56 protein-coding genes (1 of these 56 only partly in view) are annotated in these 55635 nt (G+C 63.3%); 27 read left to right on the top strand and 29 right to left on the bottom strand.

The features are described from left to right. On the bottom strand, nt 1–166 hold the start of the coding sequence (locus C2862_RS22835; RefSeq protein ID WP_229467566.1) for a DUF4145 domain-containing protein. Its footprint begins 479 nt before the window's first position; the window shows 166 of its 645 coding nt (coding positions 1–166); the start codon lies at nt 164–166; the stop codon falls past the left edge of the window. 205 nt (nt 167–371) lie between these two features. Here C2862_RS22835 and C2862_RS22830 point away from each other — a divergent pair, with 205 nt between their 5' ends. After that, entirely contained in the window at nt 372–995 is a 624-nt protein-coding gene (locus C2862_RS22830) for a recombinase family protein (RefSeq protein WP_136222973.1), read from the top strand. 299 nt (nt 996–1294) lie between these two features. Here the strand turns inward: C2862_RS22830 and C2862_RS22825 are convergent, their stop codons facing one another. Next, nucleotides 1295–1888 (bottom strand): Rhs element Vgr protein, encoded by a 594-nt coding sequence (locus C2862_RS22825; RefSeq protein ID WP_210736112.1) that lies wholly within the window; start codon nt 1886–1888, stop codon nt 1295–1297. Nucleotides 1889–2131: 243 nt separating this feature from the next. Here C2862_RS22825 and C2862_RS22820 point away from each other — a divergent pair, with 243 nt between their 5' ends. Further along, nucleotides 2132–2950, top strand: a complete 819-nt coding sequence (locus tag C2862_RS22820) for a hypothetical protein (RefSeq protein ID WP_136222971.1) — start codon at nt 2132–2134, stop codon at nt 2948–2950. Nucleotides 2951–3211: 261 nt separating this feature from the next. Here C2862_RS22820 and C2862_RS22815 read toward each other — a convergent pair whose 3' ends face one another. From C2862_RS22815 to C2862_RS25550, 4 genes are all read right to left on the bottom strand, one after another. Next, nucleotides 3212–3448 carry a hypothetical protein gene (locus C2862_RS22815; RefSeq protein WP_136222969.1) on the bottom strand — a complete coding sequence of 79 codons (237 nt, stop codon included), beginning with the start codon at nt 3446–3448 and terminating at the stop codon, nt 3212–3214. Between the two features lie 140 nt (nt 3449–3588). Continuing rightward, nucleotides 3589–4701, bottom strand: a complete 1113-nt coding sequence (locus C2862_RS22810) for a P-loop ATPase, Sll1717 family (protein ID WP_136222967.1) — start codon at nt 4699–4701, stop codon at nt 3589–3591. 88 nt (nt 4702–4789) lie between these two features. Beyond that, complete coding sequence (locus tag C2862_RS22805; protein WP_136222965.1) at nt 4790–5593, bottom strand: hypothetical protein; 804 nt, start codon at nt 5591–5593, stop codon at nt 4790–4792. Between the two features lie 124 nt (nt 5594–5717). Then, nucleotides 5718–6032, bottom strand: a complete 315-nt coding sequence (locus C2862_RS25550; RefSeq protein ID WP_210736110.1) for a hypothetical protein — start codon at nt 6030–6032, stop codon at nt 5718–5720. A gap of 216 nt (nt 6033–6248) precedes the next feature. On the opposite strand from C2862_RS25550, the gene C2862_RS22795 reads away from it, so the two are divergent. After that, nucleotides 6249–7286, top strand: coding sequence for a S41 family peptidase (locus C2862_RS22795; RefSeq protein WP_136222963.1), 1038 nt, complete (start codon nt 6249–6251; stop codon nt 7284–7286). A gap of 7 nt (nt 7287–7293) precedes the next feature. On the opposite strand, the gene C2862_RS22790 is transcribed toward C2862_RS22795, so the two are convergent. The 4 genes from C2862_RS22790 to edd are packed head-to-tail and all read right to left on the bottom strand — an operon-like array spanning nt 7294 to nt 11175. Then, nucleotides 7294–7875 (bottom strand): SRPBCC family protein, encoded by a 582-nt coding sequence (locus tag C2862_RS22790; protein WP_136222961.1) that lies wholly within the window; start codon nt 7873–7875, stop codon nt 7294–7296. A gap of 51 nt (nt 7876–7926) precedes the next feature. After that, a complete protein-coding gene (locus tag C2862_RS22785; RefSeq protein ID WP_136222959.1) occupies nt 7927–8601 on the bottom strand; it encodes a YceI family protein in 675 nt (224 codons plus the stop codon). 19 nt (nt 8602–8620) lie between these two features. Beyond that, a complete protein-coding gene (gene eda / locus C2862_RS22780; protein WP_136222992.1) occupies nt 8621–9241 on the bottom strand; it encodes a bifunctional 4-hydroxy-2-oxoglutarate aldolase/2-dehydro-3-deoxy-phosphogluconate aldolase in 621 nt (206 codons plus the stop codon). Nucleotides 9242–9255: 14 nt separating this feature from the next. Continuing rightward, nucleotides 9256–11175 carry a phosphogluconate dehydratase gene (edd, locus tag C2862_RS22775; protein ID WP_136222957.1) on the bottom strand — a complete coding sequence of 640 codons (1920 nt, stop codon included), beginning with the start codon at nt 11173–11175 and terminating at the stop codon, nt 9256–9258. Between the two features lie 324 nt (nt 11176–11499). Here edd and pgi point away from each other — a divergent pair, with 324 nt between their 5' ends. The 4 genes from pgi to C2862_RS22755 all read left to right on the top strand — a co-directional run bounded on the left by pgi (nt 11500) and on the right by C2862_RS22755 (nt 16633). Further along, nucleotides 11500–13143 (top strand): glucose-6-phosphate isomerase, encoded by a 1644-nt coding sequence (gene pgi, locus C2862_RS22770; RefSeq protein WP_136222955.1) that lies wholly within the window; start codon nt 11500–11502, stop codon nt 13141–13143. A 20-nt stretch (nt 13144–13163) separates the two neighbouring features. Continuing rightward, entirely contained in the window at nt 13164–14060 is an 897-nt protein-coding gene (locus C2862_RS22765) for an SMP-30/gluconolactonase/LRE family protein (RefSeq protein ID WP_229467565.1), read from the top strand. A 239-nt stretch (nt 14061–14299) separates the two neighbouring features. After that, nucleotides 14300–15775 carry a glucose-6-phosphate dehydrogenase gene (gene zwf, locus C2862_RS22760; protein WP_136222953.1) on the top strand — a complete coding sequence of 492 codons (1476 nt, stop codon included), beginning with the start codon at nt 14300–14302 and terminating at the stop codon, nt 15773–15775. A 3-nt stretch (nt 15776–15778) separates the two neighbouring features. After that, entirely contained in the window at nt 15779–16633 is an 855-nt protein-coding gene (locus C2862_RS22755) for an SIS domain-containing protein (protein WP_136222951.1), read from the top strand. Between the two features lie 7 nt (nt 16634–16640). On the opposite strand, the gene C2862_RS22750 is transcribed toward C2862_RS22755, so the two are convergent. Then, nucleotides 16641–17387, bottom strand: a complete 747-nt coding sequence (locus C2862_RS22750) for an SDR family oxidoreductase (RefSeq protein WP_136222949.1) — start codon at nt 17385–17387, stop codon at nt 16641–16643. A 76-nt stretch (nt 17388–17463) separates the two neighbouring features. Between C2862_RS22750 and C2862_RS22745 the strand changes: the two genes are divergently transcribed. Genes C2862_RS22745 through C2862_RS22735 form a run of 3 tightly spaced genes read left to right on the top strand, consistent with a single transcriptional unit; the run spans nt 17464 to nt 20353 of the window. After that, a complete protein-coding gene (locus C2862_RS22745) occupies nt 17464–19647 on the top strand; it encodes an ATP-binding protein (protein WP_136222947.1) in 2184 nt (727 codons plus the stop codon). After that, nucleotides 19644–20027 (top strand): ASCH domain-containing protein, encoded by a 384-nt coding sequence (locus tag C2862_RS22740; protein WP_229467564.1) that lies wholly within the window; start codon nt 19644–19646, stop codon nt 20025–20027. The genes C2862_RS22745 and C2862_RS22740 overlap by 4 nt, the downstream gene beginning before the upstream one ends. Next, nucleotides 20024–20353 carry a low molecular weight protein tyrosine phosphatase family protein gene (locus tag C2862_RS22735; protein ID WP_136222945.1) on the top strand — a complete coding sequence of 110 codons (330 nt, stop codon included), beginning with the start codon at nt 20024–20026 and terminating at the stop codon, nt 20351–20353. Before C2862_RS22740 ends, C2862_RS22735 begins: the two co-directional genes overlap by 4 nt. Nucleotide 20354: 1 nt before the next feature. Here the strand turns inward: C2862_RS22735 and C2862_RS22730 are convergent, their stop codons facing one another. After that, nucleotides 20355–20768, bottom strand: a complete 414-nt coding sequence (locus C2862_RS22730) for a hypothetical protein (protein ID WP_136222944.1) — start codon at nt 20766–20768, stop codon at nt 20355–20357. A 185-nt stretch (nt 20769–20953) separates the two neighbouring features. On the opposite strand from C2862_RS22730, the gene C2862_RS22725 reads away from it, so the two are divergent. Together C2862_RS22725 and tal are read left to right on the top strand one after the other, a co-directional pair. Continuing rightward, nucleotides 20954–21451 carry a GAF domain-containing protein gene (locus C2862_RS22725; protein WP_136222942.1) on the top strand — a complete coding sequence of 166 codons (498 nt, stop codon included), beginning with the start codon at nt 20954–20956 and terminating at the stop codon, nt 21449–21451. Nucleotides 21452–21557: 106 nt separating this feature from the next. After that, entirely contained in the window at nt 21558–22487 is a 930-nt protein-coding gene (gene tal / locus C2862_RS22720; RefSeq protein ID WP_136222940.1) for a transaldolase, read from the top strand. A gap of 246 nt (nt 22488–22733) precedes the next feature. On the opposite strand, the gene C2862_RS22715 is transcribed toward tal, so the two are convergent. From C2862_RS22715 to C2862_RS22695, 5 genes are all read right to left on the bottom strand, one after another. Next, nucleotides 22734–24719 carry an LTA synthase family protein gene (locus tag C2862_RS22715; protein WP_229467563.1) on the bottom strand — a complete coding sequence of 662 codons (1986 nt, stop codon included), beginning with the start codon at nt 24717–24719 and terminating at the stop codon, nt 22734–22736. Between the two features lie 74 nt (nt 24720–24793). Further along, the gene (locus C2862_RS22710) at nt 24794–25612 is read right to left on the bottom strand and encodes a hypothetical protein (protein WP_136222938.1); all 819 of its coding nucleotides are present in this window, start codon (nt 25610–25612) and stop codon (nt 24794–24796) included. After that, entirely contained in the window at nt 25599–26342 is a 744-nt protein-coding gene (locus C2862_RS22705) for a hypothetical protein (protein WP_136222936.1), read from the bottom strand. Before C2862_RS22705 ends, C2862_RS22710 begins: the two co-directional genes overlap by 14 nt. After that, a complete protein-coding gene (locus C2862_RS22700) occupies nt 26342–27490 on the bottom strand; it encodes an exo-alpha-sialidase (RefSeq protein ID WP_136222934.1) in 1149 nt (382 codons plus the stop codon). The genes C2862_RS22705 and C2862_RS22700 overlap by 1 nt, the downstream gene beginning before the upstream one ends. A 237-nt stretch (nt 27491–27727) precedes the next feature. Then, nucleotides 27728–28345 (bottom strand): TetR family transcriptional regulator, encoded by a 618-nt coding sequence (locus C2862_RS22695; protein ID WP_136222932.1) that lies wholly within the window; start codon nt 28343–28345, stop codon nt 27728–27730. A gap of 156 nt (nt 28346–28501) precedes the next feature. Here C2862_RS22695 and C2862_RS22690 point away from each other — a divergent pair, with 156 nt between their 5' ends. Genes C2862_RS22690 through C2862_RS22680 form a run of 3 tightly spaced genes read left to right on the top strand, consistent with a single transcriptional unit; the run spans nt 28502 to nt 34467 of the window. Beyond that, a complete protein-coding gene (locus tag C2862_RS22690) occupies nt 28502–29848 on the top strand; it encodes an efflux RND transporter periplasmic adaptor subunit (RefSeq protein ID WP_136222930.1) in 1347 nt (448 codons plus the stop codon). 30 nt (nt 29849–29878) lie between these two features. Continuing rightward, the gene (locus C2862_RS22685) at nt 29879–33037 is read left to right on the top strand and encodes an efflux RND transporter permease subunit (RefSeq protein ID WP_136222928.1); all 3159 of its coding nucleotides are present in this window, start codon (nt 29879–29881) and stop codon (nt 33035–33037) included. Beyond that, nucleotides 33034–34467: an efflux transporter outer membrane subunit gene (locus C2862_RS22680; protein ID WP_136222926.1), complete on the top strand. Its 1434-nt coding sequence runs from the start codon at nt 33034–33036 to the stop codon at nt 34465–34467. The genes C2862_RS22685 and C2862_RS22680 overlap by 4 nt, the downstream gene beginning before the upstream one ends. A 47-nt stretch (nt 34468–34514) precedes the next feature. On the opposite strand, the gene C2862_RS22675 is transcribed toward C2862_RS22680, so the two are convergent. From C2862_RS22675 to C2862_RS22660, 4 genes are all read right to left on the bottom strand, one after another. After that, on the bottom strand, nt 34515–34958 hold the full coding sequence (locus C2862_RS22675; RefSeq protein WP_229467562.1) for a GNAT family N-acetyltransferase: 444 nt from the start codon (nt 34956–34958) through the stop codon (nt 34515–34517). After that, nucleotides 34955–35572: an alpha/beta fold hydrolase gene (locus tag C2862_RS22670; protein ID WP_136222982.1), complete on the bottom strand. Its 618-nt coding sequence runs from the start codon at nt 35570–35572 to the stop codon at nt 34955–34957. The genes C2862_RS22675 and C2862_RS22670 overlap by 4 nt, the downstream gene beginning before the upstream one ends. Nucleotides 35573–35660: 88 nt before the next feature. Further along, nucleotides 35661–36083 carry a hypothetical protein gene (locus tag C2862_RS22665; RefSeq protein ID WP_136222924.1) on the bottom strand — a complete coding sequence of 141 codons (423 nt, stop codon included), beginning with the start codon at nt 36081–36083 and terminating at the stop codon, nt 35661–35663. Nucleotides 36084–36162: 79 nt separating this feature from the next. Beyond that, nucleotides 36163–36579: a hypothetical protein gene (locus tag C2862_RS22660; protein WP_136222922.1), complete on the bottom strand. Its 417-nt coding sequence runs from the start codon at nt 36577–36579 to the stop codon at nt 36163–36165. A gap of 339 nt (nt 36580–36918) precedes the next feature. Between C2862_RS22660 and C2862_RS22655 the strand changes: the two genes are divergently transcribed. Continuing rightward, complete coding sequence (locus tag C2862_RS22655) at nt 36919–37908, top strand: M28 family peptidase (RefSeq protein ID WP_136222920.1); 990 nt, start codon at nt 36919–36921, stop codon at nt 37906–37908. A gap of 65 nt (nt 37909–37973) precedes the next feature. On the opposite strand, the gene hemW is transcribed toward C2862_RS22655, so the two are convergent. From hemW to C2862_RS22630, 5 genes are all read right to left on the bottom strand, one after another. After that, nucleotides 37974–39215, bottom strand: a complete 1242-nt coding sequence (gene hemW, locus C2862_RS22650) for a radical SAM family heme chaperone HemW (RefSeq protein ID WP_136222918.1) — start codon at nt 39213–39215, stop codon at nt 37974–37976. Next, the gene (gene rdgB, locus C2862_RS22645) at nt 39212–39796 is read right to left on the bottom strand and encodes an RdgB/HAM1 family non-canonical purine NTP pyrophosphatase (RefSeq protein ID WP_136222916.1); all 585 of its coding nucleotides are present in this window, start codon (nt 39794–39796) and stop codon (nt 39212–39214) included. The genes hemW and rdgB overlap by 4 nt, the downstream gene beginning before the upstream one ends. A 148-nt stretch (nt 39797–39944) precedes the next feature. Then, complete coding sequence (gene rph, locus C2862_RS22640; protein ID WP_136222914.1) at nt 39945–40673, bottom strand: ribonuclease PH; 729 nt, start codon at nt 40671–40673, stop codon at nt 39945–39947. 11 nt (nt 40674–40684) lie between these two features. Beyond that, nucleotides 40685–41623 carry a PP2C family serine/threonine-protein phosphatase gene (locus C2862_RS22635; protein WP_136222912.1) on the bottom strand — a complete coding sequence of 313 codons (939 nt, stop codon included), beginning with the start codon at nt 41621–41623 and terminating at the stop codon, nt 40685–40687. 27 nt (nt 41624–41650) lie between these two features. Continuing rightward, nucleotides 41651–42637, bottom strand: coding sequence for a serine/threonine-protein kinase (locus C2862_RS22630; RefSeq protein ID WP_136222910.1), 987 nt, complete (start codon nt 42635–42637; stop codon nt 41651–41653). 93 nt (nt 42638–42730) lie between these two features. Here C2862_RS22630 and C2862_RS22625 point away from each other — a divergent pair, with 93 nt between their 5' ends. The 6 genes from C2862_RS22625 to C2862_RS22600 all read left to right on the top strand — a co-directional run bounded on the left by C2862_RS22625 (nt 42731) and on the right by C2862_RS22600 (nt 48173). After that, nucleotides 42731–43618, top strand: a complete 888-nt coding sequence (locus C2862_RS22625) for a YicC/YloC family endoribonuclease (RefSeq protein WP_136222980.1) — start codon at nt 42731–42733, stop codon at nt 43616–43618. 160 nt (nt 43619–43778) lie between these two features. Continuing rightward, nucleotides 43779–44423, top strand: a complete 645-nt coding sequence (gmk, locus tag C2862_RS22620; protein ID WP_136222908.1) for a guanylate kinase — start codon at nt 43779–43781, stop codon at nt 44421–44423. 150 nt (nt 44424–44573) lie between these two features. Further along, a complete protein-coding gene (gene rpoZ, locus C2862_RS22615; protein WP_136222906.1) occupies nt 44574–44777 on the top strand; it encodes a DNA-directed RNA polymerase subunit omega in 204 nt (67 codons plus the stop codon). Nucleotides 44778–44853: 76 nt separating this feature from the next. Then, on the top strand, nt 44854–47094 hold the full coding sequence (locus C2862_RS22610; protein WP_136222904.1) for a bifunctional (p)ppGpp synthetase/guanosine-3',5'-bis(diphosphate) 3'-pyrophosphohydrolase: 2241 nt from the start codon (nt 44854–44856) through the stop codon (nt 47092–47094). A gap of 75 nt (nt 47095–47169) precedes the next feature. Further along, entirely contained in the window at nt 47170–47373 is a 204-nt protein-coding gene (locus tag C2862_RS22605; RefSeq protein ID WP_136222903.1) for a hypothetical protein, read from the top strand. 8 nt (nt 47374–47381) lie between these two features. Next, nucleotides 47382–48173 (top strand): hypothetical protein, encoded by a 792-nt coding sequence (locus C2862_RS22600; RefSeq protein ID WP_136222901.1) that lies wholly within the window; start codon nt 47382–47384, stop codon nt 48171–48173. Between the two features lie 73 nt (nt 48174–48246). Here C2862_RS22600 and C2862_RS22595 read toward each other — a convergent pair whose 3' ends face one another. From C2862_RS22595 to greB, 3 genes are read right to left on the bottom strand one after another with little or no spacing between them, the layout of a single operon-like run. After that, nucleotides 48247–48735, bottom strand: a complete 489-nt coding sequence (locus tag C2862_RS22595) for a DUF1579 domain-containing protein (protein ID WP_136222978.1) — start codon at nt 48733–48735, stop codon at nt 48247–48249. Between the two features lie 26 nt (nt 48736–48761). After that, nucleotides 48762–49367 carry a biliverdin-producing heme oxygenase gene (locus tag C2862_RS22590; RefSeq protein WP_136222899.1) on the bottom strand — a complete coding sequence of 202 codons (606 nt, stop codon included), beginning with the start codon at nt 49365–49367 and terminating at the stop codon, nt 48762–48764. Between the two features lie 49 nt (nt 49368–49416). Then, nucleotides 49417–49983 (bottom strand): transcription elongation factor GreB, encoded by a 567-nt coding sequence (gene greB, locus C2862_RS22585; RefSeq protein ID WP_136222897.1) that lies wholly within the window; start codon nt 49981–49983, stop codon nt 49417–49419. A 100-nt stretch (nt 49984–50083) separates the two neighbouring features. Here greB and C2862_RS22580 point away from each other — a divergent pair, with 100 nt between their 5' ends. The 5 genes from C2862_RS22580 to C2862_RS22560 all read left to right on the top strand — a co-directional run bounded on the left by C2862_RS22580 (nt 50084) and on the right by C2862_RS22560 (nt 55356). Further along, nucleotides 50084–50698: a hypothetical protein gene (locus C2862_RS22580; RefSeq protein ID WP_136222895.1), complete on the top strand. Its 615-nt coding sequence runs from the start codon at nt 50084–50086 to the stop codon at nt 50696–50698. Then, nucleotides 50695–52167 carry a sensor histidine kinase gene (locus tag C2862_RS22575; RefSeq protein ID WP_229467561.1) on the top strand — a complete coding sequence of 491 codons (1473 nt, stop codon included), beginning with the start codon at nt 50695–50697 and terminating at the stop codon, nt 52165–52167. The genes C2862_RS22580 and C2862_RS22575 overlap by 4 nt, the downstream gene beginning before the upstream one ends. Continuing rightward, nucleotides 52164–52811: a response regulator transcription factor gene (locus tag C2862_RS22570; protein ID WP_136222894.1), complete on the top strand. Its 648-nt coding sequence runs from the start codon at nt 52164–52166 to the stop codon at nt 52809–52811. Before C2862_RS22575 ends, C2862_RS22570 begins: the two co-directional genes overlap by 4 nt. A gap of 111 nt (nt 52812–52922) precedes the next feature. Next, nucleotides 52923–54479: a GGDEF domain-containing protein gene (locus tag C2862_RS22565; protein ID WP_136222892.1), complete on the top strand. Its 1557-nt coding sequence runs from the start codon at nt 52923–52925 to the stop codon at nt 54477–54479. Between the two features lie 124 nt (nt 54480–54603). Next, nucleotides 54604–55356 (top strand): class I SAM-dependent methyltransferase, encoded by a 753-nt coding sequence (locus tag C2862_RS22560; RefSeq protein WP_136222890.1) that lies wholly within the window; start codon nt 54604–54606, stop codon nt 55354–55356. The last annotated feature ends 279 nt before the right edge of the window (nt 55357–55635 follow it).

Raw genomic sequence — 55635 nt, 5'->3', positions numbered from 1 at the left:
GCCCACTGTCTCCAAATACCGCCCTCAATAGGCTTTGCGCACTAGTAGCCCATCCTTGCCACTTGCCAGCCGGAACATACCCTCCGCCCATCGAATCCTCTGCAAAAGTGATCTTGGATTGCTTTACAGAAAGTTCATGAAACCGACGAGCGAAGACTTCATTCATTCACCACTCCTTAGTTGTTATGCAACAAGATTACCATGCAACGACCCCAATACTGAGCAGTTCATTTTAGGTATGCTTCAGCTAGACCGTTAGCTCGGCAGTAGCTCCACGGTACAGAAATAAAAATGCACCACTTATAATAGACCGTAATTATTGGACTGTGTATAATAGACTTGCCGACACAGCAACCTGAACGGAACCAACCATGTTTGTACGCGCTTATCTTCGAGCATCGACCAAGGGCCAAGATGCCAACCGTGCCAAAGCCCAGCTTGAAGCCTTTGCCGCTGAACGTGGCCTGACCATTGCCAAGTTCTACACAGAGAACGAATCTGGCGCATCACTGCAACGTCCTGAGTTGTTTGAACTGATCGAAGATGCCACCAAGGGCGACATTCTTCTGATCGAGCAGGTAGACCGCCTGTCGCGCCTGAACGAAACCGACTGGGACACTCTGAAAACCAAGTTGAAGGAGAAGCAGATCAAGGTTGTTGCGCTCGACCTGCCTACTTCGTGGATGATGACCACGACGGACGAGACTACCAGCCGCATGTTCTCTGCCATCAACGATATGATGCTGGATATGCTGGCCGCTATCGCCCGCAAGGACTACACCACTCGACGCGAACGCGCAGCCCAAGGCGTACAAAAGGCCAAGGCAGCGGGCAAGTACCAAGGCCGCAAGGAAGACGCCGACCGTAACGCCCTGATCCAGCGCCACCTGAAAGCAGGACAATCAAGCTGGGCCGAGATTATGGAACTGGTAGGATGCAGCCGTGGCACGGTAGCGAAGCAAGCCGCCATCCTCAAGGCAGAGGGAGCAGCCTGAAAGGCTACAGGAGGCTACCACAGGGCCGCCAAGGGCCGAACGCCCATCAGTTGATGGCACCCTGCCAGAAAGCCTCTAGGCACACCACAGGCCCACACCTTCCTGTATATTTTGTCGCTGGGTAGCACGAATTCCAGCCCATACCCAAACCCATTAAGCCAACCGTTCGACCTCGCAATATTGCCCGCCTCGCCCAGTCTCCAAACTGCCAGATAACTTTCTGGTTCCGTATAGCGACTCAACCGCAAGCTCTGTTGCCATTTTTTATTTTTTAAAATTTTAGGCTGGGGAACTCTCCCCTACCCGCCAGATCGTCTTGCTAGACGCTTTAAGTGCAGCAGGTAGCGACCACTATCGCGCGGCAAATTCGCCACGCTGGCAGGCTCGGCAAGAAAGTCCGCCAGCACTTCTTCATACAACGGCAAGCTGCCCGCATAGCGATGCTGGCGCATGGATGCCGACGAATTCAAGTGCTTGAGTGCGAAGTAGTCGGCCAGCAGATCGCCCTGCGCTTCCATGTTGTAGTCGGAAAGAGTTTTGCCTCGTGCCAGATCGTAGCCGTATGACAGCCCGACCCGCACCGCCCCCCGAAGGCGCACTGCGTACCCAAGCTGAAATTGCCATACATGCGCTAGTTCGTGAATGAACCAGTGCTGGTTAGTAGCTGATGCCTGGGCGTAGTCGTCAAGGAAGCACGAACGATGGAAGTACATGCTGCCGTTGGGAGTCATGCAGCAGTTATGGGGCTGAAACGGCATGTAGCGGCGAGCATGGACGCGCACACGCTGGTAGTCGATGGCATCGCCGAACAACAGCGAGGCTATGGCGATTTCGCCAGCGGTGAGGTGGCGCCAGCGCTGCGAGCGCAGGCGGCGAGAAGGGACAGCATCCATCGGTTACGTTTGCGCGAGTGAGAGGCATGGCAATCTTAATGTAGATTGCTCGAATACTCGGTTATGTCAAGCGCGCTAGCAATCCTGATGATCACCAGCGGCGTAGTCCGCGCTATCACCATTTGAAGTACGTGAAGGAACTGGACAGGCAACTGAGTTAATCTTTATACCTCTTGCTTGACCTGACAACCTAAGTCAAATGCAGTAGAGTTTAAGGTTAGCCAACAACCGATCAGTCTAACTATGAATGCGAAGAAGCGACAACCGAAGCCTGATGGGCTTTGCCGGCTCACGGGTCATACTGGACGGTTTGTCAAATCCCATATCATCCCTCAGGCGCTGACGCGGCCCGCACAGAAAAACCTGCCATTCTGGCAGCTTCACCCTGACAGACCTCCAGTCAGGCGCTGGTCCAGCTGGTACGACTCTGCGTTGGTAACCCAAACCGGCGAAGACATACTTACGGCCTATGACACTTGGGGCGTAGATGCTCTGCGCCGTGAGAAATTGGTCTGGGGCGGGTGGGGCACACAGCAATCATTAGGCTCATTGCATCATGCCATTGGAGATAGTCCATGGGGTGTTCGCAAGATCGAAAGCATTGACGGCGGAAAGCTCCGCTTGTTTTTGCTTTCGTTGCTATGGCGAGCGGCAGCGACTGACTTACCCGAATTCAGCGCCATCAGGATACCGGAAGAGGATTTAGAGACGTTGCGCACTCTGGTATGCAGTGGCGATCCTGGCTCTCCAAACTTTTATCCAGTCCAGCTAACACAGCTGTCGACAATTGGCAGAATCCATAACCACGCTCCAATTGCACGGATCAAGTCGATTCCGATTTTAGATACCGATCCCCTTCAACATGAACCTGCCCCCATCTTCCGCTTTTACTTTGACGGACTGATTGTACACTTCGACAGACGGAAGTTATCACTAACGGAAGTCGCTGAAGCGAGCAACTTCTTTGTTGGCCATCAGGATACGTTTTTGGTAACTACGCAGACTTACGACGGCTCCCTTCAAAGCTTGCAGAGCATTAACATTCAGGTTCAGGAGTTCTAGCAAAGTCCGCCTTTAGTCGATACCGACCAACTAGAATGTTTCGGTGTGCAGACTGCACTACAGGCGACGAAAAGGTACGGCATCCATCGGTTACTTTTGTGAGACTGAGAGTAATAGCAATCATAATTCAGATAGCCCAAATACTTATCTTGCAGATTTTAAAGACCACATCCCAGAACTGCCCCTCATGCTTAATGGGTGGTCTAAAGAAAGCCGCCATCAAGCGGCTTTTATGCAATTAATTTTCCGATGATCACCTTGTTACCTATAAATGCGTAATTTCTTGTGCAATCCCCAGTGAACGATCAAATCCATGTCAGGATTCCAAGCAAGATCATGGTCTTTATACTTGAAAAGCCATCTCATCTTTCCATCCAAATTACCAATCACCCCAAAGTCAAAAAGAGTTTCCGTAACGGCTGCGAAAGTCTTTCCTTGTTCATCAATCCACTTTTTGACCGCAACATCCTTTTCAAGATGCTCATGGTAGTCCAACATCTTAATCTTTCCCGTACCAACCCTGGTTATGCATTGAAGCGATTCTCGCCAGCAGGGGAGATAACTATGGATTTCGTCGCTAATTTCATGATACAACCAACTAGAATAATCAACTTCGGCCGCTTTAACCGATTCAAAAGTCAGCAGACCTTTCCCTGCCTTTTTTTACAGTATTTCAGAAATTTTATGATGTCGCGTGGTCGTTCGTGCGTACGATTAGCTAAGTAACTCCAAAGTGAAGAGACAGAGTTAGGCAGTTCGGCGTCAACATCATTGGCTATCGCCTGCCACGGATCGCCGTCAATATCTGGAATAGAGGCTTTAATCCGTTCGTCGACAATTTTTCTTAACGAAAATACACTATCATTATCCATGGCTCTCCAGTTCAAGCGTAGAACATGATCGTCTAGCTTATTAAGATCGTTGTCCTCTAGACGATCAAAAATGTCTGAGCGAAGTACGAGAAGAGGCCGATATTTAAAATTAGAATTTTTTAATTCAATTGCAGAATCTTCCACTGCTCGCAATAGAGCAAGCAATATCAATCGGAGTCCTTGATCCCCGGCCCTATAGCCTTCGTCAAGCTCGTCCATGAAGATCCAATATTCACTAGATGACCCAACAGATTTAATTTTCTTGGAAAGTATATCAACAACTTTTTGATAATGGATAGTTGCTTGCGATTGAACGTGAGTTCCAGATAGACTTTCGCCCTCAATCCATTTCGCAGAAATTTTTAATTTGTTTTCAGATTTCCGCAACGTCGAAACAGTGTTAGTAAATCCAGTGCTACCTGACAACCCATTGATTTGCAGAAACCCGGCTATTTCTTCGATGGTATCACGCGGCTCAGCGCCATTATCCTGCACAATAATTTTTGCCAGTTCCACATACAGCAAGAGCAGCCACGCTGAAACGAATTGTGATTTGTCTCGATAATTCTTATCTTTCAGGTCTCTAAATTCTTGGACTGGAAAAGACCGCAGTGACAAGGAAGAGTAGAAATTTAGAGGGTCATCTTCTTTTTCGAGCCTAATTCTTTCAATTATCGCCGTCTTTCCTGAACCTTTACGACCTATCACATACCGATAGCTGCCGTCCCTAACAGATTCGAAATCAGGAAACAAAAAAAAGTAATCTAATAATCTAGTGTCACCTTTTGCTTCATCCGGTCCCCAATCGACAGAGGTAAAATTGTAATTCTTAGCTTTATCGCTCATATTTGTAACCAAAATTTTAAGTTTGAAAACCATACATCACTGGTTGCCCACAGGATCTGGGGGAGCAAACATCGTCGACCGTGCGAGAGCTGCTAGATAGGCAGAGGCCCAGCGCATTACCTCAAGGAATCAGGTTTGTCACAGTTGAGACAGCATTTGTTATCTTTGGGAGCGTTTCAGCGATACCTGCCACCGCATTCACCATCTTTTCACAGCCTTCAACACGGGTTAGCAAGGTATTCCAAAACTTTCCTGCCCTAGAAAAATACCCAGACGGCATAGCGCCCGCCACATTCTCGTCAACATTGACAACCTCTCCAGCGGCTCGCCGAACCGCTTCACGCGCAGCCCTAGGGCCAATAATCGGATATTGATGAACGCCGCGAATCATTAGTTCAATTTGGTGTAACAAGAATTCGCGAACGGGATCCGGCAATCGTTGCGATTCCACTTCGTTCTTAAACTCGTTAATTGCATCGAGCAAGGCTTGCAGTTCGGCAAGCGTGAGACCGATTTCGTTTTCAATAGCCTGTGAGCACCATCGAAGAGCAAGCAAATCCTGATCCCTAACGGCACCTACATAGGAATTCCAACCCGCAGCGAGGTTCGTTATTCCTAGCAAGTGGGAAATTTGCTGTAGGGCTGGATTATACAGATCAGCGGAAAACGACGTCCTTACCATCTGACGTCGTAGATGCCCTATTTCCTCATGCATCAAACGCAATTGATCGATAACCTCGTGAGGATTGACGCTTGCGGATGAAGGTTCAATTCCAAACGTTATCGCCCATGCCTCAAGAGTCGAAATTCCGGCATTTTGTCTTTGCGCCTTTTCGATAAGGGCGTACAGACGCGTTGCAGAGTTCGTTTGTTCTACTTCGATCTCTGCCGACTCATCGGTGTCTTGTTCAGTGTTCTGATGCATTAGGCTTACCTTCGCTGTTTGAAGGTTGTGACGGTGAGAATGCCTCAGTGTATGGCGTTGTTACTCACAGGACAAGCAAGATGTCTTGTTAGCCGCAGTGATAGTTCGTTTCGGCCGCTAGCGCTTAGATTGCCGGGTGTGCAGAGTGCCACAAGTTGACCATCTCGTGCATGAACCAGTGCTGCCCCGTCAGATTCGCCCGCGCATAGTCGTCGAGGAAGCAGGAGCGGTGGAAGTACATGCTGCCGTCGGGCGTCATCGCGCAGTTCTTCGGCTGGAAGGGCATGTAGCGCCGGCTATGGATGCGCACGCGTGCGTAGTCGATGGCATCGCGAAACAGCAGCGAGGCCATGGCGATTTCACCAGCAGTGAGGGGGCGCCAGCGCTGCGAAGGCAAGGAACGAAACGGTACGGCATCCATCGGCAACTTTGCGAGCATAAAAGACTTGGCAATCTTAATGTGGATTGCCCGAACACGCTTCGACAACTCCTCAAGAGCAGCGTCGACTGAAGCTCCCACTTCACGCAATAAATATTGCTATCAAATAGCAAATATTATGCTACTCTTATTCCGCTTTGTTGCCTCATCAATGACGCTTTGCTTCGGATTTGCCCATTCGATATCACAACCCGCGTACCAGGCCCAGAGGAAAAAATGAACAAAAAATGGATTGCCATATCGTCTTTGTTGGTACTGATCATGACAGGGGCAATTGCCAGCCCCTCGCCGATGGTGGAGCTGAATCGCGCGACCAACTCGGAGGTCGTCGATACACTGATTGCCAAGCTTAATGCCAACTATGTTTTTCCAGACAAAGCCAAACAAGTCGAGGCGGTCCTGCGCCAGCGCCTGCGTGAGGGCAAGTACGATGGAATAACGGACGGCAAACAGCTGGCCAGACAGCTGTCGGATGACATTCAGGGCGTTGTCCCCGACAAGCATATGCTGGTGGACTTCAGCGCCCGCCCGGTACCGTCCGAGGATACGATGCCACCGCCGCCCAAGACGCGGGCGGAGTGGGAAAAACAGGTGCCTCCCGCGGTGCTCGAAAGGGTCCGCGCGTCAAACCTTGGCGTCGAAAAGGTCGATCATCTGAGCCCCAATATCGGCTACCTGCAGATTTCGTCGTTCGCGCCGGTTTTTCTCGTCTCCGACAAGCTCGCCATGGCGATGAATGAGCTCGCCGACACCGATGGCCTCATTATTGATCTGCGCAACAACGGCGGCGGCGGGGGAGATTCTGTGGCGCTACTGATCAGCTATTTTTTCGACGAGCGCACCCGCCTCAACGACACTTGGGAGCGTGCGACCGACATCACCACGCAGTACTGGACGCAGGATAAGCTCGACGGCAAACGCTATGGTGGCAAGAAGCCGGTTTTCATTCTGGCAGGCGCCAATACGAAATCCGCCGCCGAAGCATTCGCGTACACGATGCAAGCGCTGAAACGTGCCACGGTGATCGGCGAGCGGACCTGGGGCGGAGCCCACGCCGCGCGCCCCTATCGCCTCGGCGAGCATTTTTATGCCGTGATACCCAGCCGGCGCACTATCAGTCCAATCACCCATACCAACTGGGAGGGAGTCGGCGTCATCCCGGATATCGCAGCGACGCCGGACAATGCGCTTGCTGTGGCCAAGGATCTGCTGCAGCGTCGACTTCAAGGAAGCGCTCTGTCAGTTGCCAAGTAAGGGGATGCTACCCGGGCCGATCCAGTCGCAGCAATACTGCCGCCATCATCCTGGCGACATCCTTCCTGACGACGTCTGTTCCCACGATCCCCGGCACATCGAACTTCGGCACGATGGTCGCGTTGTAGAGCACCCTGGTGCCGCTGGCGCCGGCCAAGGGACGCAGCTCCCAGCTGGCGCGGTAGATCTTCATGTCGCCGTCGATCAGGCTGATGTCGATGCGGTCCGGCGCCCGTTCGTGCACTTGCACCAGCAAGCGGATCGGCTGGCTGAAAAACAGGAATTGGGCGCTGCCCAGTTGTTCGACGATGAGCTTGTCGCCATTGCGGGACAGGACGCGCGTGCTTTCCAGGTTGGGCAGGTAGTCGGCCAGATGATCGTAATCGGTGAGGATACGCCAGACCGCAGCCGGCGTGGCCGCCACCGTGCCGCTCGACGCAATCCGGTACAGCTTGTCGCCTTCGGCACTGTCGACGCGTTCCACGTTCAGTTCGAACCTGGGCGCGCCAGGCTGCGCCGCCGCTGGACCGGCGCTGCAGGCCAACAGGGCGTATCCAAGCAAGAGCATGTGTGCGATGCGATCCAGCATCCGTCAAGCCTACCATGCGGACGGGACCGCGTCGCAGATTGCAGCCCGCATTTAACGCCGTGCGACGACGTGGTAACGCACCTCCAGCTCGTCCTGTACCGATAGCAGTCCGCCCCCTACTGAAAACGGCGTGATGCCGAAATCCGTTTGCTTCAGGCGCGCCGTTCCGCTCGCGATGACCTGGTCCGTATCGATCCGGACCGCGGCCGGCAGTGCCAGCCAGCGCGTGCTGCCGTGCAGCGTGACGGCGACGCCCAGCCGGCCATCGGCCTGCTGCTGCGCATGCAGCGTTACCATCGGATAACGCTGGGCCTCGAGCACAGGACCGAGCATGTTGGTGCGCGTGCCCGCGACCGCTTCCGGTGAGGGTTGTTTCTCGATGCCCGCGTCGCGCAGCAGTTGCGACTCGTCGACCGTCATCTGGTCGAGCCGGAAAGACAGGTCGGCACTGCCCGCGCTAGGCGCGACATGGCCCGAGAGTGTGCGGCTGGCCACTACATGGTCGTGTCCGAGCCGCGCCATCAGGCCTGCGCGGCGTACCGTGACGGCCAGCAGCGAGGCTTGCGAATCCACGGTGTAGATGGCGGTGCCGGGAGCCGCCGTTGCCTGGTGCGGACCGCGATCCGCTTCGGGGCCCGGCACTGGCGGCGCCAGTTGCCGTCCGCAGGCGGTCAGCAGCAATAGCAATGGGAAGAAGCGCAGCATGGCGACTGCAGTGGGTGCCATGATGCGCTTCATGGAGCGTTTACTTGCGCAGCGCGGCCGCTGCTTTCGCCAGCTCGGTGATACGGTTCCAGTCGCCGGCCGCGATGGCGTCCTTCGGCGTCAACCAGGAGCCGCCGACGCAGGCCACGTTTTTACAAGCCAGGAAGGCCGGTGCGGTATCGATCGAAATGCCGCCGGTCGGGCAGAAGGTCACGTCCGGCAGCGGGCCGGCGATCGCATTGAGCATGCCGACGCCACCCGCCGGCACCGCCGGGAACAGCTTCAGTTGTTTGAAGCCGGCTTCGCGCGCGGCCATTACTTCGGATGGCGTCATCACGCCCGGCAGCAGCGGCAAGCCGCTCTTCTTTGCGGCCTCGATCAGCGCGGGCGTCAGGCCCGGCGAGACGCCGAACACGGCGCCGGCGTCGCGCGCGGCGGCGAATTCCTCGCCTTGCGTCAGGGTGCCGACGCCGACGATGGCGCCTTCGACCTGCGCCATGTCGCGGATCGCCTGCAGGCCGTGTGCGGTGCGCAGGGTCACCTCGAGCACGCGGATGCCGCCCGCCACGAGGGCTTTCGCCAGCGGCACGGCGTGGGAAGGATCGTCGATGGCGATCACGGGAATCACGCTCGCCGAGCGCATGATCTCAAGTACGGTCATATTCGTAGTCATGGTCATTTCTGGGTCCTGAACAGGAAGTCTTCGTCGGAGCCCGGCATGATCTCGCCGCTGTCGGCGCCCTCATGCAGCGGCACGGTGGTTTGTTTCGGAGACGGCAGCGGGAAGGTGGCCGCGCCCTCTTCCGCCGCGCTGGTGCCGGCGCGGAACATGGCGAACAGTTCGCGGCCCATGCCGATGTGGCTGGCCGAGATGTCGGCCGTGACTTGCTTGCGCTGCTCCCAGACCTCGCTTGGGACGAGGGCCTCGAGGGTGCCGGTGGCGGCGCAGACGCGGATGATGTCGCCGTCGCGCACGCGGCCCAGCGGACCGCCGGCCAGGATCTCCGGCGAGACGTGGATCGCCGCCGGCACCTTGCCGGATGCGCCCGACATGCGGCCGTCGGTCACCATGGCGACCTTGAAGCCGGCATCCTGCAGGTTCGACAGCGCAGGCGTCAGCGCATGCAGCTCGGGCATGCCGTTGGCACGCGGACCCTGGAAGCGGATCACGGCGACGAAGTCGCGGTTCAGGTGGCCCGCCTTATAGGCGTGCATGAAGTCTTCCTGCGAATTGAAGGTCAGCGCGGGCGCTTCCACGGTCTGGTGTTCCAGCTTCACGGCCGAGACTTTCATGACCGCGCGGCCGAGGTTACCCTGCACCAGCACCATGCCGCCGTTGTTGCTGAACGGGTTCGAGGCCGGACGCAGCACCGCTTCGTCGCCCGACTGCTGCGGCAGGTCGCGCCACACCACCTTGCCGTCCTCGCCCAGGAAGGGTTCCTTGCAGTGCTTGCGCAAGCCGTGGCCGAGGATGGTGTTGACGTCTTCGTGCGCCAGGCCCGCGTCGAGCAGTTCGCGGATCACGAAGCCCGGGCCGCCGGCGGCCTGGAAGTGGTTCACGTCGGCGTCGCCGTTCGGGTAGATGCGGGTCAGCAGCGGCACGACCTTCGACAGCTCGTCGAAGTCGTTCCAGTCGATCACGATGCCGGCCGCGCGCGCGATTGCCACCAGGTGCAGCGTGTGGTTGGTCGAGCCGCCGGTGGCGTGCAGCGCGGCGATGGCGTTGACGATGCTTTTCTCGTCGACGATGTGCCCGACCGGCATGTAGTGGCCGCCCTGCTGCGAGATCGACACCGCCTGGTGCGAGGACGCGGCGGTGAGCGCATCGCGCAGCGGCGTGCCCGGCGTGATGAAGGCGGCGCCCGGCAGGTGCAGGCCCATCATCTCCATCAGCATCTGGTTGCTGTTGGCGGTGCCGTAGAAGGTGCAGGTGCCGGAACTGTGATAGGACTTCGATTCGCCGTCGAGCAGCTCTTCGCGGGTGGCTTCACCCTTCGCATAGCGCTGGCGGATGGCCGCCTTTTCCTTGTTCGAGATCCCGGTGGTCATCGGGCCGCCCGGGACGAACACGGCCGGAATATGGCCGAAGTGGAGTGCGCCGATCAGGAGGCCCGGCACGATCTTGTCGCAGATGCCGAGATACAGGGCGGCGTCGAACATGTTGTGCGAGAGCGCGACGGCGGTGGCCATGGCGATGGTATCGCGCGAGAACAGCGACAGTTCCATGCCCGGCTGGCCTTGGGTCACGCCGTCGCACATGGCCGGCGTGCCGCCCGCGAACTGGGCCACGGCGCCGACCTCGCGCACGGCTTCCTTGATCACTTTCGGGAAGTATTCGAGAGGCTGGTGCGCCGACAGCATGTCGTTATAGGACGAGACGATCGCGACCGACGGCTTTTTCTGCTCGCGCAGCTTGAGCTTGTCGTTCTCGGGGAAGGCGGCGAAACCGTGGGCCAGGTTGGTGCAGGCGAGCACGCCGCGCTGGACGCCCTGGACGCGGGCCGCCTCGACGTGCGCGAGATAGGCCGCGCGCGACACGCGGCTGCGCTCGATGATCCGGTTCGTTACCTGTTCAACTACGGGGTGCAGCGCCATAATCGTTCCTTCGAAATTGGATTTCTGAAATTTTACTACAAAATGGGAATGGGGTTGTGGCAAGCACTTAGTTTGCGGTATCGGAGGCGGCGTACCGCGTGGGCATGAATGCCCACCCTACGGTGCGCCGCCTGCCACGTTACAAATCTGTATTGTTGGCCGCAGCGTAACGTAGGGTGGGCACTCGTGCCCACGCGGTCTCACCGGTCGATCAGTGGCAAGGCCATCAATAATCAAACCGCGCGCACAGATCGGTCATGTAGTGAATTTACGCCCCATTCCTGTATCATTCGATAATCTGTCCAAAACAACATCGCACCCACCATGACCGCCACTCCACTGACCAGCACGACCAGTTTCCAGGCCCTCGCCACCCATGCCGCCGAGGCCGAAAATTGGGAGATGCGCCAGCTGTTCGCAGCTGATCCGCAACGCTTCGAGCGCATGTCGATCGAGGCCGCCGGCCTGTTCCTAGACTATTCAAAAAACCGGCTTGACGGGCGCACGCTTGAACTGCTGGTGAACCTGGCGCGCGAGCGCGGCGTGGAGGCGCGGCGCGACGCGATGTTCGCCGGCGAGAAGATCAACAACACCGAGAATCGCGCCGTCCTGCACACCGCCCTGCGCGCCCCGCGCGACGCCAAACTGACGGTGGATGGCCAGGACGTGCCGGCCGACGTGCACGCCGTCCTCGCCCGCATCAAGACCTTCACCGACGCGGTGCGCAGCGGCGACTGGCTCGGCCATACCGGCAAACCCATCACCGACATCGTCAACATCGGCATCGGCGGCTCCGACCTCGGCCCGAAGATGGTCTGCCTGGCGCTGCGCCAGTACAGTCACCCGAGCCTGACGATGCACTTCGTCTCGAACGTCGACGGCCACGACATGGACGCCGCGCTCGAGAACCTGAATCCGGAAACCACCCTCTTCATCATCGCCTCGAAGACCTTCACGACGGCCGAGACCATGATGAACGCGAACACGGCGCGCATGTGGTTCCTGGCGCACGCCCAGGAAGAAGCGCTGGCCAAGCATTTCGTTGCGGTCTCGACCAACGTCGAAGCCATTAAAAAATTCGGCATCGACCCGGCCAACATGTTCCCGTTCTGGGACTGGGTCGGCGGCCGTTATTCGGTCTGGTCGGCGATCGGCCTGCCGGTGGCCCTCGCCGTCGGCTTCGGCTACTTCTCCGACTTCCTGGCCGGCGCTCATGCGATGGACCAGCACTTCCGTACTGCCCCGATCGAGGAGAACATGCCGATGCTGCTGGCCCTGGTCGGCTTCTGGAACCGCCAGTTCCTCGGCTGCACCTCGGTCACGATCGCGCCCTACCACCAGGACCTGAACCGCTTCCCGGCCTACCTGCAGCAGCTCGACATGGAGAGCAACGGCAAGCGCGTGACGCGCGACGGCGCCCCTGTCGACACCCCGACCTGCCCTGCGATCTGGGGCGAGCCGGGCACCAATGGCCAGCACGCCTATTTCCAGCTGCTGCACCAGGGCACCGACCTGACGCCGATCGATTTCATTGCCGCCCTGCGTCCGGCGCACGAACTGCAGAACCACCACACGGCCCTGCTGGCCAACTGCTTCGCCCAGTCGGAAGCCTTCATGAAGGGCAAGACCATCGACGAGGTGCGCGCCGACCTGCAGCAGGACGGCCTCTCTGCCGCCGAGATCGAGCGCCTGGCGCCCCATAAAACCTTCCCGGGCAACCGTCCGAGCAACACGATCCTGATGGAATACCTGACGCCCGCCACGCTGGGCGCCCTGATCGCGCTGTATGAACACAAGACCTTCGTGCAGGGCGTGATCTGGGACCTGAACAGCTTCGACCAGTGGGGCGTCGAGCTGGGCAAGGTGCTGGCCAAGCAGGTCGAGGCCGAGCTGAAAGGCGAGCCCCGTCCGCAAGCGCACGACAGTTCCACCAACGGCCTGATCGCCCGCGCCATGGCCGCGGTATGATGAGCAACAGCGGTGACACCATGAAGACCCTGAAATTCGACGTTCTCCACGACGAGCCGATGCTGGTGGGCGAATGCCCGCTCTGGCACGACGTGGAATCGGCCCTGTACTGGGTCGACATCAATGGCCGCACGGTGAACCGCGTGCATCCGGCCAGCGGCAAATTCTCGAGCTGGAAAATGGGCTCGGAACCCTCGGCCATCGCCGTCGACGGCGACAACAACCTGGTGGTGGCCACGCGCCTGGGCTTCGTGCGCCTGAACACGACCAACGGCGAGATCACCGACATCTGCCCTGCTCCTTACGACACCAGCATCGTGCGCTTCAACGACGGCCGCGTCGATCCGGCCGGCCGCTTCTGGGTCGGCACCATGTACGAGCCGCGCGACAAGCCGGCCGCCGAGATGTACGTGCTCGAGCGCGACCAGCTGCGCCTGGCCTGGTCGGGCAACATGACCAATTCGAACGGCCTGGCCTGGACGCCGGACGGCGGCACCATGTTCCACGCCGATACCACCAGCCACCGTATCGACCGCTACGACTTCGATCACGCGACGGGCACGCCTGCCAACGGACGCAACCTGGTCACCTTCTCGACCGACAAGAACGCGGCCGACTACGGCGGCCGGCCGGACGGCGCGGCGGTGGACGCCGAGGGCAACTACTGGGTCGCGATGTTCGAAGGCGGACGCCTGCTGAAGCTTTCGCCCGAAGGCGAATTCCTGCGCGAGATCCAGCTGCCGCTGCGCTGCCCGACGGCGGTCGCCTTTGGCGGGGCCGACCTGCACACGCTGTATATCACCAGCGCCAGTCACGGGCGCTCGGCGGAAGAGATCGCGCAGTATCCGCTGACGGGCAGGGTGCTGTGCGTGCGGGTGGACGTCGCTGGTCAGGTGCAGCCGGAATACAAGCGCTGATCGCGCATGGTGGGCACGGGGCGCCCACCCTACAAATCGGTCACGTTATCGCAGGATGTCGTATTCGTAGGGTGGGCGCCCCGTGCCCACCATATCGTCCCTCCAACCCGAACGCCCCATCCAGCCCGCATGTGGCACCATGAATCTCTCAACCACGTAGTAGAGTTTCTTGCCAAGTGCATAATCGTGTAGTAAATTTACACGAACAGCTCCCTTTCCCTTTGCGACCGAACACCACCATGGCCTTATCCGATTTCGACCTCGTTCTCTTTGGCGGCAGCGGCGACCTTGCGATGCGCAAGCTCCTGCCTGCGATGTATGCGCGCGATGTCTGCAGCGACCTGCCGCCGACCGCCCGCATCATCTGCGTCGGCCGCGACGCGATGCCGCAGGACGAGTTCCTGGCCTTTGTCGACACGCACTCGAAGCAGCACATCAAGGACCAGGACAGCGTCGACGACACCAAGTGGCGCCACTTCCTGAAGCGCATCACCTACGTCGACCTGAACGCGACCGATGTCTCCACTTTCGGCCCGCTGGTCGAGGTGCTGCGCAAGGAAGAAGCGATCACGCGCGTCTACTACCTGGCGACGCCGCCGCACCTGTTCGCCAAGATCTGCGACAACCTGGCCGCCACGGGCCTGGCCACGCCCGCGTCGCGCGTGGTGCTGGAAAAGCCGCTCGGACGCGACCTCGCCTCGGCCAAGCAGATCAACCTTGACGTCGGCAAGGTGTTCGCCGAATCGCAGATCTACCGGATCGACCACTACCTCGGCAAGGAAACCGTGCAGAACCTGCTGGCGCTGCGCTTCGGGAACGTGCTGTTCGAACCGCTGTGGCGGCGCGAATGGATCTCGGACGTACAGATCACCATCGCCGAGAAGATCGGCGTCGGCAACCGCCTCGGCTACTACGACACCTCGGGCGCCCTGCGCGACATGCTGCAGAACCACCTGCTGCAGCTGCTGTGCATCGTCGCGATGGAACCGCCGACCTCGATCGCGCCCGACGCCGTGCGCGACGCCAAGCTGCAGGTACTGCGTTCGCTGAAGCGTTTTACCCCGACCACGCTCTCGCAGAACATCGTGCGCGGCCAGTACCGCGGCGGCTTCGTGGACGGCCAGGCCGTGCCGAGCTACCGCGACGAGCCGGAGGCGCCGAAGCAGTCGAAGACCGAGACCTTTGTCGCCATGAAGGCCGAGATCGACACCTGGCGCTGGGCCGGCGTGCCTTTCTACCTGCGCACCGGCAAGCGCATGGCCGACCGCCTGGCCGAGATCGTGGTGCGCTTCAAGCAGATCCCGCATTCGATCTTCAACCAGCCGACGTCGAGCTTCCAGCCCAACAGCCTGGTGATCCGCCTGCAGCCGGACGAGGGTCTGTCGCTGAACCTGATGGCGAAAACCCCGGGCGACAGCATGCGCCTGAAGCAGGCGGAACTCGAACTCGATTTCCGCGAGCAGTTCAAGGCGCCGCGCATGGAAGCCTACGAGCGCCTGCTGCTCGACGTGCTGCGCGGCCAGCTGACCCTGTTCATGCGCGGCGACGAGCTGGAAGCCGCCTGGGAATGGGTCGAACCGATCCTCGACCACTGGGAACAGGACGACACCGCGCCGGTGCCCTACGCCTCCGGCACCTGGGGCCCTGCGGCCTCGTCCGCCCTCATCGGCCGCGACGGCCTGCAGTGGCGCGAAGAAGCGCTCCCGGAAGACTGAGCGATGCTGCTCGACTCGATCCGCACCCAGCTCGATTCGCTCTCGAAGTCCGAGCGCAAGGTGGCGCTGGCCGTGCTGGAAGCGCCCAGCGCCACGGTCAGCCAGAACATCACGGCCCTGGCCAAGAACGCGGGCGTGTCCGAGCCGACCGTGGTGCGCTTCTGCCGCACGCTGGGCTATGACGGCTGGCACGAATTCAAATTGAAGCTGGCGCAGGGCCTGGCGCTGGCCCTGCCGAGCACCAACGAGCAGCCGACCCAGGACGACCTCGCGGCCGACCTGGTCAGTAAAATCTGCAGCCGCTCGATCAATACCCTGCTCGACCTGCGCAACAACCTGAACGCGGAGTCGGTGCAGAAGGCCCTGGACATCCTCTCGCGCGCCAACAAGATCGAGTTCTACGGCCAGGGCACCTCGGGCATTGTCGCCGCCGACGCCCAGCACAAATTCTTCCGCTCCGGCGTGCCCACCGTCGCCTACGCCGACCCGGCCATCCACTCGATCGCCGCCGCCCTGCTGCGCGAAGGCGATGCGGTGGTCGCCATCTCGCAGCGCGGAAACAACCCGCAGCTGGTGCGCTCCGCGAAACTGGCGCGCCGCGGCGGCGCCGACGTGATCGTGCTGGCGCCGTCGGGCACGCCGCTGGCCGACATGGCGAGCGTGCTGATTCCGATCGACCTGGTTTTCAATATCGACCCCTACACGCCGATCTCGGCGCGCCTGGCCTACCTGGTCGTGATCGACGTGCTGGCCGTCGGTCTCGCATTGCAACGCGGGCCGGAGTTCCGCAAGAAGATGCAGAACGCGCAGAAGGCGCTGCAGGAGTTCGACATGCAGTTCGACTCCTTCATCGGTTGAACGAGACCTACCGACCGCCCGACACGTCGATGAAGCTGCCCGTAGTATAGGAGGCCGCATCCGACAGCAGCCACAGTACCGCCTGCGCCACCTCCTCGGGTTCTCCGCCCCGCCCCAGCGGCACCGAAGACTGCAGGCGTTCCACCCTTCCCGGCTCGCCGCCATCTGCATGCATCTCCGTATGGATCAGTCCAGGACGTACGCCATTCACGCGGATGCCCTCGCCCGCCACCTCTTTCGACAAGCCGATCGTCAAGGCGTCGAGCGCCGCCTTCGAGGCCGCGTAGTCGACGTATTCGCCGGCTGATCCCAGCACCGCTGCGCGCGAGGAAACGTTGACGATGGCGCCGCCGTTTCCGCCGTGCCGGGTCGACATGCGCCGCACCGCTTCACGTGCGCACAGGAAGGGGCCGAGCACATTGGTCGCCAGGATGCGTTCGATGCGCGCCGCGTCCATCTGCTCGACCCGCATCTGGTGCGCCAGCACGCCGGCATTGTTGACCAGGGCATCGAGCCGGCCGAAGCGGGCGTCGACCTGCGCGAACATGCGCTCGACGTCCCCCTCCTGCGCCACGTCGGCGCGGATCGCCAGCGCCGTGCCGCCCGCCGCCTCGATGGCGTCCACGATACTGGAAGCCGCCGCATCGTCGCTGCGGTAGTTGATGCACACCTGATAGCCCTGCTGCGCTGCCAGGCGCGCGCAGGCGGCGCCGATGCCGCGTCCGCCGCCGGTGATGAGGATGGTCTTCGTCATGGTCATGGCCGCCTTTCGATCTGGTCCGGTAAGCGAGGTTTCAACATATAATGCTTTTTTACCAAAAAGTCATCCCATGCGGTCGACCACCGGCTTCACCTTGTCCCTGCGCCGACTGCTCATCCTGCTGAGCGGGATCGGCCTGCTGCCGCTGGCTTTACTGGGGCTGTGGTCGGTGCACACGGCCAGCCAATACCAGCAGCGCGAACAGGACCGCGCCCTGCTCGACCTGGCGCGCGCCCTCTCCAGCGCGGTCGATGCGGAGCTCGACGGTTCGATCGCCACCCTGGCCAGCCTGGCGCGCACGCCGGCCATCGACGCCGGCGACATCAAAACCTTCTACGACATCGCGCGCGAGCAGGTGAAGGCGCAGCCCGAATGGCTGGCGATCATCCTGACCGACGCCGAGGGCCGCATCCTGTTCCGCACCACCGATCCCTACGATGCGCCCAAAGGCCGCATCACCGATCCGGAAAGCCTGCGCCAGCTGTTGGCGGTGCAGCGGCCGCTGGTCGGGCATGTCGCGCGCGGCCAGCGCGGGCGGGTCGCCTTCCCGGTGCGGGTGCCGATCCGCGACCAGGCCGGCCACCTGTATGCGCTCACCGCCGTCATCAAGCCGGACCGCATCCTCGGCGTCGTCAAGCGCCAGGCGGCGCCGTCCGGCTCCGTCATCGCGGTCATCGATGCCTTCGGTTCCATCGTGGCGCGCTCGAAAGACCACGACAAGCGCGTCACCGGCTCGCCCGGCCCCGCGCTGACGCGCATGATGAGCAGCGGGGCACCGGAAGGCGTCGGCCGCAACACGAACTTCGAAGGCGACCCGCTCACCAGCGCGTTTACACGGGTGTCGCGCCACGGCTGGACGGTGGCGGTCGGCGTGCCGCGTCCGAGCATCGGTCCGGCTTCGCTGACCGGCATCACCATGTATGGCTGGGGCCTCGCCGCGTCCCTGCTGGCCTGCATCGGCCTGGCTTCGCTGCTGTCGATCCGCGTCACGCGCAGCTTTGCGAACCTGCAGCGTGGCGCCGCGGCGCTCGGCGCCGGAAAGCAGGTCGAAGTGGCGCCCTCGCGCATCCGCGAACTGGCGCAGATGGGCGAGGCGCTCGACGCCGCGGCGCGCCAGCACGCCGCTCACGAGGAAGAGCGTTCGCGCCTGCTCGCCTCCCTCGAGGAAGCCCTGGCCGCCAGCCGCGATGCCGGCCGGGTGAAGGACGAATTCCTGGCCGTGCTCGGGCACGAGCTGCGCAATCCCCTGAGTCCCATCGTTACCTCGCTCGACCTGATGGACCTGCGCGCCGACGGCGCCAGCGTACGCGAGCGCACCATCATGCGGCGCCAGGTGAACCACCTCAAGCGCCTGGTCGACGACCTGCTCGACGTCTCGCGCATCACCTCGGGCAAGATGCAGCTCGCGCTGCAGCCGCTGAACCTGGCCGAGGTCGTGCGCCACGCCGTCACCAGCCGTCCCGGCCAACCGGTCGCCTTGACGGCGCCGGAGGCAGTGTGGGTCGAAGGCGACGAAAGCCGCCTGGTGCAGGTGCTGAACAACCTGCTCTCGAACGCCGAGCGCTTCGGCGATGGCGCTACCGAAGTCACGCTGCGCACGGACGCGGCATGGGCGCAGCTGGAAGTGCGCGACCGCGGCATCGGCATGAACCCGGAACTGCTGGCGCGCGTGTTCGAACCGTTTTACCAGGCGCCGCAACAGGTGGCGCGTGTTACCGGCGGCCTCGGTCTTGGTCTCGCCATCGTGCGCAAGATCGTCGAGCTGCACGGTGGACGCGTCTCGGCCCACAGCGACGGGCCGGGCACGGGCAGCCGCTTCCTGGTCGCACTGCCGCTGGCGGCCGCGCAGGCACCGCTGCCGCTTCCCGCCGCGGCCCTGCCTTCGGCGGCGCGGCGCGTGCTGCTGGTCGACGACAACGTCGACGCCGCCGCCACGACCGCGCGCATCCTCGAACAGTTCGGCCACACAGTCGACGTCGCGCATACCGGCGCCGCCGCGCTGGCGGCCTGCGCACGCTTCCAGCCCGACGTCGCCGTCCTCGACATCGGGTTGCCCGACATGGACGGCTACGCGCTCGCCGCCGCGATCAGGCAAACCGGCGCCCGTCCCCGCCTGGTGGCGCTGACCGGCTACGGCCAGCAATCGGACATCCAGCGCGCGCGCGACGCCGGGTTCGACGCGCATCTCACCAAACCGGCTTCGCTCGAGGCGCTGGAGCGGGCGGTAGCGGGTGAATCGGAGGTGACGAAGTGAGGAAGAAGCTGACCTTCTGGGGCGCGAATGAAAACGACGACAGCCTGGTACGCGAAGTCATCGCCGGGCACAAGACCGTCACCGCCGACACGGTCGAGGACTACTACAAAGGGTATGGAGAACTCGGCGACGGCGGCTACGCGGCGGGCGACCTCATCGACGTCTACGACCTGAAGGGACGGCCGCGCTGCACGATCCGGGCGACCAAGGTCGAGATCATCCGCTTCGGTGACATCCCGGAAGCCGTCTGGCGCGGCGAGACCTTCGGCAGCGCCCAGGAATTTCGCGACGTGCACGTGCGCTGCCTGCCGCACCTCGACCTGCATGACGAGTTCGAGTTCGTGGCGCTGCATTTCGAGCTGGTGGAAACGAAGGAATGACCCGCGCCCTCTTCCTGTGCACTCATAACCGCCTGCGCAGCCCGACCGCCGAACAGGTTTTTGCGAGCTGGCCGGGCGTCGAGACCGACTCCGCGGGACTGGGCGCGGACGCCGATGTGCCGCTCTCGCCGGAACAGCTGGTCTGGGCGGAGATCGTGTTCGTAATGGAGAAAAAGCACAAGGCCAGGCTCTCCTCCGGTTTCCGGCGCCACTTGAACGGCAAGCGTGTCGTCTGCCTCGACATTCCTGACGACTACGACTACATGCAGCCGGAACTCGTCCGTTTGCTGGAAACGAAAGCCGGACGCTTCCTGCGGAAGGATTGAACTACCGCTCAGCCAACGGTGCCGCGCGCAGCTTGCCGGCGACGAGCTGCCACGCCAGAAACGCGGCCGCCGCCACATCGTAAGCAAGACAGAACGGTGGCCACCATGCCGGTACGCCAGGATTGTCCACGATGTGCTGATGGAAATAGTCGAACAGCCCATGCGCCGCCAGCGCGGCAACGGCCAACCAGAGGCTGCGTTTGAAGGCGCCGATCGCCAGCCCGGTAAACAGGACCAGGCCTGCGCATTCCACGGCTAGGACCGCGGGCGACATGGTCTCGGCCGCGAACAGCACGTAATAGGAGGCGATGACGATCACGATCGTCGGATAGAAGCTTCGCTCGCGTCCCAGGCCGGCCAGCGCGGCGAGCAAGCCGACGCCGAGGGCCACCAGCGCTCCAACGATCAGTGCCATGCCGCTCCCATCCCGGCGTACGTGTGCCGCATGCGTTTCCCTTCATCTGGTGTGAGTCCGCAGACTACCGCGGCCATAGGCCGATGTCCATATGACAATGCGATTCCCAGTATATGCCGGGCCCGCCCAGGATCGGCCGTGCTGGCTGTAAAATAGCGCTTTTCGTCCAGCCTCATCCCAGCGCCATGCACATCAATCCAGAACGCAGCACCCGTCCCGATTACGACCTGCTGGTGCGCCAGGTCGCCAGCGTCCTCGAGGGCGAACGCGACCTGACCGCCAACGCGTCCCAGTTTTCCGCGCTCGTCTACGACACCCTCGCCGACCTGAACTGGGCCGGCTTCTACCTCACCGTACCGTCGAAAAAAGGCGAAGGCCAGGATTTGCTGGTCGGGCCTTTCCAGGGTAAACCTGCCTGCGCCCGCATTCCCTTCGGACGCGGCGTGTGCGGCACCACGGCTGTCGAGCGCAAGACCATCGTCGTGCCGGACGTGCATGCGTTTCCGGGGCATATCGCCTGCGATTCGGCGTCGAATTCGGAGATCGTGCTGCCGGTGATTAAGGATGGCAAGCTGGTTGGCGTGTTCGATATCGACAGCCCTGTCCTGGACCGGTTCTCGGAAGAGGATCGGGTGGGACTGGAGGCGATGGTGGCGGCGTTTATCGAGGCAACCGACTGCTGAACAGTTAGTGGCGGATCGACCGCCGTAATGCGTGGAGTCAGGACTCCACCCTACATACAACGCGGTGCAAACATTGTTTGCATTTCTTGACACTTAGGCAAATTATATGAACCAGCTCGAACAACTCAAGCAATACACCACCGTCGTCGCCGACACCGGCGATTTCCAGTCCATCAAGGCCTATGCGCCGCAGGATGCGACGACCAATCCGTCGCTGATCCTGAAGGCCGTGCAGAAGCCTGAATACCTGCCGCTGCTGCAGAAGGCCGTGGCCGAGTCGAAGGACGGCTCGACCGAAGAGATCGTCGACCGCCTGCTGATCGCCTTCGGCGTCGAAATCTTGAAATTCGTACCGGGCCGCGTGTCGACCGAGATCGATGCCGCCCTCTCCTTCGACACCGAAGCCACCGTCGCCAAGGGCCGCGAACTGATCGCGCTGTACGAAGCGGCCGGCGTGTCGCGCGAGCGCGTCTTGATCAAGATCGCCTCGACCTGGGAAGGCATCCGCGCCGCCGAGATCCTGGAAAAGGACGGCATCCACTGCAACCTGACCCTGCTGTTCTCGCTGTGCCAGGCCGTGGCCTGCGCCGAAGCGGGCGTCCAGCTGATCTCGCCTTTCGTCGGCCGCATCTACGACTGGTACAAGAAGTCGACCGGCACCGACTATCAAGGCGCCGACGATCCAGGCGTGCAGTCGGTCAAGCGCATCTACCAGTACTACCGCAAGTTCGGCTACAAGACCGAAGTCATGGGCGCGAGCTTCCGCAACACCTCGCAGATCCTGGAGCTGGCCGGTTGCGACCTGCTGACCATCTCGCCGGACCTGCTGCAGAAGCTGGCCGACAGCGACGCACCGGTCGAGCGCAAGCTGACCCAGGACAGCGATGCAGCCATCGAGAAGATCGAAGTCGACGAGAAGAACTTCCGCTTCATGCTCAACGAAGACGCGATGGGCACCGAGAAGCTGGCCGAGGGCATCCGCGCCTTCGTGGCGGACTCGAAGAAGCTCAAGAAGATGATCGAAGAGATGCGCTGATGCCGATACCGGTAGCGCATTGAACAGACAGCGCTGTCGATCAGTTAAAAAGGCCGCTTCGATTCGCATCGGAGCGGCCTTATTCTTTAGCAAGCCAGCAGCTGGCCCGCCGAGACCAGTGCGCGGGCATGCCCGCCCTACGGTGCACCACCGTCCTCATTCTTGATCCAGGCCGTCGCGTAAGGTAGGGGCAATTGAGGCCAATGGCCTCAATTGCGGGTTCACTGGGCATGCCCGCGCGTTACATTAGCGCGGGAGTTTATATTGCTGCTGCCGATACAGCAGCGACGGCAACATCACATGCGCCAGCGCCTTGTCCACCTGCGCCTGGCCCGGCTTGTCGGCGCCGATCGCCAGCTGGCCCTTGGCCGGGTCGTAGCGGCCCAGCATGGGCGCGTGGTCCGGCGTCAGGATGGTCGCCGAGCCGTCTTCGAGGTAGGCGAAGTTGTTCTGGAACTGGATCAGGGCGCGGCCCGGACCCTCGCTGTCGCGCACCAGGTCGCGCCCGATCATCGGGTGCTCGCTCGACACGCCCATCAAGGACAGCAGCGTCGGGCCGATGTCGATCTGGCTGGCGACCGTGCGGATGCGCTTCGGTTCGATGTCGGCGCCGAGGATCAGGCCCGGGATGTGGAACTTCTTGATCGGCACCAGGCTGTTGCCGTAGACCCGGGTGTCGTGGTCGGCGATGATCAGGAAGACCGTGTCCTTCCAGTAGGCTTCCTTCTTGGCCGCGGCGATGAATTTGCCGAGCGCGAAATCGGCATACTTCACCGCGTTGTTGACGGTCTGCTTGGCCGTGTCGTGCAGGTCGATTCGGCCGTCCGGGAATTCGAAGGGCTCGTGGTTCGAGGAGCTGAAGATCAGGCTGAAGAAAGGCTTGTCCTGCGCGTGCAGGGTTTTCAGTCGCTCGAGCGACTTGTCGAACAGGTCCTCATCTGAGGCGCCCCAGCTGCCCTCGAACTTCGGTTTCATCTGCGCGCGGTCGACGATGTTCTGGAAGCCGTTCCCGGTGAAGAAGCTGCGCATGTTGTCGAAATGCGCTTCGCCGCCGTACACGAATTCGGTGTGGTAGCCCTGCTCCTTCAGGCCCGCGGCCAGGGTATAGAAATTCTGCTGCGACAGCGAGAGCTTGACCACGCTGCGCGCCGGCGTCGGTGGGAAGCCCGCCACCACGGCCTCGATGCCGCGCACCGAACGGGTGCCGGTGGCGTACAGCTGCTCGAACCACCAGCCTTCACCCTTCAGCTTTTCCAGCTCCGGCGTGACCGGCAGGCCGCCCAGCGATTCGACAAAGGTCGCGCCCAGGCTTTCCTCGAGCACGATCACCAGGTTCAGGGGCCTGGTGCGCTGCACGGCCGCTTCCTGGCGGTGCAGGGTCGGCAGCTCCGCCTGCGGATACTGGTAGGTACTCAGCCAGGGCTGGGCCTTGACCTCGGCCAGCACGCGCTCGCGCGGCATGTCGCCGTAGATCTCCGACGAACGCGCTTCCTTGCCCAGCGAATTGACCGCGTCCATCACCGACCAGGGCGAATTGATGATCAGCGAATTGACCAGCGCATCCTTGGTCAGCGCGAACAGGGCCGGATTGGCCGGCCGGTGCGCCGTCGTCGAGCGCACCTGGAAGAACACCAGCACCACCAGCAGGGGCCAGGTCAGCAGCACGGTGCGGCGCGGCCAGGTGACGGCATCGAAGGACGCGCGGCGCAGCACCCGGTACAGGGCCGCGCCGAGCAGCAGCGTGCAGGCCAGGCCGAGCAGCACGGCCGCGCGGAAGCCCTCCCACAGCATCGCCGTCACTTCCTTCGGATGCGCCAGGTATTCGATGAAGAGGCGGTTCGGACGCACGTCGAACTGGGCGATGAAGGGCGGCGAGGCCGTCTCCATGAAGACGATGAAGACCAGCGCGATCGTGCCCCAGCTTGCTACCAGCGGCCGCCACCATTTGACGGCGAAGCGCTGCGCCAGCACCGGCGCCAGCAGCAGCGGCAGGACCAGGAAGTAGCCGAGCAGGATCAGGTCGGCGCGCACGCCCTGCAGCATGATGGTGCCGAGCATATTCGCCGCACTCACCCGCTCCCACTGCCAGGCGACCAGCAGCGCGCGCGACAGCGTCAACAGCGCCGCGCCGAGCAGAACCATCTGGACCAGGCCGGCGTACGGTCCGGCCCAGCGCGTGAGGCGTGCCAGGCGCACTGCCCAGCCATCGAGAAGTCGTGTGATGCGTTGCATGGAAGCGTGGAGAGAGGTTCGTTGGATCGATGCGCCCGGGCGCTGAGGGCCCGGGCAGTGGGATGATTACAGGATCACTCGCCGCCGAGCATCTGCACGGCGCCTGCGCCGGCACTCAGCAGCCAGGACACCAGCAGCAGGAAGGCCATCAGCATGGCGAACAGGGTCGACAGGCGGCGCTTCTCGACCGGCGCTTCGAACAGCGCCGGCTTGCCGTAGCCGAAGCCGACGAAATAGGCGTAGAACACGGTCGCCATGTAATGCACGGCGCCAAAGACTTCGCCCAGCTCGCCCTTGCGCGGGTGGTCGACCAGGGCGTGCGAGAGTGCGACCAGGACCACGTAGATCACCGAGGCGCCCAGCGGCGGCAGGTAGCCGCCCAGGTTCTCGATCCAGCGGGCAATGCCGGGACGGGTGCGCGCCAGGAAAGGCAGCACCAGGTTATGGGTCAGGCCGACGATCAGGATCAGCTTGAGCAGGATCGTCTTGTGGATGCTGCCGCTGCTGCCGATGGCCAGGTTGTGCAGGTTGGTCTCGGCCTGGCGGTTGTTCTGGACGAAGAAGTCGGGCGAACTCACCTTCAGGATGCGCTGGAACCAGCTGATCTCTTCCAGCGCCGCGAGCGCGACCAGCACCGTCAGGCCGGCCAGCGCCAGCAGCTCCAGGCTCGAGCGCTGCGGCTGTTTCAGGCGTTCCATGAACACGAAGCCGAGCATGCCGGCGATGCTTGCAAAGCACAGGAACTGCATCCACTCGACGATGCCGTCTTCGACCAGCAGGCGCGACAACTGCTGGCTGTTGCCGGACCAGGCCACGGCCAGGCCCAGCAGGAAGACGTTGATCGCGATCGCCATGACGATCACGGGATGCTTATACCAATTACTGTTTACCACTCACTTGCTCCTTGCTTGATGATAGATGTTCGATGCCGCCCGCCGCGAACAGCGGCTGAAGATCAACGGGCTGCAGCTCGGGAGTGAGTCCCTGATCTGCCTCGCCGCCGCGGCGCTTCGAGCGGGCATAACGGCGCAGGCCATGCCGCACCAGTGCCACCACGGCCCAGCCCCACAGCAGCGGGTCGAGGATCGCGTCCCACAGGTTGCCGCTCGGGAGGCGCAGCAGCGTGTACAGCAGCAGCGCGCCCAGCAGGACGAGGGCATGGCCCCGGCCTTGCCCGCGCGCGATCGCCAGCGCGCAGCCGGCCACGCCCAGCAGCGCCAGCAGCGGCGCCCCGACCGGGCCGAAGGCGGCGTAATAGTAACCCTGGGCCAGCAGGCCCATGGCGTCGAGATACAGGGCGGCGCCGGCGATCGCCAGCGGCGCGGCCAGCGAGACCGGCATCATGACCGGCACCGGTTCCTTGCGCCAGCGCGCATGCAGCCCCAGCAGGCAGCAGCCCACCAGCAGGCCGCTCGGATACTGGAAGGCCAGGCCGAGACCCCAGGCCGGTGACAGTGATCCGGGCAGGGCCATCAGCAGGGCGACGCCGGCAGCCGCGGCGCCGAGCACGCGGCGCCCAAGGCGCCAGCCTGGCGGAATCAGCGCCGCCACCAGGGCCAGCAGCACAATGCCCCAGGCCAGCCGGCCGTACACGATCTGGAAAGCCAGGTCAGGCAAACTCATCAGATATTCTCTCCGGTGGCGATACGGTAGGTGTGATGCGCGATCGCCTGCCGCTGATGGGTGTAGGTGATATGCAGTTCCTGGCCGACCTGGTGCATCGTCGGATAGGAGAATTCGTCGCCGTCCTTGCCGTCGGCGATATCGCCGATCGTGCGCCAGACCTGGCCATCCTTCGAGATCGACAGGCGCAGAGTGCTGCGCGAGGAATCGTCCGCGCCGACATGGTTGTGCAGCATGAGCATCTCGCCACTGGTCAGGCGGATCACGGCCAGCGAGGTGTTATGGCTGGACAGGTCGAGCGAAGGCAGGTCTTCCCAGCTGGCGCCGTCGTCGCGGCTGAGGGCCTGCTGCACCCGTTGCTCGCCGCCGGCGTCGCGCATCCAGGCACGCACCTCGGTCGGCGAAACGCGCACGATGGCCGGCTGCAGCGTCGACATGCTTTCGCCGATGCGGCCGACGCGGGTCGGCTCGCCGTCGCGGTCGAAGGCCATCAGCATCGGGTACTTGATGCCGATCTCGAAATACAGGGGCAGCCACCAGCCGCCGTCGGCCAGGCCGACCGGCGAGGTGCGCACCAGCACGCTGGTATTGAACAGCGGAGAGAGCGGCAGCATGCGGCGCGTCTCGAAACGGGCGCCGGCGTCGCTCGACACCATGTGCACGATGCGCGAGGCCGCCCAGCCGCCCAGGCCGGTCGCCACCACATATAAATGCACGCGGCCGTCGGGCGCGGTCCAGGCGACCGGATTGCCGACGCGGCGCACACCGAAGCCGAGCGCCTTGCCCAGGCTCTCGCGGCTGGCGACTTCCCAGGGGGCACTCCACTTGCCGTTGGTCCAGCGAGAAGCGTACACCTTCACGTCGGGACCGCTTTCGCGGCTGCCGGCCCACCAGAATGCGAGCATGCCGCCCGGCACCGACGCCAGCGTACTAGCATGCGCGGATGGCGTATCGGGAGGCATCGGGATCAGCGACTTTGCCGTTTCGGTCAGTACGGCCCGGGTCGGCAGGCTGCTTTTGGCCTGGATGGAAGGCGGCGTGGAGACGGCCCAACGTCGCGCCTCGACCGTGAACGCGGCCAGCACGATCAGAACACAGGCGATGACCATGCGAGGCCGGCTGCGCAGCGCTGTCAGGGATGTCTCCATGAAGTCCGGATAACAAAGGCCGGTGTACGTCTTGCCTTACGGCAAACGCCTACGGCTCTCATGCATGAGTGAACCAGGGCGCCGAGTCCGGACTTTCCGGGACGCACGGTAAAGGCGTGATCCTACAGGAAAGATATTGATTTGGGACAAACTTGTTGGATATACGCCATATGAAACATACATACGGCGGCACCCGGCGCGAGGATGCGGCGGGTTCAAGATCCTTCGGGGGCGAACTTATCCGGTGCGGACCCCGTCGAGCACGGTGCCGATCATGTTGTCGCCGAGCGCAACCAAGCTGAAGGAACCCGGTTCGAACATCCAGTTGCGGATCAGGCCATCCATCAGGGCCCACATGCCGGTGGCCAGCAGGCGCGGATCGACGTCCTGCCGGATCAGCCCGCCGGACTGGGCCAGCTCCAGACGCTCGACCACCTGGGCGATCAGGTCGCCCTTGCTCTGGCGCCGGCGTACGCGTACGGCGTCCATCTCGCTGACGAACTCTACTTTAAGTGAAGCAATTTCCAGTACGCGCCGCGCCTGCGGATTGGTTTCCGTGACGCGGAAGATCTCGACGAAGAACTGGCGCAGATCGCCCAGCACGGTGCTGGCGTCCGACTTGCCGAGCCCGCTCAGGGCACACTCGAAAGGCAGTGTCACCCGCTCCATCATGGCGTTGAACAGCGCGCCCTTGTCGTCGAAATGCCAATAAATTGCACCGCGCGTCACACCGGCGGCCGTTGCGATATGCTGCAAGGTCGTACGCGATACGCCTTGTTCGACAAACAATTTCTCCGCAGCATCTAAGATGCTGTCTCGCGTGGCTGCCGCTTCTTCTTTGGTCCTGCGGGCCATGTCTTCTCCGTTTTTGTGTGGTCCTGCACGTTAAACATACACTCGTGATAGTATATAAAAAAATTCGACAAAGCCAGTGATGCAACCGTGCGCAGGTCCCAAGAGGATACCTGAGGGCGGTTGCGTCTTTTCCAAAAAACCAGAAGGAAGCACGTAATGCGCTCTGCCCACTCCTCACACCTATCCCTCACTCGGATCGCCGCCTGCACGCTGATGGCGGTGACCCTGCTGTCGGCCTGCGGCAAGAAGGACGCCGCCCAGGCCGGTCCTGGCGCCGGCGGCCAGATGCCGGCGCCGGAAGTCGGCGTCGTCACCACCCGATTCGAAACGGTTGCGCTGCAAACCGAACTGCCGGCACGTGCCGAGCCGGTGCGCACCGCCCAGGTCCGCGCCCGCGTCAACGGAGTGGTGCTCAAGCGCCTGTTCACCGAAGGCAGCGAAGTCAAGGAAGGCCAGTCGCTGTTCCAGATCGACCCGGCACCTTACCAGGCCCAGCTGGCCGCTGCCCAGGCCGACCTCGGCCGCGCCCAGGCCACGCTGACCCAGGCCGCCGCCCAGGCCGAGCGCTACAAGCCGCTGGTCGAAGCCAATGCGATCAGCAAGCAGGAGTATACCAACGCCGTTGCCGCCCAAAAGCAGGCTGAAGCCGCCGTCGCCGCCTCGCGCGCCCAGGTCCGCATCGCCCAGATCAATTCCGGCTACGCGAGCGTGAACGCGCCGATCTCGGGCCGCATCGGCCGCGCCCTCGTCACCGAAGGCGCCCTCGTCTCGGCGACCGAAGGCACCCAGCTGGCGCTGATCCAGCAAACCAGCTCGATGTACCTGAACATCACCCAGTCGGCCACCGAGCTGCAGCGCCTGCGTAAGCAGGCCGCCAACGGCAACGGCCTGGCCAAGGACATGCCGGTCACCGTTCTGCTCGACGACGGCACCGAACTGGCAACCAAGGGCCGCCTGCTGTTCTCGGACGTGACCGTCGATCCGGGCACCGGCCAGGTGACCTTGCGCGCCACCGTCCCGAACCCGGACAACGCCCTGCTGCCGGGCCAGTACGTGCGCGTGCGCGTCGCCCAGTCGCAGGTCCCGAACGGCATCGTGGTGCCGCAGCAGGCCGTCACCCGCGGTGGCGCCCAGGGCGACACCCTGATGGTCGTCGGCGCCGACAACAAGCCGACCCCGCGCACCGTCAAGATCGCGTCCGGCCAGGGCTCGAACTGGGTCGTCACCGAAGGCCTGAAGGAAGGCGAACGCGTGATGGTCGACGGCTTCCAGAAGCTGCAGATGCTGCCGCCGGGTACGCCGGTCAAGGCAGTGCCATGGCAGCCGCGCGCGGAAGCTACCGCCGCCGCTCCTGCCGCCGCACCAGCCGCGCCAGCCGGCGGTCAGAACGCCACGGCGAATGCCGGCCAGGCTGCCGCCAACAACGCGCGCCAGCTGCCTGCTTCGGCCCCGTCGGGCTCCACCGCGGGCGCCGCACCGGCCGCCGCCTCGACCGCACGCTAAGCGTTCCAGGCACAGAACAGGACTATTGCAATGGCACGTTTCTTTATTGACCGCCCTATTTTCGCCTGGGTGATCGCGCTGTTCATCATGGTGATCGGCGCGGTCTCGATCACCCAGCTGCCGATCGCCCAGTATCCGAACGTGGCTCCGCCATCGATCGTGATCAACGCCGCCTATCCGGGCGCGTCGGCACAGACCCTGGAAGATTCCGTCATCTCCGTCATCGAACGCGAGATGAACGGCTCCCCGGGCCTCGTCTACATGGAGTCGAGCAGCACCGCCAACGGCAGCGGCTCGATCACCCTGACCTTTGAAACCGGCACCAATCCGGAGCTGGCCCAGGTCGACGTCCAGAACCGCCTTTCACGCGCGGCCCCGCGCCTGCCGGCGGCGGTGAACCAGCAGGGCGTGCGCGTCGACAAGGTGCGCGCGAACTTCCTGCTGTTTACCATCCTCTCGTCGGACGATCCGAAGTGGGACCCGATCGCGCTGGGCGACTATGCCTCGCGTACGGTCCTGCCCGAGATCCAGCGCATCAAAGGCGTCGGTACCGCGCAGCTGTTCGGTACCGAGCGCGCCATGCGCGTCTGGATCGACCCGGCCAAGCTGGTGGGCTTCCGCCTGTCGCCGGCCGACGTCAACAATGCGATCCGCAGCCAGAACGCCCAGGTGGCGTCGGGCACCATCGGCGACCTGCCGCTGGCGCAAGGCCAGGAAATCACCGCGACCGTGGTCGTGACCGGCCAGCTGTCGACCGTCGAACAATTCGGCAACATCGTGCTGCGCGCGAACCCGGACGGCTCGACCGTGCGCCTGAAGGACGTGGCCCGCCTCGAAATCGGCGGCCAGGCCTATGGCACCTCGGCGCGCCTGAACGGTAAACCATCCACCGGTATCGGCGTCCAGCTGGCGCCATCGGGTAACGCCCTGGAGACCGCGAAGCTGGTGCGCCAGCGCATGGACGAACTGTCGAAGTTCTTCCCGCATGGGATGAAGGCCACCGTGCCGTTCGACAGCTCGAAGTTCATCGACATCTCGATCGAGCAGGTGCTGCATACCCTGGTCGAAGCGCTGGTGCTGGTGTTCCTGGTGATGTACCTGTTCCTGCAGAACTTCCGCTATACGATCATCCCGACCATCGTGGTTCCGGTCGCGCTGCTCGGTTCCCTCGGTACCCTGCTCGCGCTGGGCTACTCGATCAACGTGCTGACCATGTTCGGCATGGTGCTGGTCATCGGTATCGTCGTCGACGATGCGATCGTGGTCGTCGAGAACGTCGAGCGCATCATGTCGGAAGAAGGCCTGCCGCCGCTGCAGGCGACCCGCAAGGCGATGAGCCAGATCTCGGGCGCCATCATCGGCGTGACCGTGGTCCTGATGTCGGTGTTCGTGCCGCTGGCCTTCTTTGCCGGTGCGGTGGGTAACATCTACCGCCAGTTCGCGGTCGTCATGGTGTCCTCGATCGCCTTCTCGGCCTTCCTGGCGCTGTCGCTGACCCCTGCCCTGTGCGCGCACCTGCTCAAACCCGTCGAAGCCGGCCACCACCACGAGAAGAAGGGTTTCTTCGGCTGGTTCAACCGCCGCTTCGCGCGTACCGCCAAGGGCTACGAAGGCTGGGTCGGTAAACTGATCCGCGGCTCGGGCCGTGCGCTGGTCGCTTTCGTGCTCGTGATCGGCCTGGTCGTGCTGCTGTTTAACCGCCTGCCGAATTCCTTCCTGCCGAACGAAGACCAGGGCTACGTGATCGCCAACATCCAGCTGCCGCCTGGCGCGACGCTGGAGCGCACCAACGAGGTCATGCGCACCGCCGAAAACTTCATCATGAAGCAGCCGGAAGTGGCGAACATGGTCAGCGTGCTGGGCTTCTCGTTCTCGGGCGCGGGCCAGAACATGGCACTCGCGTTCATCCCGCTGAAGGACTGGAGCGAGCGTAAGGGCGAAGGCTCGAGCGCCCAGGCCCTGGCCGGCCGCATCATCGGCGGCCTGTCGGGCGTGCGCGATGCCTTCATCTTCGCACTGTCGCCGCCGCCGATCCCGGAACTGGGCCGCGGCACCGGTTTCAGCTTCCGCCTGCAGGACCGCGGCGGCAACGGCCACAACGCCCTGCTCGCAGCGCGTAACCAGCTGCTCGGCATGGCGTCGCAAAGCCCGATCCTGACCGGCGTGCGTCCGGAAGGTCTGGAAGATGCGCCGCAGGTCATGCTCGACATCGACCGCGACAAGGCGCAGGCCCTGGGCGTGAGCTTCGATTCGATCAATACCGCGATCTCGACCGCGCTGGGTTCGAGCTACGTGAACGACTTCCCGAACGCCGGCCGCCTGCAGCGTGTCGTGGTGCAGGCCGAAGCCGCAGCCCGCATGCAGCCGGACGACCTGCTGCGCCTGAACGCCCTGAATGCCCAGGGCCAGCCGGTGCCGCTGTCCTCGTTCGCCACCACCAAGTGGGTGACCGGTCCGATGCAGACCCTGCGCTACAACGGCTATCCGGCGATGAGCATTTCGGGCGACGCCAAGCCGGGTTATTCGACCGGCGACGCGCTGGCCGAGATGGAAAAGCTGGCCGCCAAGCTGCCGCCTGGTTTCGCCTTCGAGTGGACCGGCCAGTCGCGTGAGGAACAGCTCTCCGGCGGCACAATGGGCATCCTGATGGCCTTCTCGCTGCTGGCAATCTTCCTGGCCCTGGCCGCGCTGTATGAAAGCTGGTCGATCCCGGTGTCGGTGCTGCTGGTGGTGCCATTCGGTATCCTCGGCGCCGTGCTGGCGGCCATGCTGCGCAGCTACCCGAACGACGTGTACTTCAAGATCGGCCTGGTGACCATCATCGGCCTGGCGGCGAAGAACGCGGTGCTGATCATCGAATTCGCGAAGGACCTGCAGGCGCAGGGACGCTCGCCGATGGAAGCGGCGATCGAGGCGGCGCACCTGCGCTTCCGTCCGATCATCATGACCTCGCTGGCCTTCATCCTCGGCGTGCTGCCGCTGGTGATCGCAGGCGGCGCCGGCTCGGCCTCGCAGCGCGCGATCGGTACCGGCGTGATGGGCGGTATGATGACCGCGTCGACGCTGGGCGTGCTGTTCGTCCCGATGTTCTTTGTCGTGGTGCGCAAGATCTTCAAGGGCAGCGAACGCCAGCGCAAGAAGTACGCGCACGAGGAAGATGCCGCGACCGCAATTCAGGAAAAAATATGATCGCTCAACTTAAAAAACTGACTCCACTTGCATTGGCAATGACGCTGGCGGGTTGCATGTCGCTGGCACCGAAGTACGAACGTCCGGCCGCGCCGGTGGCGCAGGCCTTCCCTGAACTGCCGAAGAGCGGCGGCACCACGCTGCCGACGGCAACCACGGAAGCACCTAGCAACCTGCAATGGCAGCGCTTCTTCGCCGACGCGCGCCTGCGCCAGCTGATCGAGCTGTCGCTGGCGAACAACCGCGACCTGCGCGTGGCGATCCTGAACATCGAGCAGGCGCGCGCCCAGTACCGCATCACGCGCGCCGACCGTGTGCCGACCGTTTCGGCGATCGTCAGCGGCAACCGCCAGACCACCGGCGAAGACCAGCCGATTTCGAGCGTGTACCAGGCCGGCTTCGGTGTCTCGGCCTTCGAACTCGACCTGTTCGGCCGCGTGCGCAACCTGTCGCAGGCCGCGCTGGCGCAATTCCTCGCCACCGAGGAAGCGCGCAAGACGACGCAGATCAGCCTGATCGCGCAGGTGGCGAACACCTACCTGACGATGCTGGCCGACGAGGAGCTGCTGGCCATCACCGAGCAGACGGTGAAAACCCGCGAAGAGTCGGACCGCCTGACGCGCCTGCGTTTCGAGAACGGTGTCGTCTCGAAGCTGGAACTGCAGCAGTCGGCCTCGCTGGTCGAAACGGCACGCGCCACGCTGGCGCAATTCCAGCGCCAGCGCGCCCAGGACGTGAACCTGCTGACCCTGCTGGTGGGCCAGACGATCCCGGACAACCTGGTGCCGGGCGCCACCCTGGCGACGACCGAGCTGCCCGACCTGCCGGCCGGCCTGCCCTCCGACCTGCTGATCGCCCGTCCGGACATCCGCGCGGCCGAGCAGCAGCTGATCGCGGCCAACGCCAACATCGGCGCGGCGCGCGCGAACTACTTCCCGCGCATCTCGCTGACCGGCTCCGTCGGTAGCGCCAGCACCGAGCTGTCCGGCCTGTTCAAGTCGGGCTCCTTCGGCTGGACCTTCGCACCACAGGCCGTGCTGCCGATCTTCGACCTCGGCCGCGTGAGCGCCGGCGTCGATGCGGCGAAAGCCGGCCGCGACATCGCGGTGGCCCAGTACGAGCAGTCGATCCAGACCGCGTTCCGTGAAGTGGCGGACGCCCTGGCCGGCCAGGCGACGTTCAGCGAGCAGCTGCGCGCCCAGCGCGCCGTGGCGCTGGCCGAGCAGGACCGCTTCAACCTGTCCGACCTGCGCTACAAGAGCGGCGCGGCCAGCTACCTCGACCTGCTGGACGCCCAGCGTTCGCTGTTCCAGGCCCAGCAGCTGGCGGTGCAGGCGAACTTGGCGCGCCTGCAGAACCAGGTCACGCTGTACCGCGTGCTGGGCGGCGGCTGGAGCGAGCCGGCGTCGAACGCGCAAGCGGCACGCTGATCGGCGGCTGCGTCGTAAAAAAACCGAGACTGCGTGTCTCGGTTTTTTTATGCTCGCCTGCTCAGCGTATAAACGACCTCTTTCGCTTCAGGTGGATGGCGCAGCCATCCCTGCGCTGCATAGAAGCGGTCGGCCCGGGTGCCGGGCGTCGTACTCAGGTGGACGCGCTCGTGGCCCAGCGCGAACAGCCAGTCGGCTGCCAGTACGAGGAGTGTTTTGGCGAGGCCGCGTCCTTCGTGTCCGGGGCGGACGAAGAGCGCCCAAATCGAGGCATTCTCCTTGTCCGCGTAGCAGAAAGCGACGACTTCGCCATCGCCTTCCGCGACCCAGCCGCGGCCTGACTTGTCGAGGAAGTCCAGGTACATTTGCGGCGTGACGCGCGCCGGATCAGACAGCACGTTTTCGGTCACGGAAAGCCGGATGCGCGACATCGCCGGGATGTCGGCGCTGACGGCTTGCCTGAACGAGGGAAGATAATCCGGCAGCATCATGCCTGCCCCGACATCAAATGGCGGTCGATGAGCGGCGCGACACGCGCTGCCAGCGTGCAGCCGAGGCTGTGATCGGCGCCAGGGAAGACATGCAGCGCCGCCCGAGGCAGCAGGCTGGCCAAGCGCTGCCCGACCTGCACCGGGCTGATCGGGTCCGCATCGCCCCACAACAGCAGCGTCGGAATACCCAGCCCAGGCAGGCGGGGCGCCAGGTCTTCCCGGTAGCTGATGAACCAGTCAGGCAAATCGGGCTGGGCGGCGCGCATGGCCGGACGCCAGTCCTGGGCATCGAACGCCGACAGATCGATGCCACCCGATGTCACGCACAACACGAGGTGCGTGACGAGCTCGGGCATGCGGAGCGCCGCGCGCAGCGCGACGACACCGCCCATCGACTGGGCGATGAGCGCGCTCGGGCGGTCGATGCGGTCGACGACTCCGCCGACCAGGTCGTCCATGCTGCGAATGGCCGGGTCGCGCGGCACGCCGTCGAAGCCGGGCCAGGTGACGTGCACCCTGGATGCCGGGTGCGCCAGCAGGCCGGACACCGGATGCCAGAATTGTCGTTGCCCGGACGCGCCGGGAAGAAACAGGAGTTGGGATGGGGTTTGCACGCCCAGAATATACAGCAAGGCCGCGCTGCTGCGCAGGCATGAGCAGCGGCTGAGGCCGTGTCCGAATGTCAGACCTGATCCCAGCTTTTTAGCGCTGCGCCACCCGCGACGTCAGGACCACTACCTGGGCCAGGGCCGGATCGGGCCGATAGCGCATCGTCATCTCATCGCCCCAGACGCCCTGGGCGAACACCATGTGGACGCTGCCATCTGCGGAGACGAACTTGTTGCGTGCAACCGCGGTGAGGCGGATCGGTTGCTGCGTGTCGATGGTGGCTTCGATGTACTCCGGCGCGGTCTTGACGCGCATGAACCAGCCGTTCGACAGCTCGTAATCGCCGCCGATCTGTTTCGCATCGTCGGGGCGCACCCAGTATGCCCTGGCAGGCGCCGTCACCTGGACGGTATTAAGCGTGGCCGCGCCGGACTGCGGGTAAGGTAATTGCTGTGCACCGGCGCTCGCGGCCAGCACGAACAGGGATGCGGGAAGCAGGAGGGAAAGAGGTCGCATGACTATTCCTTGGTGAAGCAAGGCTGGGCCGTGGAAACAGGCGCGCCGCAATCGAGAGGCGCGCTTGTCTCGCGACCGCTCAGCGCTGCGCCAGCCGCGAGGAGATCACTACGACCTGGGCCAGGCGCGGATCGGGCCGATAGCTCATCAGCATCTCGTCGCCGGCCTCGCCGCGGTTGAAGTCCATCGTCACGTTGCCGTCGGCCGAGACGAACCTGTCGTTACCTACCGAGGAGAGCCGCATCGGTTGCTGGTCGTCGATAGTGGCGTCGATGTAGCGGGCCGCCGGACGTACCTTCATATGCCAGCCGTTCGACATCGCATACGAACCGGCCAGCTCGCGTGCCTGGACGGGGTCGATCCAGACTGTCTTCATCGGCGCCGTCACCTGCACGGTCGAGAGCGGTGCGGTCTGCGGATAAGCCTGGGTCTGGGCGAGCGCGCTGGAGGCCAGCAACAGCAGGGAGGCGGGGAGCAGCAGAGAGTGCGGACGCATGATGGATTCCTTCACGAAGCGTGGATGGGCGTTCGGGACAGTCACCACGCGGGTCGGCGCGGTGCCCTGCCCTGGAAGAGCCGCAATGGGCAATGCCGATTGCGGATGATTCAGTCTAGGGCAGCGTCTGCCAGCTGCAAGAGCCAAAAATGGGGGCATCACGAAACAATCTCGATTCGGGCGGGTTCAGATCGGCAAGATATGACTCGGAATCGCGCATGCAGATGCGGCTTTTCGTATCGCGATGCACTGGCGCACTCGTGCGTCCCCGCTGCGTGAACTTGGCTAGACTGAACCGGTCTACCAGTTGATGGCTTCAACCGACGCCGAGAGACTGTCATGCGGAATTTTTTTCATTCACACTGGAAAGTCCTTGTCGCGCTCATCCTGCTCATCCTGGTCGCGGTGCTGACGGTGAGTCCGACCTCCACTTCCGCCGCCGCTGCGCCGCCGCTGGACGAGCGCCTGCGTGCGCACGCGAGCGCAATCGCGTCCAGCGAGCACAACACGGGCACACCGCTCGCGCTCGAGCGCGCGGCCGCCTACATCGAAACGGCGTTGACGGAGGCCGGCTACCGGCCGGCGCGCCAGGAATACGCCGCCGGCGGACAGCGCGTGCGCAATATCGAGGTCGCGGTGAGTAATGTTGCTCCGGGCAAGCGCCCGGACCGGATCTTCATCGTTGGTGCGCACTACGATTCGGCGCCGGGTGCGCCGGGCGCGAACGACAACGGCAGCGGCACGGCGGCCGTGCTGGAGCTGGCGCGCCTGCTGAAGAACGTGCAGCTCAGCGCCGGGACCGAACTGCGCTTCGTCCTGTTCGTGAACGAGGAGCCGCCCTGGTTCATGGGCGAACAGATGGGCAGCATGGTGCATGCGGCCGAGATGAAGCGCCAGGGCCAGCCCGTGCAGGCAGCGCTGGTACTGGAAACGATGGGGTATTACACGGATGCGCCGAACAGCCAGCAGCTGCCGCCGGGACTCGAAGGCCGCTATCCGTCCACCGGTAACTTCATTGCCTTTGTCGGCACGCTGGAATCATCGAGCCTGGTGCGCGAGGCGCTGGCGGCATTCCGGGCGCATTCGGAGTTTCCGGCCGAGGGACTGGCGGCGCCGGCGCATACGACCGGGGTGACGCTGTCGGATCATTCTTCCTACAACCGGCATGGGTATCCGGCGCTGATGATTACGGATACGGCCTTCATGCGCTATCCGTATTACCACACGGCGCAGGATACGCCGGAGAAGCTCGATTACGAGAGCATGGCGCGGGTCGTCAACGGGTTGGCGAAGACGATTGTGGCGTTGGCAGGGGCGAAGCAGGGATAAGGCGGGCAGCGGGGTGCAGGCGGTGAATCCTGGGCTCGAGAGCCCAGGCTACGAATTGAATGCCTTCATTTGGTCTCGCCGAGGAACATCTCTTGCAGGTCGTTGAGGAAGCGCTGGCCGAGTTCGGTCGGGCGGATCAGCTTGAAGTCGCGGGTCAATAAGCCCTTGGCTTCGGCGGCGTCCAGGGCCTTGCTGATGGCGGTGATGCTCATGCCGGTGCGTTCGTTGAACAGGTTCGGATCGAAGCCGCCCGTGAGGCGCAGCAGGTTGAGCATGAACTCGAAGCCCATGTCGGCGCGGGCGATCTCGTGTTCTTCCTGGATCGGGTTGCCGCGCTTGGCCGCTTCCATGAAGGAGCCCGGCTGCTTGAAGCGGGCCTGGCGCAGGATGCGGTGCGGGAAGGAGAGCTTCGAGTGCGCGCCGGCGCCGACGCCGAGGTAGTCGCCGAAGGTCCAGTAGTTCAGGTTGTGGCGCGCCTGGCGGCCGGGCCGCGCATAGGCCGAGACTTCGTAGTGGTCGTAGCCGCCGGCCGCCATCGTTTCCGCGATCATGTCCTGCATGTCGGCGCTGGCGTCGTCGTCGGGCAGGCTGGGCGGATACTTGGCGAAGACCGTGTTCGGTTCCATCGTCAGGTGGTACAGCGACAGGTGCGGCGGCGCGAACGAGAGCGCCGTTTTCAGGTCGTGCTCGGCCTGTGCCAGCGTCTGCGAAGGCAGCGCGTACATCAGGTCGAGATTGAAGTTCTCGAAAGTCGAGGTCGCGATCTCGACCGCGCGCAAGGCTTCGCGTTCGTCGTGGATGCGGCCCAGCGATTTCAGGTGTTCGCCATTGAAGCTCTGGATGCCGATCGACAGGCGGTTCACGCCGCTGTCGCGGAACTGGCGGAACTTCTCGATCTCGAAGGTGCCGGGGTTGGCTTCCATCGTGATCTCGGCGTCGATCTCCAGCGGCAGCAAGGTGCGCACGTCCGACAGCAGCCGGTCCAGCCCTGCGGCCGACATCAGGCTCGGCGTGCCGCCGCCGATGAAGACCGTGTGGATCTTGCGGCCCCAGATCAGCGGCAGCGACTGTTCGAGATCGAGGCGCACCGCGTCCAGGTAGTCCTTTTCCGGCAGTTCGCCCTTCGCTTCGTGCGAATTGAAGTCGCAGTACGGGCACTTGCGCACGCACCAGGGGAAGTGGATGTAGAGCGACAGCGGCGGCAAGGCCGTCAGGTTGAGGGCGCCCGGCTGCAGGTATTGCAGGGCCGCGGTGGCGGGATTACGCGGTTCCTTCGAGGTCGAACCCGCGACTTTAATCGGAATCATTTCAGTTTCTCGACCAGTGCGCGCAGGGCCTGGCCCCGGTGCGAGCGCGCATTCTTTTCGTCAGGGGTCAGCTCGGCCGTGGTCTTGCCCAGTTCCGGAATCAGGAAGTGCGGATCGTAGCCGAAGCCGTTCCCGCCGCGCGGCGTGTCGATGATGACGCCGTCCCAGCGGCCATCGGCGATCACCGGTTGCGGGTCATCGGCGTGGCGCACGTAGACCAGCACGCAGTAGTAATACGCCGATTTGTCTTCCTTGCCGGCCAGGTCCGCCACCAGTTTCGCGTTGTTGCGCGCGTCCGATTTCGGCTCGCCGGCGAAGCGCGCCGAATACACGCCCGGCGCGCCGCCCAGCGCGTTCACGCACACGCCGGAGTCGTCGGCCAGCGCCGGCAGGCCGGTCAAGCGCGCGGCATGGCGGGCTTTTTCCAGCGCGTTCTCGACGAAGGTGGCGTGCGGCTCCTCCGCTTCCGGGACGTCGAATTCGCCTTGCGGGTGCAGGGTGAAACCGATCGGGCCGAGGATTTGCTGGAATTCCTTCAGCTTGCCGGCGTTGTTGGAGGCGAGGACGAGGCGTTGGGTCATGGTGGGAAGTCAGGCGCGGAAACGAAGCGCATATTTTACCCCGTTCGTAGGGCGGGCATGCCCGCGCGTGACGCTCGCATCGTGTTGGCGCGGTCTTTCCTAAAACGAAGCCAACACATTGCAAAGTTCCCGCGTGGGCATGCCCACCCTACAAACCCAGTGCGCCTTTCTGCAAACGCACCAGTTCCTTGATTCCGCTGTCAGCCAGGTCCAGCAAGCGATTCATGCCCGCACGGTCGAACGCGGCGCCTTCCGCCGTCCCCTGCACTTCAATAAAATGCCCCGCCTCCGTCATCACCACGTTCATATCGGTATCGCAGCCCGAATCCTCGACGTAATCCAGGTCCAGCACCGGCGTGCCCTGGTAGACGCCGACCGAGATCGCGGCCACGAAATGCTTCACGGGCACGGCGGTCAATGCGCCGCGTGCAACCAGCGCACTGAAGGCGTCGTAGGCAGCGACCATGGCGCCGGTGATCGAGGCGGTGCGGGTGCCGCCGTCGGCCTGGATCACGTCGCAGTCCAGGTGCAGGGTGCGCTCCCCAAAAGCTTCCAGGTCGAAGGCGGCGCGCAGCGAGCGGCCGATCAGGCGCTGGATCTCCTGCGTGCGGCCGGACTGCTTGCCGCGCGCGGCTTCGCGGTCCATGCGGGTGTGGGTCGAGCGCGGCAGCATGCCGTATTCGGCCGTCAGCCAGCCCTGCCCTTTGCCCTTCAGGAAGCCCGGCACCTTCTCTTCGATGCTGGCGGTGCAGATCACCTTGGTGTCGCCGCACTCGATCAGGACCGAACCTTCGGCGTGCTTGGTGTACTGGCGGGTGATGCGGATGTTGCGCAATTGGTCGACTGCGCGGCCGCTCGGGCGGGTGCTGAACGTCATGGTGAACCTTTTTATTTAAGTAATTGGGACGATTTCTCGATCGCCTGGTTGATCTCGGCGATCGCCTTTTCGATGGCGTCTTCGTCGAAGGGGTCGGCGTCGATGGCGGCATCGGGATCGAGCGCGCCGGCATTGCTGATCGTGCTGCTGACCTGGTCCTCGGGCAGGAGCTGGGTCGAGATCACGTTCGGATCGGCGGCGCCGGGATGGTCGGCGCCCTGCCAGCGGATCGCCAGCGCGGTGGTGTTGTCGGCGCGCGGGCCGCCGATGGCGACCGCCATGTTCACCAGTTCCGGCACCGCCTCCACCACGCTGCGGCTGTCGAGCTTCTGGACAATCTCGGCATCCGGCACCATGGACCACAGGCCGTCGGAACAAAGCAGCAGCACGTCGCCCGCTTCCAGGCTGGCCTGGCGCGAGAGCTCGAAGCGCGGCGTGCTGCTGCCGCCCAGGCAGCTGTACAGCTTGTTGCGGTCGGGGTGGGTAGCGCGCTCGGCCGGACTGGCCAGGCCCTTGGCGATCAGGTATTCGAGGTGCGAGTGGTCGCGCGTTTGCGCCAGCACCTGGTTGCGGCGCGTCCAGTAGAGGCGCGAGTCGCCGCAATGGGCCCAGATGGCGCAGCCGTGCTGCACCAGGCAGACGACCACGGTGGTGCGCGGACTTTCCGCCAGCTGGTGGCGCGCGGCATAGGCCAGGATGTCGCGATGGGCCTGCAGCAGCGCCTCTTCCAAGAAGCGCTCGGGCTTCTTGATGGTCGGGCGGGCCTGCATCTGGAACATCATCGACAGGGTCTGCATCGCGATGGTCGAGGCGATCTCGCCATGCTGGTGGCCACCCATGCCGTCGGCCAGCACCAGCAACAGCGCGTCGCGCGTGAAGCAGTAGCCCATCCGGTCCTGGTTGAGCTTTCGCCCGCCGATGTGGCTGTGCTGGTAGACGGAAAACTGCATGGCGGCTCCTGGTTGCCTGTGATTGGTTTATTTGCCCTGGCGGCCAAAGCCGCCGATGCGGCCCAGCAGGCCGCGCAACCCGGCAGTGGGCTGCGGCGCCGGTGCTTCAGGTTCCGCCGCGAGCGGTTTGCTTGGTGCGGCCTGCAGTACCTTGTGGACGGCGAACACGCTGGGCGGACGCGCCATCGGGTCGAGCGCGAGGCAGGCGCGCACGGTCGCCACCAGCTCGGGCGAATAGGCGCCTTCCAGCTTGGCGAACTGGTCGTCCAGCTTGTCGCCCTGCTTGCGCGCATCGGCCGCCTGCGGCGGCGTACCGAACATGCAGGCGTACATGGCCGCGCCCAGGCTGTAGATGTCGGACCAGGGACCGAGCGGCTGGCCCTTAATGTAGAGCTCGGGCGGCGCGAAGCCCGGGGTGTACATCGGCGCCAGCATGGGGGAGTCAAGCCCGGCCGCCTGGCGCGCGGCGCCGAAGTCGAGCAGGATGGGCGAGCCGTCGCTGCGCAGGTAGATATTGGCCGGCTTCAGGTCCAGGTGCAGCAGCTTGTTGGCATGGGTTTCGCGCAGGCCGCGGCAGACGCCGTCGAAGGTCTTGCGGACAAAACCCTCGCCCAGGCGGCCGCCCTTGGCCATCATACGCGCGATGTGCTCCTGCAGCGACTGGCCCGACTCGTAGGCCATGACCATGTAGACCGTATCGTTGGCGCGGAAGAAGTTCACGATGCGCACCACGTTCGGGTGGTTGATGCGCGCCAGCGCCCTGCCCTCCTCGAAGAAGCACTTCAGGCCGATACGGAACAGCGGCTGGTTCGGGCGCGCGATCAGGGGCACGAGTTCGCCCGGCTGGCGCAGCGCCAGCGCGCTGGGCAGGTACTCCTTGATGGCCACCGCGCTGCCTTCGGCATCATATGCAAGATAGACAATACTGAACCCGCCAGACGCGATTTTCTTTACAATGCGATAACCGGCAATCTCCAGCCCTTCCGGCAAGGGTGCGTTATTTTGTGCGGCCATACTGAAGAGTTCCTTGCATAACACGGCGATTGTGTGGATAAATGTCGGACTTGTAAAGAATAAAAACCGGGGACTTTAGTGAGCATTTCAAGCATGACAGGCTATGCGGTGGCCACCAGCGAAGGCGCGGCGGGCACCCTGACGATCGAGATCAAGAGCGTCAATTCGCGTTTTCTCGATCTCCAGTTCCGTATCAACGACGAACTGCGCGCGCTGGAACCGGACCTGCGCGCCGCCATCATGGCCGCCATTACCCGCGGCAAAGTCGAAGCACGCCTGTCCTTCGGCCGCAAGGTCGCCGGCGGCGCCCAGGCGCTGAACCAGGCGCTGCTGGCCGACCTGGCCCGCTTGCAAGGCGAAGTCAGCCAGCACTTCCCGCAGGCGCAAGCCATGTCGGTGGCCGAGCTGCTGCGCTGGCCCGGCGTGGTCGAGGAATCGCACATCGGGCAGGAATCGCTTCAGGCCGACGTCGCCGCCCTCACCGCCAAGACCATCGCCGCCTTCGTCGAAAGCCGCAAGCGCGAAGGCGCGGCGCTGGAAACGATGCTGCAATCGCGCATCGATTCGATGGAAGCCATCGTCAAGCGCATCACCCCGCTGATCCCGCAAGTCATCGCCCAGTTCCAGCAGAAAGCCGTCGAGCGCATGCAGGATGCGCTGGGCCTGGCCGGCCACGGCAATCCGTCGACGCTGACGCGACAGGAAGTATTCGAACGGATCCGCCAGGAAGTCACTTTATATGGCATCCGCATCGACGTTTCCGAAGAACTGTCGCGCCTGTCGGCGCACCTGAACGAGACGCGCCACATCCTGAAGAAGGGCGGCCAGGTCGGCAAGCGCCTCGACTTCATGATGCAGGAATTGAACCGCGAAGCGAATACGCTGGGCGCCAAGGCATCGGTCAAAGAGCTGGCGGATGCGTCGATGGAGCTCAAATTGCTGATCGAGCAGATGCGGGAGCAGGTGCAGAACCTGGAATAAAACCAATTTGAATGGCGGTGCGATGATCTCGCAGCCGCTTGAACGCGTGGACGGGGGCCCCGTCCACCCTACGTGTATCAAACTGTAGGGTGGACGGGTTTCCCGTCCACGCGTTCAGCTATATGATGAACAATCGCGATAAGAAACAAAGGAAACACCCATGATCACCACCGCTTTCTCCGGCAGCCTGTTCATTGTCGCCGCCCCTTCCGGCGCCGGCAAATCGACCCTGGTCAATGCGCTGCTGGCACAGGAGCCGGGCATCCAGCTGTCGATCTCGACCACCACGCGCCAGCCGCGTCCGGGCGAGCAGGATGGCGTGCATTACCACTTCACCACCGCCGAGGACTTCGTCAAGCGTGCCGATCGCGGCGAATTCATGGAGTGGGCCGAGGTGCACGGCAATTACTATGGCACCAGCCGCCTGACCGTCGAAGAGAAAATGAAGACCGGTACCGACATCCTGCTGGAAATCGACTGGCAGGGCGCGCGCCAGGTGAAAAAGCAGTTCCCGGACGCGGCCGGCATTTTCATCCTGCCGCCCTCGATCGAGGCACTGGAAGAGCGTCTGCACAAGCGCGGCACCGACGAACCGCACATCATCACGCGCCGTTTGCTGGCCGCCGGGGGTGAGATCGCTCACGCTCCCGAGTTCGAATATGCTATCATCAACGAAGAGTTCAACGTCGCCTTGGCCCAACTGCAGGCGATTGTCCAGGCGACACGTTGCCGCTTCGCCCAACAGGCTGCCCGCAACGCCTCGCTGTTTGCCCAGCTGGGTATCCACGCGATTCAACCGACTTAATTCAACTAACGTAACAGAAGCTCGAGAAACCGTAGCGAGCGGAAGAAGTTTTGGCCGAGAAGCGCAGCTGTACTTGAGTACAGCGAGCATCGCAGGCCAAAAATTCGACGCGCAGTAGGTTTATCGAGCTTCCACCACAGGAGCTAGACCATGGCCCGTATCACCATCGAAGATTGCCTCAAGAACGTCCCGAACCGCTTCCAGCTGACCCTGGCCGCAACCTATCGCGCACGCCAGCTGCTGCAGGGCCATACCCCGAAGGTCGAAGCCAAGGACAAGCCGACCGTCGTCGCCCTGCGCGAAATCGCCGCCGGCAAGATCGGCCTGGAAATGCTGAAAAAAGTGCCGATGTAAGAGCACCGGTGCGCCAGACTGTGTCGATGCCTGATTCTGTTATTCTGTCACCACACTGCGGCTGATCGACTAACGTATGAACCTGTTCCCCCCGGACTCGACACAATCAGGCAACACCACCGCCCGGACCAAGCGTCCGGGCAAGCCGCAAGACCTACCTGAGCCGCCCGCTCCCGGCGTTGCCTCGGTCACCCAGCTGGTCAACCAGCTGTCGGAATACCTCACTCCCGTCGAACTGAAGAAGGTCAAGGAAGCCTACCGCTTCTCCGACGAGATGCATCTCGGGCAAGTCCGCAAGTCGGGCGAGCCGTATATCTCCCATCCGATCGCCGTCGCCGAAATCTGCGCCGAGTGGAAGCTCGACGCCCAGGCCATCATGGCCGCGCTGCTGCACGACGTCATCGAAGACCAGGACGTCAAGAAGGAAGAGCTGATCGAGCGCTTCGGCCCGCAGGTAGCGAACCTGGTCGACGGCCTCTCCAAGCTGGAAAAGATCGAGTTCCAGAGCCTGGTCGAAGCGCAGGCGGAAAACTTCCGCAAGATGCTGCTGGCGATGGCCTCCGACGTGCGCGTGATCCTGATCAAGCTGGCCGACCGCCTGCACAACATGCGCACGCTGGGCGTGATGACGCCGGCGAAGAAGCGCCGCATCGCCGGCGAGACGATGGAAGTGTATGTGCCGATCGCCCACCGCCTCGGCCTGAACAACATCTACCGCGAGCTGCAGGACCTCGCCTTCTCGCACCTGTATCCGCTGCGTTACCGCACCCTCTCGAAGGCGGTGAAGGCGGCGCGCGGCAACCGGCGCGAGGTGGTCAAGAAGATCCTGGAAGCGGTCAAGAACACGCTGGCCATGGCCGGCATCCACGCCGAAGTCTACGGCCGCGAGAAGACCCTGTTCGGCATCTACAAAAAGATGCGCAACAAGCACCTGTCCTTCTCGCAGGTGCTGGACGTGTACGGTTTCCGCATCGTGGTCGACACGGTCCCGAACTGTTATGTGGCGCTCGGCACCCTGCACGGCCTGTACAAGCCGATGCCGGGCAAGTTCAAGGATTACATCGCGATTCGCAAGCTGAACGGCTACCAGTCGCTGCACACCACCCTGATCGGCCCCTACGGCACCCCGGTCGAATTCCAGATCCGCACCCAGGACATGCACCGCACCGCCGAGAGCGGCGTGGCGGCGCACTGGCTGTACAAGACGGGCGACCAGAACATGTCGGACCTGCAGCAGCGCACCCACGCCTGGCTGCAATCGCTGCTCGACATCCAGCAGCAGACCGGCGACTCGGCCGAGTTCCTCGAGCACGTGAAGGTCGACCTGTTCCCGGACTCGGTGTATGTGTTCACGCCGAAGTCGAAGATCATCGCCCTGCCGCGCGGCGCCACGGCGCTCGACTTCGCATACTCCATCCACACCGGCATCGGCGACCACACGGTGGCGGTGAAAATTAACAACGAAACCCAGCCGCTGCGCACCGAGCTGCACAACGGCGACATCGTCGAGATCGTCACCGACCCGGATTCGCGCCCGAGCCCGACCTGGCTCAGCTACGTGCGCACCGGCAAGGCACGCTCGGCGATCCGCCACCACCTGCGCACCATCAACGTCAACGAGTCGGTGGAACTGGGCCAGGAACTGCTGGCGCAGGCGCTGGCCGCGCGCAACATCGAACCTGAGCTGCCGGCCAGCACGATCGAAAAGCTGCTGGCCGAATCCTCGGCCAAGTCGATGGACGAACTGTACGCCGACATCGGCATCGGCAAGCGCATGCCGGCGCTCGTCGCGCGCCACATCTTCGGCCTGATGGACGGCGGCGAGTCCGACGCCCTGCCCTCGAACCTGCCACCCGCCGCCGACATCGACCCGGTCACGATCTACGGCAGCGAAGGCGTCTCGGTGCAATTGGCGCCCTGCTGCCTGCCGATCCCGGGCGACCAGATCACCGGCCAGCTGCGGCGCGACCAGGGCCTGGTGGTGCACACCTGCGACTGCCTGCCGGCCAAGCGCATGCGTGCAAAAGAGCCGGACCGCTGGATCGCCGTGCAGTGGGGCGAGGAGCTGAACCGCCGCTTCGACTGCCGCATCCGACTGCTGATCAACAACGAAAAGGGCATCCTCGCGCGCGTGGCGGCCGAGATCGGCGAATCGGACGGCAACATCACCTATGTCGGCATGGACGAGGACGACGAGAACATGATGACGCAGTTGCGCTTTACGATTCAGGTGAAGGATCGGGTGCACCTGGCGCATCTGATCCGCAACTTGCGGCGTGTGGCGGGGGTCAATCGCGTGGAGCGCGAGCGGGCATGAAATCTGGTGTTTGTGCACTCACAACATCTCCGGCCTATGCGCCACTGATCGCCGTATTTATGGCATAGTAGTCTTATGAAAGCACTCAAAAGCAAATTGGCGGCCCAGCTGTTGGCAGACCCTGCTGCGAGCGACCAACTGCGCAATTTCCTGGTCAATAGACCAGCAAGCGGTTCGCGGCCACAACAGGCTGCGACGGAACGCGTCGTCATTCGCAGCAGGAACGGAGCACTGACCGTGCAAGCAAGCGTCGTTCCAAAAGCCGCCAAGGCTGCTTAAATTGACAAATGAATGTCGCGCTGCCGACACTCATCCTATTTGTCATTCTTCTTCCCGGCTTTATCTTCCGTAGTGGCCTGAAGCGGGCGGAACGGACCTCCGTCGACTTCTCACCGTTCGGCCGTGTCGTGGCCGAAGCTGTCCTTTGGGCGATTCTGCTGCATCTGGCATGGCTGACAGGGGCGCACCTGTTCTTCTCGCGTGAGTTCGAACCGATCGTACTGATGAACTTGCTATCCTCTGTGCCGGTCAGCCAAGCCGCTGCGGCACAGCAAGTCGCTGTCGAATTTCGCCCGATTGCAACTTATTGCATTTCCCTGCTGATCGCCTCTTACCTCGTTCCCATGGTAGTGCGCAGCAAGATCTCGGCCTTTCGACTAGACCGCGAGGGCGCGCCGCTGAGCACCGTGTTCCGTTTCCACGACGCACCTTGGTACTACCTCCTGACCGGAGCCGACTTTACCGAGGATGAGCAACCGGATCTCATCTTCATATCGGCAATCGTCGAAGTAGCAAAAGAGGCGGTCCTATACGTAGGCATCCTGGACGACTTCTACTTCGATTCAGAGGGGCAGCTCGACCGCTTGATCCTGCAAGGGGTGCTGCGCCGTCCTTTATCGAGAGATAAGTCTACCGAGCCGGGCGCGGACGAAGAGGGCAAAGAGCGCTTCTACCCAATTGACGGCGACAATTTCGTATTGCGATATAGCGAAGCTATTACCTTAAACGTCCAGTATGTAAAGCTGACGGCGGCTGATGCTGACATACTTTCGCAGAACGCTGCTTCCAGCGCGCACTGAGGCAAACCAGACGCTTTTCACACATCGACCGAGGCCAATGGTCTTTGTTCATCCCCGCCGTGAACAAAGTCAATCACACAGCCGTAACGAAGGTCATCGTCCAGTTCGTTTCCCAACTCTCTCCCCCGTCGTTCGAAAACGCCTGCTCCCAGGTCGGGTTCCGGCCCGGCAGCGCCGTCCAGGTAAAGCGCACCTTGATCGCCCGCCCATCGAGCACATCGTCGGCAAAGAACAGGCCGACGCCATCGGAGAACTTGCCGACTACCGGCACGTCGAGCGCGCCCGGGTTGCGGCCGTCCAGCCACCAGATCGACCAGGTACCCGTTTCGCGGGAATACGAGCGCATCGCCAGCGCGCGCACGCGTCCGTCCGGGAAGTCGAGGATGTTGTCTTCGAGGTTGCCGAAGCCGCCGAGGGTTTTCACAGTCGAGGAGCGGCCCGTGAACGTGGTCCACGCGCTGCAGCCGGTCAGGCGGGAATTCAGGCGCCGGTGTTCGACGGTCCAGTCGCCGATGATGAAATCGAAGTCGGTCGGTGCGTTCGTTTCCAGCGGCAGCGGCATGGCGGTATCCCTGAGTTGGTGTGGAATCAATCTTTTCCGCCGAAGGCCAGCCCGAGGATGCGATCGAAGGCGTCGCAGGCGCCCGCACAGGCTTCGGCCACGTCGCCCTCGCCATGCACTTCGGCGCGCAACGCTTCCATGAAGGCGCGCCAGCGCGGACCGGGGCCGCCTTCGCCCGCGCCGCGCAGGTAGCGCAGCGGGTGCGGCGCCAGCTGGTCCGCCAGGCGTTTATAGAGCACGGCGCCGCCCAGCTGCGAGCCTTCGACGACATAGGCGACGCCCCAGCGGTAGGCGGGCGAGGCATCGACCGGCCAGGGTGCAGGGCTTGCCTGCACGGGTTCGGTGCAGCCGCTCAGGGCGGGATCGGCCAGGTCAGCCTCGATCAAGTCCAGGTGCGGGGCGTCAGCCAGGCCGGCCGGTCCCTGCGGGCCGTCCGTGTAGCTTTGCTGCCAGGCGTCGAGCGGCGCCAGCCAGGCGCGCAGCAGTTGCAAGTGTTGATGGTAGTCGGCCAGGGTGGCGTCGGGCGCGGAGAGCGGCAGGCCGCTGTCGAGGCGTTCGTGGCGCGAGCTTGTCGCCCGCCGCAGCGCGGCCAGGACGTCGGACTCGCGTGCGGTGTCGGTGGATCGGTTCATGTGGGGGCCAGGTGCGCCAAAGCAGACATCTTACCAGCCCAGGAATAATTCAGTCGGCGATGGGTTCCGGATACTCGACCGACACGATCTCCAGTTCGTCGCTGCCCTGCGGCGTCTGCAGGGTGGCAATATCTCCCTCGCGGCACTTGGTCAGCGCGCGCGCCACCGGCGAGACCCAGCTGATGCGTCCGCGCAATGGGTCGAGCTCGTCGACGCCGACGATGGTGACCGTGTGTTCTTCTCCCGCCTTGTTGACGTAGGTGACGGTGGCGCCGAAGAAGACCTGGTCGTTCCCGTAATGCACGCTCGGATCGACGACGAAGGCCGAATCCATGCGCTTGGTAAGAAAACGGATACGGCGGTCGATCTCGCGCAGGCGGCGCTTGCCGTAGATGTAGTCGCCGTTTTCCGAGCGGTCGCCGTTCGAAGCGGCCCAGTGCACCACGCGCACCACTTCCGGACGGTCGACGTCGATCAGCTGCAGCAATTCATCCTTGATGGCCTTGTAGCCGCCAGGAGTGATGTAGTTCTTGGCGCCGGCGGGAATCGCCTGCGCCAGGGCGACGGCTTCGTCATCGTCGTCGTTGTCGGACTCTTTTACAAATGCCTTGTTCATTCGTCCATTGTAGCCCCAGATCCGGCGGCTTGAAAAACCGTTGCCGGATTGCTCAGCTTCGCCTAAGGATTGCTTGCGCGGATGCCGTATCATGCGCAGCATGACGAGTCGACTTCCTTCCCGCAGTCCGCTGCTTGCGCCCCTGCTCTACCTGGTGGCGCTCCTGCTGCTGGCCGAGCAATGGCTGTGGGAAACGGGTAGCCGCTTCGCCAGCGGGCTGGCCACCTGGCCGCCGCTGCGGATGCTGGAAAACGGCATCCGGCGCCTGCCGCCCTGGGCCGCCCTGCTCGCTTTTGCCCTGCCCGGCCTGCTGCTGTTGCCGGTCAAGTTTCTGGCTTTACTCGCGATCGCCCACGGTCACGCCCTGACCGGCCTGCTGGTCTTCATTGTCGCCAAGCTGGGCGGAGCGGTGGTGGTGGCGCGCATCTACGTGCTGACCCTGCCGTCCTTGCTGGCGCTCGTCTGGTTTGCGCGGTGGCACAATCGCTTCATTATGTTCAAGGACCAGCTCATTGCCCGCCTGCGCGCCAGCGTCATGTACAGTCAGGCGCGCCGTTCGTTCTCGAGCCTGCGCCGTACCCTGCGCCGGCTGCGCTACCAGTTGCGCCCTTCCGTGCCCTTCGGCAGCCGCCACGCCACGCGCAGCGCGCGCGCCCTGCGCCGCTTCGTTTCTCTCTGGCGCCGGCGCCGCAAACCAGAAAACGACAGGACATGACGAGCACCGAACCCCTGCTGGCCGCGCCCATGCACGCCGCGCCGGCCGAAATCCTGCTGATCGACGCGGCCACGCTGGCCCTGGTCGACATGAATACCAGCGCCCGCGCCAACCTCGGCTACGATGGCGCCATGCCGCAAGGCCTGCGCGCCAGCGACGTCGCCCCCGGCCTGGACGACGGCGCCCTGAATGCGCTATTGGCCAGCCTGGGCGAAGACATCGGCGACCAGCGCTGCCTGCGCACCGAATTGCGGCGCGCCGACGGCAGCAGCTATCCGGCCAAGCTGACCTTCTTGCGCACCCAGCGCGACGGCCGTTCTCTGCTGCTGGCGATCGGCGACGACCTCTCGCCTGAACAAGCGGCATCCAGCGCCCTCGCGCAATACCAGACGCGCTTCAACGCCATCGTCGATCACACACCGGGCCTGGTCTACCAGTTCCTGCTCGCCGCCGACGGACGCCATTCTTTCCCCTACCTGAGCGAAGGCTGCGCCTCCCTGCTCGGCGTGCAGCCGGCCCAGCTGCAGCTCGACCCGGACCTGTTCCTGCGCCTGATCCTGCCGGAAGACCGCAAGGGCTACCTGGAAGCGATGGCGGTGTCGAAGATTTCCTTATCAAGCTGGAACTGGGAAGGCCGGATCTGGATCGACGCCTGGAAAGACGTCAAATGGATCAACCTGCGCGCTACGCCCCATGCGGCGGGCGGCGGTGCGGTCCAGTGGGACGGCATCATGACCAACATCACCGACAGCAAGATCGAGCAGCAGGAAGCCCTGCGCTCGCGCGCGCGGCTGGCCGAGCTGACGGAACATAGCGAGCAGGTGAAGGAGCAGGAACGGGCCCGCATCGCGCGCGAGATCCATGACGACCTGGGCGGCAACCTTACCGCGATCAAGATGGCGCTGTCGATGCTGAGTAGCCGCCTGCCCCAGGACCAGCCTGCCCTGCTGGAAAAGGCGACCTACCTCGACGACCTGGTCGATCGCACCATCGAGGCCGTGCACCGCATCTCGCTCGACCTGCGCCCTTCGACCCTGGACCTGGGTATCGTCGCCGCGCTGGAATGGCAGGCGCGCGAATTCGAGAAGGGCTCCGGCATTGCCTGCATCTTCCGCAGCGCCGAGCGCGAGATCGAACTCGATCCGGACCATGCGGCGGCGCTGTTCCGCATCTTCCAGGAAGCGCTGACGAACGTCGCCAAGCATGCCGGCGCGACGCGCGTGACGGTGACCCTGCGCCGCCAGCGCCAGCACCTGACGCTCGCCATCTGCGACAACGGCCGCGGCATCGCTCCGGCCGACCGCCTGAAGCCGCACTCCTTCGGCCTGCGCGGCATGAGCGAACGGGCGCGCGCGCTGGGCGGCACGTTGACCTTGTCGGCGGCGCCAGGAGGTGGCACGATGGTGACAATCAAGATCCGGCTGGCTCCATCGCCAACCGCCCGTAGTGAAATGCCCAGGGAACAATGACCGACAAAGCCACCATCCGCGTATTCATTGCCGACGACCACGCCATCGTGCGCGAAGGCCTGAAACAGATCCTGGCCGAACAGCGCGACATCGTCGTCGCCGGCGAGGCCGAGAACGGCCTGGACGCGATCAAGCTCTTCCGCAAGTCGCGCTGCCACGTGATGCTGTTGGACATCTCCATGCCCGACCGCAACGGCATCGAGGTGCTCAAGCAGATCAAGCAGGAACGCCCGGAACTGGCCGTACTGATGCTGTCGATGCACCGTGAAGACCAGTACGCGATCCGCGCCCTGAAGGCGGGCGCGGCCGGCTATCTGACCAAGCAGAGCGCGCCGCGCGAGCTGGTCACCGCGATCCGCCAGGTAGCGAGCGGCCAGAAATACGTCAGCGCCACGCTGGCCCAGGCACTGGCGAGCCAGGTCGGCGCTGATCACGAAGCGCCGCCACACGACAGCCTTTCTGACCGCGAGTTCCAGACGCTGACGATGATCGCTTCGGGCAAGACGGTGAGCGAGATCGCGCGCGAATTGTCGTTGTCGGTGAAAACGGTGAGCGAATACCGGGCCCGCCTGCTGGCGAAGATGAACCTCAAAACCAGCGCAGAACTGACCCACTACGCCATCCGCAACCAGCTCGTAGAATAGGCCAGCTCATCCATTGCCGTTTAGTAAGAGACTTTCCGGCCTCTTTTCGTGCGATGCCGAAAAGAAAAGATGCTTATCATTGCTGCATAGTAAATACGTAGCCTTTGCATCATGTCCAACCCGCCCGCACAGAATCCCGTCGACATTGCCCGCGAGGCCTTTCGGCGCCTCGCCACGCGCCGCATCGCGCCCACGCCCGATGCCTACCGCGAGATCTACGACGAGATCGCCGGCATCCAGAAGCCGGCGCCTGCACCCGCAGCGCCCGCCCCTGCCGAGCTGGTGCTGGGCGACTTCGCCACGCAGCTGACCGACACCCCGGGCGAGCTGGCCGAGTACGGACGCCGCCTGAACCGCGCCGTGAAGGCGCGCGACTGGGACGGCTATGCGCGCGCCCTGTCGCAGCTGGTCGAAAAGCACCTGCGGCGCGGCATTCCGCCGGGCGTGACCTACGGCATGGAAAGCAAGGACACCATCCTCCTGCGCGAACTGCTCAGCCGCACGCTGGCGTTCGCCCTGGCCTCGCTGCTGCCGGCCAGCCCCACGCTGGCCAGCGAAGCCGAATCGCTGGGCGCGGCCGTCAAGGTGGCCCACAGCGAAGCGGCGCTGCAGGAAATCGCCACGCGCCTGAAGGAACTGTGCTTCCAGATCGAACTGCACAACGGCGACGCCGGCGAACAGCAGGAACTGCTGCTGCGCCTTTTTAAACTGCTGCTTGAGAACGTCAGCGAACTGCTGGACGACGACAGCTGGATGCGCGGCCAGATCGACGCCGTGCAGGAACTCATCAGTGGCCCGATCGACACGCGCTCGCTGGAAGACGTAACGCGCAGCTTGAAGGACGTGATTTATAAACAGGGGCAGCTGAAGCACAACCTGTCGGACGTGAAAGCCACCGTCAAGAACATGATGATGACCTTCATCGACCGCCTCGGTTCGGTGGCGGCCTCGACCGGCGACTTCCACGACAAGCTGGGTGGCTTCTCGGACCGCATCCGCCACGCCGCCGACATCACCGAACTGAACGAAGTGCTGGACGAAGTGCTGCGCGAAACGAAGCAGGCGCAAGCCGAGGCCCTGGCCTCGCGCGACCGCATGCTGGCGGCGCACAAGGAAGTGCAGGAAGCCGAAAGCCGCATCAAGGAACTGGAAGCGAAGCTGCAGCACATGAGCGAACTGGTGCGCGAAGACCAGCTCACCGGCACCCTGAACCGGCGCGGCCTGGACGACGTCTTCGAACGCGAAAGCGCCCGCGCCGACCGCCGCAACACGCCGCTGTGCGTCGCCCTCCTCGACCTCGACAATTTCAAGAAGCTGAACGACACCTACGGCCACCTGGCCGGCGACAACGCCCTGCGCCACCTGGCCAAGGTCGTGAAATCGACCCTGCGCTCGATCGACGTGATCGCCCGCTTCGGCGGCGAGGAATTCATGATCATGCTGCCGGAAACCCCGGTCGACGCGGCCGTGCAAACCATGATCCGCCTGCAGCGCGAGTTGACCAAGCACTTCTTCCTGCACGATAACGAGAAGCTGCTGATCACCTTCTCCGCCGGCGTGGCGCTGCGCCTGCCGAACGAAGACCAGGCGACGCTGCTGGCGCGCGTTGACAAGGCGATGTATCAGGCCAAGCAGACGGGTAAGAATCGCGTTGTGGTGGCGGACTGAGCGGACCTGACCGTACAGATGTAGCCAACGTACGCCAGGCAGCCAATGCCGCTACACTGATCATTCCATTCACGGCAAGCCTGCCGGCGCCAGTGCAGGCAGCGATCTCTTATGGAAACCGATCATGCACCGCATCTTCCACACTCACCGTACGCTGCCCATCCTGCTGGCCTGCCTGTCGGCTCTGACGCTACTGTCATCCGCTAGCATCGATGCCGCAGCACAGGCAGCCGCCGATACGCGCTATGAACGCGTCGTACCCAGCCCGGATGGCATCGGCAAGCGTTACATGGGCCGCGAGATTGCTGGCGTGATGGGATGGGAAGGCGCGCAATGGCTCGAGCGCGAAAGCCGCGCACGCGAGGAGCGGCCGGAATTGCTTCTGCGGGAACTGGCGCTGGCACCCGGCATGACGGTAGCCGACATCGGCGCCGGCACCGGCTACTACACCTGGCAGCTGGCGAAACAGGTCGGGCCCGGCGGACGTGTTTATGCAGTTGACGTGCAGCCGGAAATGATCAGCATGCTCGACAACCAAATGGCAAAGCGCGGCGTGCGCAACGTGGTCTCGGTACTAGGCAGCGAAACCACCGTCAAACTGCCTTCGGGCAGCGTCGACTTGGCAATCATGGTCGATGTCTACCACGAGCTCGCCTATCCCGCCGAGGTCCTCGACAGCATCGTCAAGGCGCTGAAGCCGGGCGGCCGCGTCGTCTTCGTCGAATACCGGGCCGAGGATCCCGCAGTCGCGATCAAGCCGCTGCACAAGATGAGCGAGCGGCAGGTACGGCGTGAAGCGACGGCACATGGCCTGAAGTGGGAACGTAGTGTCGAATCGCTGCCGATGCAGCATGCGATCGTGTTTCGAAAGCCCTGAGCGCAGATTTTTTGCTGATCCTATCGATGATCAGCAGCCCGAGAGCTGAGTGGCATAGCAGGTTCCGCCGCTGAGCAGACCTAACTGGGATGATGCAATTACACCAACAGGGTCAGGTCTGTCATTTCCGTGGGCAGGCGAGCTGAACGTCTGTATATGGACTCCTCCTCGTTTGCAAACAATCCGTCTTCAGGCCGTGAGGTACGACTGCTCACGTATATCCGGTCTCGTGCTACCGCACCTGCTCCAGGTGCTGGACCCTGATGGGCTATTCGCGCG

This window comes from Massilia sp. Mn16-1_5 (assembly GCF_004798585.1).
GTDB lineage: Bacteria > Pseudomonadota > Gammaproteobacteria > Burkholderiales > Burkholderiaceae_D > Telluria.
The sequence above is the reverse complement of the archived record's forward strand: the minus strand, read 5'-3'. Positions and strand labels throughout refer to the sequence as shown.

Bases quoted from the DNA above. Each gene is read 5' to 3' on its own strand.
- C2862_RS22765 (WP_229467565.1), top strand. From the start codon at position 13,164: ATGAAGACCCTGAAATTCGACGTTCTCCACGACGAGCCGATGCTGGTG.
- C2862_RS22695 (WP_136222932.1), bottom strand. From the start codon at position 28,345: ATGGCCCGCAGGACCAAAGAAGAAGCGGCAGCCACGCGAGACAGCATC.
- rph (WP_136222914.1), bottom strand. From the start codon at position 40,673: ATGACGTTCAGCACCCGCCCGAGCGGCCGCGCAGTCGACCAATTGCGC.
- C2862_RS22685 (WP_136222928.1), top strand. From the start codon at position 29,879: ATGGCACGTTTCTTTATTGACCGCCCTATTTTCGCCTGGGTGATCGCG.
- C2862_RS22715 (WP_229467563.1), bottom strand. From the start codon at position 24,719: ATGCAACGCATCACACGACTTCTCGATGGCTGGGCAGTGCGCCTGGCA.
- C2862_RS22755 (WP_136222951.1), top strand. From the start codon at position 15,779: ATGCTGCTCGACTCGATCCGCACCCAGCTCGATTCGCTCTCGAAGTCC.
- C2862_RS22745 (WP_136222947.1), top strand. From the start codon at position 17,464: ATGCGGTCGACCACCGGCTTCACCTTGTCCCTGCGCCGACTGCTCATC.
- C2862_RS22805 (WP_136222965.1), bottom strand. From the start codon at position 5,593: ATGCATCAGAACACTGAACAAGACACCGATGAGTCGGCAGAGATCGAA.
- edd (WP_136222957.1), bottom strand. From the start codon at position 11,175: ATGGCGCTGCACCCCGTAGTTGAACAGGTAACGAACCGGATCATCGAG.
- C2862_RS22575 (WP_229467561.1), top strand. From the start codon at position 50,695: ATGACGAGCACCGAACCCCTGCTGGCCGCGCCCATGCACGCCGCGCCG.
- zwf (WP_136222953.1), top strand. From the start codon at position 14,300: ATGGCCTTATCCGATTTCGACCTCGTTCTCTTTGGCGGCAGCGGCGAC.
- C2862_RS22690 (WP_136222930.1), top strand. From the start codon at position 28,502: ATGCGCTCTGCCCACTCCTCACACCTATCCCTCACTCGGATCGCCGCC.
- C2862_RS22825 (WP_210736112.1), bottom strand. From the start codon at position 1,888: ATGGATGCTGTCCCTTCTCGCCGCCTGCGCTCGCAGCGCTGGCGCCAC.
- C2862_RS22610 (WP_136222904.1), top strand. From the start codon at position 44,854: ATGAACCTGTTCCCCCCGGACTCGACACAATCAGGCAACACCACCGCC.
- C2862_RS22750 (WP_136222949.1), bottom strand. From the start codon at position 17,387: ATGACGAAGACCATCCTCATCACCGGCGGCGGACGCGGCATCGGCGCC.
- C2862_RS22560 (WP_136222890.1), top strand. From the start codon at position 54,604: ATGCACCGCATCTTCCACACTCACCGTACGCTGCCCATCCTGCTGGCC.
- rdgB (WP_136222916.1), bottom strand. From the start codon at position 39,796: ATGACCCAACGCCTCGTCCTCGCCTCCAACAACGCCGGCAAGCTGAAG.
- C2862_RS22570 (WP_136222894.1), top strand. From the start codon at position 52,164: ATGACCGACAAAGCCACCATCCGCGTATTCATTGCCGACGACCACGCC.
- C2862_RS22705 (WP_136222936.1), bottom strand. From the start codon at position 26,342: ATGAGTTTGCCTGACCTGGCTTTCCAGATCGTGTACGGCCGGCTGGCC.
- C2862_RS22790 (WP_136222961.1), bottom strand. From the start codon at position 7,875: ATGCTGGATCGCATCGCACACATGCTCTTGCTTGGATACGCCCTGTTG.
- C2862_RS22830 (WP_136222973.1), top strand. From the start codon at position 372: ATGTTTGTACGCGCTTATCTTCGAGCATCGACCAAGGGCCAAGATGCC.
- C2862_RS22810 (WP_136222967.1), bottom strand. From the start codon at position 4,701: ATGGTTTTCAAACTTAAAATTTTGGTTACAAATATGAGCGATAAAGCT.
- C2862_RS22600 (WP_136222901.1), top strand. From the start codon at position 47,382: ATGAATGTCGCGCTGCCGACACTCATCCTATTTGTCATTCTTCTTCCC.
- hemW (WP_136222918.1), bottom strand. From the start codon at position 39,215: ATGATTCCGATTAAAGTCGCGGGTTCGACCTCGAAGGAACCGCGTAAT.
- C2862_RS22625 (WP_136222980.1), top strand. From the start codon at position 42,731: ATGACAGGCTATGCGGTGGCCACCAGCGAAGGCGCGGCGGGCACCCTG.
- gmk (WP_136222908.1), top strand. From the start codon at position 43,779: ATGATCACCACCGCTTTCTCCGGCAGCCTGTTCATTGTCGCCGCCCCT.
- C2862_RS22590 (WP_136222899.1), bottom strand. From the start codon at position 49,367: ATGAACCGATCCACCGACACCGCACGCGAGTCCGACGTCCTGGCCGCG.
- C2862_RS22660 (WP_136222922.1), bottom strand. From the start codon at position 36,579: ATGCGTCCGCACTCTCTGCTGCTCCCCGCCTCCCTGCTGTTGCTGGCC.
- C2862_RS22565 (WP_136222892.1), top strand. From the start codon at position 52,923: ATGTCCAACCCGCCCGCACAGAATCCCGTCGACATTGCCCGCGAGGCC.
- C2862_RS22700 (WP_136222934.1), bottom strand. From the start codon at position 27,490: ATGGAGACATCCCTGACAGCGCTGCGCAGCCGGCCTCGCATGGTCATC.
- C2862_RS22605 (WP_136222903.1), top strand. From the start codon at position 47,170: ATGAAAGCACTCAAAAGCAAATTGGCGGCCCAGCTGTTGGCAGACCCT.
- C2862_RS22795 (WP_136222963.1), top strand. From the start codon at position 6,249: ATGAACAAAAAATGGATTGCCATATCGTCTTTGTTGGTACTGATCATG.
- greB (WP_136222897.1), bottom strand. From the start codon at position 49,983: ATGAACAAGGCATTTGTAAAAGAGTCCGACAACGACGACGATGACGAA.
- C2862_RS22655 (WP_136222920.1), top strand. From the start codon at position 36,919: ATGCGGAATTTTTTTCATTCACACTGGAAAGTCCTTGTCGCGCTCATC.
- C2862_RS22730 (WP_136222944.1), bottom strand. From the start codon at position 20,768: ATGGCACTGATCGTTGGAGCGCTGGTGGCCCTCGGCGTCGGCTTGCTC.
- C2862_RS22725 (WP_136222942.1), top strand. From the start codon at position 20,954: ATGCACATCAATCCAGAACGCAGCACCCGTCCCGATTACGACCTGCTG.
- C2862_RS22630 (WP_136222910.1), bottom strand. From the start codon at position 42,637: ATGGCCGCACAAAATAACGCACCCTTGCCGGAAGGGCTGGAGATTGCC.
- C2862_RS25550 (WP_210736110.1), bottom strand. From the start codon at position 6,032: ATGCTCGCAAAGTTGCCGATGGATGCCGTACCGTTTCGTTCCTTGCCT.
- pgi (WP_136222955.1), top strand. From the start codon at position 11,500: ATGACCGCCACTCCACTGACCAGCACGACCAGTTTCCAGGCCCTCGCC.
- rpoZ (WP_136222906.1), top strand. From the start codon at position 44,574: ATGGCCCGTATCACCATCGAAGATTGCCTCAAGAACGTCCCGAACCGC.
- C2862_RS22580 (WP_136222895.1), top strand. From the start codon at position 50,084: ATGACGAGTCGACTTCCTTCCCGCAGTCCGCTGCTTGCGCCCCTGCTC.
- C2862_RS22785 (WP_136222959.1), bottom strand. From the start codon at position 8,601: ATGGCACCCACTGCAGTCGCCATGCTGCGCTTCTTCCCATTGCTATTG.
- C2862_RS22665 (WP_136222924.1), bottom strand. From the start codon at position 36,083: ATGCGACCTCTTTCCCTCCTGCTTCCCGCATCCCTGTTCGTGCTGGCC.
- C2862_RS22680 (WP_136222926.1), top strand. From the start codon at position 33,034: ATGATCGCTCAACTTAAAAAACTGACTCCACTTGCATTGGCAATGACG.
- tal (WP_136222940.1), top strand. From the start codon at position 21,558: ATGAACCAGCTCGAACAACTCAAGCAATACACCACCGTCGTCGCCGAC.
- C2862_RS22815 (WP_136222969.1), bottom strand. From the start codon at position 3,448: ATGTTGGACTACCATGAGCATCTTGAAAAGGATGTTGCGGTCAAAAAG.
- C2862_RS22675 (WP_229467562.1), bottom strand. From the start codon at position 34,958: ATGATGCTGCCGGATTATCTTCCCTCGTTCAGGCAAGCCGTCAGCGCC.
- C2862_RS22635 (WP_136222912.1), bottom strand. From the start codon at position 41,623: ATGCAGTTTTCCGTCTACCAGCACAGCCACATCGGCGGGCGAAAGCTC.
- C2862_RS22735 (WP_136222945.1), top strand. From the start codon at position 20,024: ATGACCCGCGCCCTCTTCCTGTGCACTCATAACCGCCTGCGCAGCCCG.
- C2862_RS22820 (WP_136222971.1), top strand. From the start codon at position 2,132: ATGAATGCGAAGAAGCGACAACCGAAGCCTGATGGGCTTTGCCGGCTC.
- C2862_RS22595 (WP_136222978.1), bottom strand. From the start codon at position 48,735: ATGCCGCTGCCGCTGGAAACGAACGCACCGACCGACTTCGATTTCATC.
- eda (WP_136222992.1), bottom strand. From the start codon at position 9,241: ATGACCGTACTTGAGATCATGCGCTCGGCGAGCGTGATTCCCGTGATC.